A 57671-nucleotide genomic window follows, 5' to 3' on the forward strand; every position below is an offset into this window, starting at 1 on the left:
TCTTAGCTTTCTCGATGACTTCTTCCATATCTTTTTTGCCTGCAACTGTTGCATTTATCTGCAAAAATTCTGCTTTGGTTGTATTGGCAATAACTTTAGCAAGAGTTGTTTTACCAGTTCCGGGCGGGCCATACAAGATAATAGAACGAATCTTATCTGCTTTTATAGCACGATATAAAAGTTTGTCTTTTCCAATAATATGCTCTTGCCCTACGACTTCTTCTAAGGTCTTTGGACGCATACGGGCTGCAAGAGGTGACTCTGTATCTGAGTTTTTAGTTCTTGCATATTCAAAAAGATCCATTAGTGTGCTTCGTATCCTCTCTCTTTAATAACACGTATAACTGAATCTACAAGTTCCTGACATGTTGCTTTATCTTCTGCCTCTACCATTACACGTACAACTGGTTCTGTACCTGACTCACGAACAAGAATACGTCCTGTGTTTCCAAGGCTTTGTGCAACTTCATCAACTTTTGCTCTAACTTCAGGATCATTCTGAGCCTTTGTCTTATCTGTAACTCTGATATTAACAAGAACCTGAGGATAGATAACAAGCGGAGAAATAAGTTCAGACATTTTTTTCTTTCTAGCAAGCATTACTTCCATCATTTTAATAGATGTAAGAATACCATCTCCTGTTGTAGCATATTTTGAGAAAATAATGTGTCCGGACTGCTCACCACCAAGAATACAATTATTTTTTGTCATATACTCATATACATATTTATCGCCAACTGCAGTCTTGGCATAACCTATTCCGGCTTCATCAAATGCCTTGTAAAGACCAAAGTTACTCATAACTGTTGTAACAACTGTATTATTTACTAGTTCTCCTCGATCCTTCATGTATTTTCCATATACATAAAGAATATGGTCTCCTGATACAACATTTCCTCTCTCATCAACGCACAGACATCTGTCTGCATCACCATCAAAAGCAAATCCTACATCAAGTCCTTTTTCAACTACAAACTTCTGAAGACCTTCAATGTGAGTTGAACCCGCATTGTTATTAATATTAGTACCATTTGGAGCATCACCTATTACATAGGTTGTAGCGCCAAGAGCATCAAATACAGATTTAGCAACATTCCATGAAGCGCCATTTGCACAATCAAGACCTACTTTCATTCCTTTGAAAGAATACAGTCCAAGAGAAATAAGATAACCAATGTATCTGTTTCGTCCAGAAACGTAATCAACAGTCTGACCAATTGCATCTTTTGTTGCGAATGGAATTGTATCCCACTTTTTGCCAAATGCCTCAAGATGACCATCAATATAGCTTTCAATAAGAGCTATTGTGTCTTCATCCATCTTTTCGCCATTACCATTAATAATCTTAATACCATTATCATAAAAAGGATTATGGCTTGCTGTAATCATAACGCCGCAGTCAAAATCATCTACTCTTGCAACATATGCAACGGATGGAGTAGTTGTTACATGAAGAAGGTAAGCGTCAGCACCTGATGCCACAAGACCTCCTACAAGACTGTACTCAAACATATAGCTGGAACGTCTTGTATCTTTTCCAATTACAACCTTAGGTGCAGATGTGTCACCCTTCTGGCGCTTTAATTCTCCGTAATACCAGCCCAGAAAACGTCCTACAGTATATGCATGATCGGCTGTAAGTCCTACATTAGCCTCTCCTCTAAATCCATCTGTACCAAAATACTTACCCATATTATTTATCCTTTCCATAGTCAAAATCCCAAAAATTCAGGAAGACTCTTTTAGAATGATTTCTTATTGGCATAGATTGGAATTTACCAATAAGAATCTGGATTTTTCCAGAAATATTTCATCATATAAACGAAAAAAACGTATTCTTCAAGATTATATCACACTTTATGTAAAATTGTTTTCTGATAATTATTATATAAAGTGTGACATATTTTTCTGTTTATCAGATTATTGCTCTATCTTAGAATATTTTCAATCCTGATTACTATTATTACTTTATAGAAAACTCTTCTTAAATATCAAATAAAGCCGATAACTTAATAAACAATGATTATATATAATTCTCACAAGTACTCTAGGAGAGTTTATGAATAAAGAATCTTCAAGGCCGGATTTACGCGTAGATGAGCATTTATTTCCGGCTGTACATAAAATGACTATAAAGCAGTTTGTTATAAATTTTTCATTATATGTAATTGCAACAGTTCTCTCTATAAAATTCGCTAGATCTGGAATTCCTTTTTATTTAGGAAATGTTGCGTTCGAAATTACATTTAAGGATATCCCCCTAATTCTGGTTTCAGGACTTGGAGGATATCTTTGGGGACTTCTTACCGTTTTTACAACATTTATCTACCTATCTTTTAAAGATGCCAATTATCTATATATAATGTTTGTTTTCACAATAACAAGCTTTATAATATCCTTTTATTCAACGCATAGACTCCTTTTGACTAGAAAAGGAGCAATCAGTGGCGCGATTATTACAGCTTTCAACCTCGGTCCTTTATGGTGGTTTCTTGTCAACAGAATTTCTGACGTTAAACTTGCTTCAAGACCAGTGTTTGAAACCTATATGATTTACTTTTGGTCAACTCTTTTTGAGTGTTTAATAGGTTTTTATACTCTACATCAATTTTTTCATTTTATGCCTGATAACCTAAAAAGTATCTTTTTCGCAGGAATTTACTATTATGACAGAGGATATCAAAAGACTCAAAAATCAACTATAGGTAACCGTATCACCTTCCTTATCGCTATTGACTGCGCCATGCTAGCAATACTTGCAGCTTTTACCGCAGCTTTCCTGATTCCATCTCTTCCCTCGGACGTGGTTCAGATAGATAAGAGTCTCGTTGGAAAAAGTGAATATGGCATTCAGGACATTATCAGTTACGCTGATATAGAAAATAAAAAAGAAACTGGGAAAACTTCCCTAGAATACAGAGCCGGTTTTGATATAGGCAAAATGATTCCAATGACATATACAGGTACTTTCATACTCAACCGTCATGGCATAGCGTTCTATATTCGCATGTTCATGCTTATTATGAATGTTGTCATTCCTTTGGGGGCCTTTACAAGCTTTTTCGTATATAGACGAGTTGCTCTTCCTCTTACGAAAATGACAGAAGCTGCAGTCGCTTTTAGAGAAGTCCTAAAAAAAGGCGACCACGAAGACATTCTTCAAAACGTTGAAGAAATTCATGCTCTCGATATCCATACCGGAAATGAAATTGACCTTTTATATCAAAGGCTTGACAACGCAGCACAGTTTATTGTCAGATATCTTGAAACAAGAGAAAAAGAACGTACAATGCGTGAAGAACTTAGCATTGCACAACATGCCAATACTGCCAAAAACGCTTTTCTTTCCAATATGTCACATGAACTTCGTACACCTATTAACGTCATTCTAGGAATGGATGAAATTATTCTCCGTGAATATGCTGATGATAAAGACTTGGTTTTATATGCAGGCAACATCAAAACTTCCGGCAGAACCCTACTATCACTTGTAAATGATATTTTAGATTTTTCCAAAATTGAAGCAGGAAAAATGTCTATTATTCCTGTTGAATACGACATGGGGTCTGTTATTAATGACCTTTACAATATGATTTCCAATCGCGCCGAAGAAAAAGGATTAAAACTCGATTTCCAGATAGAACCAAATCTTCCACATATTTTAGTAGGTGACGACATAAGACTCAAACAGTGCATACTAAATATTTTAACCAATGCTGTTAAATACACTCAGCAAGGTTCAATAACATTTATTATTGGCTTTGAAATAATTGACGATACAAGTATTCTATTGCACATATCTGTTGCTGATACAGGAATGGGTATGAAAAAAGAAGAAATGGACAGACTCTTTACTCCGTTTGAGCGTATGGACGAAAAAAGAAATCGCACAATAGAAGGAACCGGACTTGGCATGAGCATCGTTCAAAAGCTCCTTGGTATGATGGGAAGTGAACTAAAAGTTGAAAGTACTTACCATAAGGGTTCTGTTTTTTCATTTGATTTAAAGCAAAAAGTCATAGATTGGACTGCCATTGGAGATTATACTAAGAGTTTCACAGAATCCATGAAGAGTAAAGGGCAGTATCATATTTCTTTCCATGCTCCATCTGCTTCTATACTTGTTGTAGATGATACTCCTATGAATCTTACGGTTATCAAAGGTCTCTTAAAAGATTCACTTATGGATATCGATACAGTACCTAGTGGAAAAATGTGTCTTGATATGGTAAAAAGCAAGAAATACAATATTATTTTCATAGACCATAGAATGCCGGAAATGGATGGGATTGAAACTCTTCACAAACTTAAAGAAATGGGTGAAAACAATATTTCCATGGATGCTCCTGTTATCGCCCTTACAGCCAATGCCATTAACGGAGCAAGAGAAGAATATCTTTCTGCTGGATTCAATGATTATCTTAGTAAGCCTGTTGATACTGAAAAACTTGAAAACATGCTCATCCAATATCTTCCTGGTGGTATGGTTCATCTGTACGGAACAGCCCAGTACAACGAAGATGAGCAGGCTGATACATTATTATCACAAAGTCAAGATGGAGAACCAAACTCTCATGATGACTCACGGCTTACTGCTAACAACAAAGATAATCCGCTTTATCAAGTGATTAATATGTCCAAGGAAGAGATAGATGAATTCGAGTATAATCATGGCATTAATCTTAGCGAAGCACTTAAGAATTGTGGAAGTGCCGACCTTATGGTAGATATTATAAGAGATTTTATAAGCCAGATTGATTCAAAGGCAGAGCTAATCAAAAAATATTGCGATGATATGGACTTCGAAAACTATACCACACAGGTTCATTCATTAAAAAGTTCAGCAAGACTTGTTGGCGCAACACATCTTTCCGGTTTTGCAGCTCATATGGAACAAAGCAGTATTCTCAAAAAAGAAGATCATATAAAAAATATGACACCAATGCTTCTTGGTTTTTATGTCAACTACAAAGAACTCTCTTCATTTTTTGAAAATGAGGAAAACAATGATAATCTTCCTCCTATATCACAAGAGGAACTACAAGAGTACTTTAGTGGAATACGCGAACTTGTAGAAGCCTTTGATTTTGACAGTGCTGATGAAGCGATTAAAGAAATGCTTACGAATCATTCTATTCCTGCCGATTATAAAGATAAGGTTAAAAAAATACGTACACTTTTAGTTGCTGCTGATAGAGATAATCTTCTAAAAATGTTGTAAATGAAGTATAATCATAATATAGAATATTATTGTGCTAGATTTTGTTTATTGTATTGGAATGTTATTAATACCAAAACCACATATATAACATACTACTGAATGGAAGGTTGATGAGATGGAAAAAAAGGTCATCTTAATTGGTGATGGGAAAAAATTCATGGTCAAAGCTGTTATAAAAGGCCTCGAAACTGATGGTTTTGCAGTTACAACCATTTACCCTCAGCTTGATATCATTCAAAGTCTGCAAGATAGTTATGAACTAATGATACTATATTTGGAAGATATAGTACCTGTTCCGATAATAAAATATCTTGCAGCTTTATCAGATGAGAAAAAAATTAAATTTTTCATTATCGGAAGCACAAACGAATTCACCACGACATTTGAAAACATCTCCAGAGATTCCGTTACTCAGACGTTCGAAAGACCTCTTAACGTAAAAATACTGACAAGCGCATTAAATATCCTTATAGACAAAACTAATAGAGGTGAAGGAAGTTTTCAAAAGCGTATTCTGGTTGTAGATGATGATGGGGTTATTTTGCGCACCATTAAAAGCTGGCTTTCCGAAAAATATGAAGTCTACATTGCAAATTCCGGAGAGAATGCTCTTGCTTTTCTTGGAAGTACAAGTGTTGATTTAGTTCTTTTAGATTTTATGATGCCTGAAATGTCAGGTCCGGAAACGCTTACCGCACTTAGAGAAAATCAAACTACAAAAGATACTCCTGTCATGTTTCTTACTGCAAAAAGTGATAAAACAAGTGTCATGACTGCTGCTATGCTAAAACCAGAAAAGTATCTTTTAAAATCAATGCCCAAAGACGAGCTTCTAGGAGCTATCGACAGCTATTTTGAAACTGGTGTATAGGGGCTTGTTTTCATCAAGAAAATTTAAAATAACGGAGCATAAGGCCTTTTGGAATAACCTCATGCTCCATTATTTTTGAAAAAGTTGACTTCTTGTCAATTTCATTCAGAAACTCGCATTTACTGCGAGTTTCGTGAGAACAAAAATCAAATAGCAAACTTAACTATTATACAAACTGATTCTTATCAACATTATAATGATAATCAATTGCTGCAAGTTTTGTCTCAACCTGATTCCAATCATCTTCTGATAGTCCTAAATCATCCATCATTTTTTCTTTGTCTGAATACATATCTCTAAGCTTCATATTCATAAAAGACAACAACATTACTGGATCCTTTGGCAAATTATCCATTTTTTACTCCGTTCTTATTTTTCATTTATCGCTTCCGCAGTAAGCTCTCCATCTTTGACATCAAATACAATTGAATCATCCGGCTTTACTTTATCCTGCAGTATAAGCCTTGCAGACATAGTCTCGACATACTTTTGAATATATCTTTTAAGAGGTCTTGCACCATAACTTGGATCATAAGCATTTTCTACTACAAAGTGCTTTGCCTCATCTGTAAGTCTGATGCTTATTTCTCTTTCGCTAAGCCTCTTATTCAAATCAGCAACAATCAAATCTATTATGCCTGTTACATGAGTTTTAGTCAAAGGACTAAACATAATAATCTCATCAAGTCTATTTAAAAACTCTGGTCTAAAGTGACCTCTAAGTTCCTGCATTACAGCATTTTGGGCGCTTTCCTCGATAGTACCGTCTTCTTTGATTCCATCAAGAAGATTCTGAGCACCCAGGTTTGACGTCATTATAAGAATAGTATTCTTAAAATCAACAGTTCTTCCCTGTGAATCAGTTACACGTCCATCATCTAGTATCTGCAACATGATATTGAAAACATCCGGATGCGCCTTCTCTATTTCATCAAATAGCACTACTGAAAAAGGTTTTCTTCTAACTGCTTCTGTAAGCTGACCACCTTCTTCATATCCAACATATCCTGGAGGTGCTCCAATAAGTCTGGACACACTATATTTCTCCATATATTCACTCATATCGATTCGAACCATATTAGTCTCATCATCAAACAATGCTGCCGCAAGAGACTTGGCAAGTTCTGTCTTTCCGACACCGGTAGGTCCGAGAAACAGGAATGATCCAATCGGCTTATCCGGATCTTTAATTCCGGCTTTGCTTCTCATAATAGCCTCAGAAACTTTCTCAACGGCCTCATCCTGACCTATCACCCTTTTATGAAGTTCATCTGCAAGATGAAGTGTTTTATTTCTTTCACTCTCTGAAAGCTTTGCAACAGGTATGCCCGTCCACTTTGATACTATTCTTGCAATTTCATCATCTGATACTTTTTCATGCACAAGTGCATTATCACTTGTAGTCTGATTTTCTGCTGCTTCAAGCTCTTTCTGAAGTTGTGGAAGTTTTCCATACTGAAGTTCAGCTGCTTTACCCAAATCACCATTACGCTTGGCAAGTTCTATCTGAGCATTCAAAGAGTTGATTTCTTCTCTCATCTTTGCAAGGTTCTGAGCCGCATTCTTTTCATTTTGCCACTGCGCTTTCTGTGCCTGGAAAGAATCTTTGAGTTCAGCGAGTTCCTTTTGAAGATTTTCCAGCCTTTCTTTTGAAAGAGAATCCTCCTCCTTCTTCAAAGCAGTCTCTTCTATTTGCATCTGCAAAATTTTTCTATTCATTTCATCCATACTAGCAGGCATAGAATCCATTTCAGTCTTTACAAGAGCGCAAGCTTCATCTACTAGATCAATCGCCTTATCAGGCAAAAATCTATCAGAAATATATCTGTTTGACAATACAGCTGCACTTACAAGTGCATTATCCATTATTTTTACTTTATGGAAATCTTCGTATCTTTCTTTTATTCCTCTAAGAATACTAATAGTATCTTCAACTGTAGGCTCGCTTACAAGGACAGGTTGAAAACGTCGCTCTAGTGCTGCATCTTTCTCAATATACTGACGATATTCATTAAGCGTTGTTGCTCCTATACAATGAAGTTCTCCGCGAGCAAGCATCGGCTTTAACATGTTTCCAGCATCAAGAGAACCATCTGTCTTGCCTGCTCCCACAATTGTATGAAGTTCATCTATGAATAGAATGATTTCACCATCAGACTTTGCAACATCTTCCAGAACAGCTTTTAGTCTCTCCTCGAATTCTCCTCTATATTTAGCTCCTGCTACAAGAGCTCCCATATCCAATGAAAAAATTTTCTTATCTTTAAGAGACGCAGGAACATCACCATTTGCAATTCGCTGCGCAAGAGCTTCTACAACAGCTGTCTTACCTACACCAGGTTCCCCTATAAGAACCGGATTGTTCTTACTTTTTCTGGAAAGAATCTGAATAACAGTTCTAATCTCAGAATCTCTTCCTATAACCGGATCCATTTTCTGCTGTCTTGCCTTGGAAACAAGTTCTTCACCATATTTTTCCAAGGTATCATAGGTTGCCTCAGGATTGTCACTATTAACTGTTCTATTTCCTCTAACCTCTGATAAAACCTTAAGAAATGAATTTCTGTCGATTCCAAATTGTTTAAAAATATCCTTAATCTCTTTATTAGGGTTTTTGAGCATGCACAAAAAAAGATGTTCTACGGAAACAAATTCATCTCCCATAGCCTTTGCTTCATCTTCTGCACTTACCAATACTTTATTCAAATATTCGCCAATATATGGACGACCACCTTGAACCTTAGGTCTTTTTCCAATTGCCTGTTCTACCCGGCCTTTGAATGAAGAAAGGTCAATCCCCATTTTTTCTATAAGCCTTGATATCAGACTATCATCTATCTGCAATAATGAATAAAGAAGATGCTCTTGTTCTATTTCCTGATTACCAAACTCATTTGCGATTTTATCGCACCCATTGACTGCCTCAATGGATTTCTGAGTGAATTTTTGTATATTCATGGAGTACCTCCTTTTGTTTTATTTGTTCTACATCAAATATAACACATTTTATAATCCCGTCAATACGCATTTTATAAAATAAATCTAAAAAAACAGGTATTAAATAACTCGTATCTAATACCTGCTTTATAAGTTCAATTAAAAATGTTAATATTTTTTGTCTTCATCTATTATTTCTGCCTCTACATCGATTGTCTCTTTTAATGACTCTTTGTTTTTGACATATTTTCTAACTCTTGTAGAAATCCAAATATTGGATGCTCCATTATAAATCAATATTGCACCTATTACTCTAAACACTAAATTTCCTGCAAAAGTCGGATTTATAGTTACAACAAGTCCAAGGATAATCGTAACTACTGAGAACATGAGTGATAACCACCATCTGGCATAGGTTGCAGTTCTAAGGGAAAAAGTCTGTCCAGAAGCCATAAGACCATTTATCAAAACAAATAGTCCCACCATACGAAGTACTGTCTTACTAAAATCATCCGGAGTAGACATCATCCACACACCCAGCATCAATAATACAACTCCGGAAAACATATCGAACACTCCGCCAATAGTCCATGCTCTAAGTTTGATAAACGCAAGAAGGCATCCTATGCCCAGCATCAAAACAACAACACCTATAACATAAACTATTACTTCCTGAACACTTTCAGGCCATATAACAAGAACCAAGCCCAACATAATACTTATAACTGAGTTTACAACAAAATTAAGCTTGATATCTCTAATAAAATTCATGCAATGCCTCCCAAGAAACATTTTTATTTTAAATATAACTTTGAATTATTTCATATATTTCATCTCTACCCTGTTTAGTAATAGATGAATATGGTATAAGAATACCATCTGAAGGCATTCCAAATCCCTGTCGAAGGACTTTTAGTGCCTTTTGATACTGTGAACGATTAAGCTTATCTGCCTTTGTAGCAATAATAATCGGTTCATAGCCCTGATGTATAATCCATTTGTACATCTGAATATCATTTGCGCCAGGCTCATGTCTCATATCCACCAAAAGGAAAACCTGTTTCAACACATTAGAAGAATGAAGATAATTCTCTATCATTTTCCCCCATTTTTCAACTTCGCCTTTAGCTCTCTTAGCATATCCATATCCTGGCAAATCCACAAGATAAAATTCTTTGTTAACATGATAAAAATTTATTGTTTGTGTTTTTCCAGGCTCTGCGCTGGTTCTAGCAAGGGATTTACGATTCATAAGTCCGTTTATAAGTGATGACTTACCTACGTTACTCTTTCCCGCAAATGCAAACTCTGCCTGAACGTTAACAGGAAGTTTACTTGTAATACCGCATACAATTTCAAGCTCAGCGCTTTTTACCTTAAAATCCATAAAAGCTCTCCGTAATTCTGTAAATAATAATAAAAAGCGTTACACTCTGCCTATTTTCAAAGTGCAAATAATAACGCAAAGGCAGAGGATATTACACCCCTGCCTATTAATTTATAAATCATTTAGCTGTTTTAATCTTTTTTCTCTGGTCCTTGTATACCAAAAGTGGCTGACTTTCGCCCTTTACTGATGCTTTTGTAATAATACATTCCTGAATGCTATCATCGGAAGGTATTCTGTACATAACATCCATCATAGTTTTCTCCATGATAGAACGAAGCCCTCTTGCACCAGTTGCTCTCTCATAGGCCATATTTGCAATCTCTTCAACAGCATCATCTTCGAAAGTAAGCTTAACACTGTCAAGACCAAAAAGCTTCTGATACTGCTTTACAAGCGCATTCTTTGGTTCCTTGAGAATTCGAACAAGAGATTCCTTGCTAAGTCCCTCAAGAGTAACCATAATCGGAATACGACCGATAAATTCAGGAATAAGACCAAATTTTGTCAAGTCCTGAGGTGATACATTCTCAAGTATCTTTCCGATATCATGCTCTGATTTCTCTACGATTTCTGAATTGAAGCCGATAGACTTGTGATCAATTCTTGACTCAATTATCTTTTCAAGTCCGTCAAACGCTCCACCACAGATAAAGAGAATATTGCTGGTATCAATAGGAATAACTTCCTGATGAGGATGCTTTCTTCCGCCCTGAGGTGGTACAGAAGCTACAGTTCCTTCAATAATCTTAAGAAGTGCCTGCTGTACACCTTCACCAGATACATCTCTGGTGATTGATACATTCTCACCCTTTTTACCAATCTTATCTATTTCGTCAATATAGATAATTCCATACTGAGCTCTTTCAACATCATAGTCAGCAGCCTGTATAAGCTTTAAAAGAATATTCTCAACATCTTCACCTACATAACCTGCTTCGGTTAGTGTTGTTGCATCTGCAATTGCGAATGGAACGTTGATAATCTTTGCAAGTGTTTGTGCAAGGTATGTCTTACCAGAACCTGTAGGTCCAATCATACATATATTACTCTTCTGAAGCTCTACATCGTCCTCTGAAGTTTTAGGGCTTGTTACTCTCTTATAATGATTGTAAACAGAAACAGCTAAAACCTTTTTGGCTTCTTCCTGACCTATTACATACTGATCAAGGAAGTTCTTTATCTCAACCGGCTTTAAAAGATTAATATCCTTGCTGTCTTCAACTTCCTGCTCGTCATCAAATTCCTCTTCAATGATATCTGCACAAATTTCAATACACTCATCACAGATATATACTCCGCCTGGGCCAGCTATAAGTTTTTTTACCTGATCCTGTGTCTTATTACAAAAAGAACAGCGAATATCTCCAGAATTTTTACCTGCCATCAACCAACCCTCAATCTTTCTTTTCTACAGAGGAGTCACTTCTTGCTGTAACAACAGAATCGATAAGACCGAATTCCTTTGCAGCCTCTGCTGAGAGCCAGTTGTCACGTTCAGTAGCCGCTGCTACTTCTTCAATTGTTCTTCCTGTATTTGCTGCCATGATTGTATTCATCTTCTCACGAGTCTTCAAAATGTGCTTTGCAGCAATTTCGATTTCTGTAGCCTGACCCTGAGAGCCGCCAAGTGGCTGGTGAATCATAATCTCGGCATTAGGAAGTGCAAGACGTTTGCCCTTTGCACCACCAGCAAGAAGGAATGCTCCCATACTAGCTGCCATACCGATACAGATAGTAGAAACATCACACTTAATGTACTGCATTGTATCATAAATAGCCATTCCAGAAGCAATCTCTCCTCCTGGACTGTTAATATACAAATGAATATCTTTACTCGGGTCTTCTGCCTCGAGGAATAAGAGCTGTGCTACAACAACACTGGCGGAAGTTGCATTTACTTCTTCGCCAAGAAATATAATACGATCCTGCAGCAAACGAGAATAAATATCATAGGATCTCTCGCCACGGCTTGTCTGTTCAATAACATAAGGGATTAAACTCATTGATAGACCTCCAATCCACACCTTTCAGTTTTTCACACATTTATGTCTTTAGTTTACGCTTTTTAACGATTTAAATCAACCATACGATTATAAAATAACTATAAATAAACTCAAGAGGCTACCGGAAAAACACATCCGGTAGCCTCTTTTTTATTCAAAAGAATAAACTGTTGTTTATTAATCTAAATAATAATTATTCTTCTGTGCTTTCAGCTTCTTTTTTTGCAGCTGTCTTTCTTGTTCTCTTAACTGGCTTCTTCTCTTCTTCGCCATCTTCTGTCTTTGCAGAAGCTTTCTTTGTTCTTCTAGCGCTTTCCTTTGCGTTCTCTACGATAAACTCAGCTGCTTTCTGAACTTCAAGATCGCTCTTAAGCTGCTTAATCTGAGATTCGCCAAGAATCTCCTTAATCTTGTCAAGTTCCATCTTGTACTGATCTGCCATCTTCTGAAGCTCAGCATTAACTTCTTCTTCAGATGCTTCAATGTTCTCAGCCTTAGCAACTGCCTCAAGTACTAAGCGGCTCTTAATACGCTCTTCAGCCTGTGGCTTAACCTGCTCAAGCATCTTCTCTTCAGTATTTCCTGTGTACTGAAGATACTGCTGCATGTTAAGACCCTGATACTGAAGTCTCTGAGCAAAGTCATTAAGGATGCTTCTCTGCTGTGTCTCAACCATAGCTTCTGGAAGTTCCATCTCGGAATCCTCGATAAGAGCCTTAACAGCTTCATCTTCCTTAGCAGCCTTTGCAGCATCTGCCTTACGCTTCTCAAGCTTCTTCTTAACATCTTCCTTATACTCAGCAAGTGTCTCGAACTCAGAAACATTGCTAGCGAACTCATCATTAAGCTCTGGAAGCTGCTTCTCCTTGATAGCCTTTACTGTGCACTTGAATACTGCAGCCTTACTAGCAAGATCCTTTGCCTGATAATCTTCAGGGAATGTTACATTAACTTCTACTTCCTTGCCGATTTCAGCACCAACGAGCTGATCTTCGAAGCCAGGAATGAAAGCACCAGAACCAATTGTAAGAGGATAATCTGTTCCCTTACCACCATCGAATTCCTTGCCATCTACAGAACCTACGAAGTCAAGAGTGATCTGATCGTCCATCTTAACTGCACGGTCTGTAACATCAACAACACGAGCATTCTTGTTAAGCTCTGTCTTAATCTCGTTATCAATATCTTCATCAGTTACGTCAAGATCCTGCTTAGAAACCTTGATTCCCTTGTACTTTCCAAGGCTAACTGGTGGCTTTAATGCGACTTCAGCTGTAAAGATGAAAGGCTTTCCAGACTCAATCTGAGTTACTGCAATCTTAGGGCTGGATACTACTTCCTCACCGCACTCTTCAACTGCATTTGGATACTCATTGTTAATAAGTTCGTTTGCAGCATCTTCATAGAATACCTCTACACCATACTGCTTCTCAATCATCTTACGAGGAGCTTTTCCCTTACGGAAACCTGGAAGCTGGATACGATTTTTGTTCTTATTATATGCATTATTAATAGCCTCTTCGAGTTTCTCAGCAGAAACCTCGATAGTAAGCTTTGCCATGCTCTTTTCCAACTTTTCAACCTGTACGCTCATTTCTGAAATAATCCTCCTTAAATATATGTTCATTCCTTTACACCGTGTACTGCTCTGCAGAATTCCGTCCGCAAAGCCAGACGGCAATTATTCTAATAGATAAACACAGCCATTTATGCATTGTAGCATATTTGTCAAGATTTTTCCATAAATTTTTTTCCATTCAAAAGGCGGAAATCAAAGGTTGTACGAATAATCCTTAATTTCCGCCTTTTTATTATAGTGAAAAAAGTTTTTTTATTTCGTCTTTACTACACCTAGACATAAATGCATTGCTATATTTTTTCTGACCTGTTACTTCTTCAAGGAACCAATCAGCTTTTATATAGTTATCCGCATCCTCTACCGTTGGAAATTCAACCTCTGCAAAGCATATTCCTTCTAAATCTTTCTCAAAAATATCCAATTCTATCTTGACTTCTCTTTTTTCAATCTTTTCCTTTAAAGATTTGTTTTTATCAAGATAATCTTTGGAAAAGGCATTTTCATTCAACGGAATAAGCACTCTTTTTTTTGAGATTACTATTCCATCAGCTTTTTCAAGAAGGTGTGTATAAGACTTTTCATCTAGGAAAAGATTATACTCTTCCTTAACCATAACTCCGTTTACTCCTTTGTAGGTCATATAAAAAGAGTCGTCTTCACGCCTTACTCTTATAGCCGGATGTACATTAAGATATGCTTGTTCTATAAGATGATACGGATATTTCTCAACATCCTTTGGTAAGTGCTTTATCGTAAATTTTTTTTCAATCTCAATTCCCATAATGATAATCCTAAATCTTTTATCGTGTTAATTTTTCCCGCATAATAGCTAGAACAGTCTTTTTGCTTTATCTGTGTATAAACTAGATTGCAAAATGATTAAAGAACAACATTTTGTGAATTTCAACAGCTAACAAAAAATGATTCCTACAAAAAATTTTGCGTTGATTCACCTTCTATTAGTTTTCCTTTAAAAACCACATGCTGATGCTGTTTTTTTCCTTCTATTATATCGAAAAGAAGAGTAATCGTTTCGCCTGCTATAAGTTCTCTAGGTTGCTGCATAGTTGTCAGTCTTGGAATAAGATAATTATCCATATCAAGACCATCAAAACCGGCTATGCTTATATCTTCCGGTATCCTCTTTCCAGCATCCTTAAGGGCACGCATAGCTCCAAGTGCGAGTGAGTCCGATACACAAAAAATAGCTGTGAACTCATCATCTTTATCTAGTAGTTTTTGGGTCGCTTTATAACCGTTTTCCATGGAATAAAGGTTCTCTACTTTATCAACAAGGCATATTCTTTCTTCTTTTTCCGGAATACCTGCTGCCTTTAATGCATCCAGATATCCTTCAAGTCTTTTATAACCTATTGATAATTTTTTTTCATCACCTTCGGCAATGATAGCTATTTTTCTATGTCCTTTTGATATAAGGTACTGAACCATATTGTAGCTTTCAATTCTGTCATCTACAGCAAGCGATGAATAACTTGAACGATTTATGCTTCCCTCAACAGGATTACCTGTTGCCGCAAATACTACAGGGACGCTTAATTTTTTTAATTTTGTAGCTTGATGAAAACAGTTTCCACCCAAGAACACTATTCCTCGAAGCCTTTTTTCTTTTTCAAGTGCAACTGCAACATCCGCTTCATTTTCTCCGTCACCAACGTGCCTAAGTACGAGCGCATATCCATTTTTCTTCGTTTCTTCCTCTATGATAGATATCATCGGTGCAAAGAACGGGTTTGTTATACCCTTTATTAAAACAGCTATGCATTTGGCATCGGTTCGTTTCAAATTTCTAGCACTATTATTTGGAACATAACCTGTTTGGCGGATAACTTTCATTATCTTTTTTTTCGTTTCAGGATTAATATCATCATGATCATTTAACGCTCTTGAAACTGTACTTACGCCTACGCCGCATTTTTTTGCAATTTCAACAATTGTCATATGTGGCATTACTTACCTGTTTCCTTTCATTTATGTCATTTTCTTCCATAAAGTGCTGACATATCTTTTATCCTTGCTGCTAGCTCATCAGTCAAAGCATCACTTTTCATTCTCCACTGCCAGTTATTTCCAAGTGTAGATGGGGTATTGATTCTAGCTTCATCACCAAGATTCAAATAATCCTGCATCGGAATAACTGCTGTATCTGCGACAGAACTAAGTGCACTTCTTATAAACTGCCATGCAATATCTTTTGTTGTATGAATATCAAGATATTTCCTGGCAAATTTTCTATCAGCTACAGGGCAACTCTCATACCATCCTCTAGTAGTTTCATTATCATGCGTTCCTGTATAAACTATACAGTTCTTTGGATAATTGTGCGGAAGGTAATCGCTCTCTTCTCTAGAATCAAATGCAAACTGCAAAATCTTCATTCCAGGGAATCCTGTTCTTTTCACTAATTTTATAACAGATGGAGTAAGAAATCCAAGATCTTCTGCTATAACTCTAAGATCACCAAGTTTTTCTTTCATAGCTTTAAACAAATCATATCCAGGTCCTTTTTCCCAATGACCAAACTCTGCAGTAGGGTCACCATAAGGAATCGAATAGTATTCATCAAATCCTCTGAAATGGTCAATTCTAACCACATCATATAGTTTATAGCAGTGCTTTATTCTCTTCATCCACCACTCATAACCTGTCTTTTTATGATACTCCCAGCGATAAAGAGGATTTCCCCAAAGCTGCCCGGTAGCAGAAAAAGCATCTGGAGGGCATCCTGCAACTGCAACAGGAAGATTATTCTCATCAAATTGGAAAAGATCTGGATTTGCCCATGTATCTGCACTGTCAAATGCAACATAAATAGGAATATCACCAATTATCTCTATTCCATTTTTATTAGCATAGGCTTTTAATTTTCTCCACTGTCTATCGAATTCGAACTGCTGCCACTTATAAAAACCTATTTCATCATCATATTTGTCACTAAGATCTTCTAATGTTTTACTATCACGAAGTCTTTCTGCATCTGGCCACTTACTATAGCTTTGTCCGTCATGTGCATTCTTTAATGCCATAAAAAGTGCATAATCATCAAGCCACCAGGCATTTTCTTTGATAAAAGATGCATACTCCCTAATATATGATGCATCACCGCTTACGTTTCCTTTTTGTGAAATTCCGGAGTTAACATAAGCCTTCTCTAATACTTTAAATCTGCTATTATATATCTTCTCATAATCAACATATTCATTATTTTTTCCAAAAGAATATGATTCAATATCTTCTTTTGTCAATAGTCCTTCATCTATTAATATGTCTAAATCTATAAAATATGGATTCCCTGCATATGTAGAAAATGACTGATATGGAGAATCACCATAGCTTGTAGGACCAAGTGGCAAAATCTGCCAATAACTTTGGCCTGCCTTTTTCAAAAAATCAACAAAATCTTCAGCTGCCTTTCCAAATGTTCCAATTCCATAATTTGAAGGAAGGCTTGATATCGGCATTAAAATTCCTGCTCTACGAACCTGTTTTTTCTTTGGCATAAAAAACCTCCTAATCTGATTACCGGAAACGTTACCGGTCTACTAATACTTTATCATACAAGCTTTTTATCTTCAAGAATTATTCGCATTTAATATAAATGGCAATAGATTTCTGTAATCAAAATACCTGCAGGCCTTTGTCTGTCCGTTTAAAGCTATTTGTTTTCTTTCATCCTCATGATTAAGATAATATTCAATAAGCTCACCAATTTCTTCCGGAGTATGCGCAACAACAAGGTCTTGTCCATCCACAAAATAATCATCAAGTTCTTCTTGCCAGGTCGTTACAAGGAATCCTCCAGCGCCTAGAACATCCATTATTCTTAGTGACAATCCTGTCCTTATAGAACGCATAGAAAGATTTAAATTTATTTTACTGGTGCAAAAAACATGTGGCATTTTCACCATATAATCAGCTTGTCCTAAGTCATATACATGTTCAAGGGTGGGGCCTTTTGCTTTGGTATACATATCTACTTTGAATCTTTGACCAAGATCTTCCAATATCATTTTTCGTTCATCTTTAGTACATTTCTTTTTTAAAATATCTCTTATCAAAGTATCTCTATCAAAATTATAATTACCACCAAGCTCAAAGCGCATGTATTTTGCCATCTGATTAATGATGTCTTTTGATAAAACCTGCTCATTTCCTATAAAATCCACATCGTAGGTATGCCTTTGCATGGCAATTGTTCCTTCTATAATTCCTTTTAATTCATCCGGCATATGACTTGCTGCAAAATCATAAAAATTGAATTCATTATCATATAAATTTCCTAGAAAAGTCACATCATGCTCATATACAATCCCGCCGTCAAATAATTTATCTGAAATATCTTTCAGCCTTTTAGCGTTTATTCCTAGTGGAGAATAGTGTATTGTTTTTATATTCTTTGCCATATACTCTTTGCATAGATCTTTGTCAAAAAGCCATATACTATTTTCATTATTTTCAACCTCTTTTGAAGCCAACGGGAAATGAGGTGAATCAAAAACCCATGAAACATATCTGACTTTCTGTCGATGACAGACTCTTGATATTATTGGAAAAAAATTCCAGGTAAAAACAAGATCTATTTTTTTGCCGTTTTTCTTGGTTAATATGGCAGCTTCAAGCGCATTTTCGAAATTCTCATCTTCGTCAAGTTTGTTCCAGGGACAACGAAACTCTATTACATCTTCTCCGAGTTCACGCAAGACCATTCTGCAGTCTTCTCCTGTAAACTCATTCCATACATAGTATAGTATTTGCATATTCACCTTCTATTTCAAAAGTTACATAATACATTTTAGGGTTCTGTATAGTCCATTTTGTTGTTTGCATATCTCATCGCAGATATGCTTTAATTGAGTGTTTTATCACAGTTCATAAAAATGGTTTTCTTTGCTTTTTATTACATTATCTGTAATATTCTTTGCGTTTTCACTCTGCTTTCGCATGATAAACTGATATCATATCACATATCTTGTGTTTTTGCGTTTATATATGTTACAAAAAAGCGTTTTGTTTTCGCTTTTTTTCGTCTTTATGATATCATTTTTTTGTATACGTTTTTTCATAATATTATTATATCAAATGCAGATAAATTGCATACCTTTTTTATTGTATTATCTTAGTTCGATAATATGTTATCTTTTTTTCGTGTGTAAGATATGACGTTTCGTCGAGTTTTCAACATTTTTTATATGGTTGTGATAACATATCATTTGTCGCGCGGAGCTGCGATATCAAAAGAGTTTATGAATTAAGCCTAGCATTCCTAAGCTATTTTGATTATTTTCGACAGGATGTCGAAATAGCAGGATGCTGCAGACAAGGATGTTTACGATATTATGCTTGATTCATAATACCAAACGAAAAATGGATGTTTCGTTAACTGTTAGTCTTATCCAAAAACATACTAACTATTCGTGGCTTGTTACTATGTTTTTGTCTTAGATTTTTTTAAAATCTTTGAAGGATAAACCTCTACACATCTGGAATGGATTCCGGAAATGGCTTTTTTAAAAAGGATTTTAGAAAGTCAAGACATCTTGCCGAGATTTCGGACTATCCTCAGCAAGAGTCTAAACACATGGATGTAATAAAAAGATCACAGGAATTAGTTTTAACTACCCTCCTCGTGCATAAGCACACGCCTTGTATAATCAGCTGTTACAGCAGCTCATTCTATGGCAATAAAGCAAATTCCTGTTAAAAGACATCATAGATTGGATACTTTGATCAGAAATGGTCGGTGGTCATCGACACATGCACGAGTTCTATTTTCGTGAAGGGGTAAAAACCTTTCTATGATGTTGGTTTTTTTATAAAAATTATCGTTTCAGACAATCCTAGCCGTTTGAAGCGATAATTTTTTTTGATTAATTTTCAAAGCATTTGGATAGAGCAGCAAGAACAGCTCCCTGTCCCCATGGATAACTACTATATATTTGTCTATACACGCCTAAGTCCTCACATGGACCTAGCGCATCTGTTACATGTCCGTCTTGATTAATTAGCTTAAAAAGACCTGTTGCTCCAAGAAGTATTCTTTCTTCTAATAATTCTTTTGAAAGCATATCACCTTCAATGAACTTTGAAGCTTTTTTTATACTATAGATTATCATTCCAGAAGCAGAACTATCTATTCTACTTCTATTACCTGGCATTACCCATGAAAAGAGTCCATCATTTCTTTGAGATTCAAGGACTTTGCAGGTCAATTTTCTCATCCATTTCAAAAGTTCTTCATAACCTTCAAAATCTTTTGGAATATCAACTAAGCACTCAGAAATCCCAAGCATCAGCCATCCTATAGCACGTCCCCATCCCAGAATTCCAATAGTCTGAGGATACAACCTGTTATTATCTTCATCATGATTACTTTCTGTTTCCATAAAACTGTAACCATGATAAGGAAGCTTTGTTGCTTCTTCCGTTGAATACTTTTTAAAATTAAGAAGATTTGCCAAAGCAATATTATAAGCTTTTTTGCTGTCAAAACTGTATTTATTTAAGGCGTTATCTTCTTTTTTATCTAATTCTTTTTTATTCTCTATTTTTTCAAGTACTTTTCCAAATGCAGCAAAGAACATCGAAACCATTCCTACTCCGTCAGCAAGAACATAATCATCTACGCCTTTAACATTATAGATTACAGAACCTTTTTTGTCTTTTTTTGCATTTTCCAAAAAAAACGCAAGTTTTTCTGCATGCTTTAGATATGCTATATCACCTGTTTTTTCAAACATTCTAAGAAAAGTAACACCAAAAAGAGCATCATCTACGTGCTCAAACTCTTTATTTTGCTTTTCCCAATAGGATATATATTCTCGTGACAAATCAAGAGACTGTTCTATAGAAGTATCCTCTGTCAGTCCCAGTAAAAGCATTCCTGCCGGCCAAAACAGAAGGTCTTTTGACAAACCTCCTCTTCCTATAGCTTTTTTTACACCTGACTTAACTTTATCTTTTAAATCAGGATGCTTAATCTTTTCCAGCATAGAAAATGATGCTTCACACAATTTACTAACCACATCACTTGGATTCATCTCAAGACTATACATCTGTTTTACGCATCCGTCAGTACATACTATATCTTCTATTTTGCCAGTTATTCTTAAACCGCCTCTAGTAGCGCTTTTAACAGAAGTAATATTGTCATCGAAAATTTTGGCCCTAGAAAAAGGCATATGATACTTCAAAAAGACATAACTGTTTGCAAGAAAGGTTACATTTTGTCCTATTCCCTTTCCTCTTTCAAGGCTTTCTCCGATAAACAGCCCATATTCTCTGCTGTTATCTTCATCAAGAGGGTTAAACACTGCACATCCAACTTCCCTATCTTGCCCACTAGAATCATTTTTTACGCATATGATAAACATATGCATAATTCCTGTTTCTATTTTCTCTTTGAAAAACTTCTGCTCCTGTTCTAAAGTAAGAAGTTCACGATAGATGTAATGTTTTCTTACATCTTCACTGTTTCTCCATTTTATTATTTTGGCACAGTCTTCATATCTTGCTTCTCTAAGACCGACTACATCATTCTCGATTACATATTTTTTCATATTTTCTTTCCGAACTCGTTAACTGTCTTTCTATAAGCCTTTGGATTACCTATATCGTAGGACTCTCCATCTGGCACAAAAGCATACATTCCGCTTTGGCTTCTAACATATTCTAATGCATCTGTTAACTCTACTTCACCCTTAGAATTTGTAATGTTCTCTTTAGCTGCAACTTTCAATCTGTCAAAAATCTGAGAATCAATTACATAAGCTCCAAATGCCGCATAATAGTTTTCTCTATGCTTTCTTGATGCTACTGATAGATACTGACTTGCATATTCTATCGTAGGCTTTTCTGATATTTTTACAAGATTAAGGACTTTTTCTTCCTTATCTTCCCACACACCACTAAATATTCCATAACTTGATACTTCATCAAGATTTACTCTATGAACTGCCACAACCTGTTTTCCATACTGTTCGTAGGTATCAAGAAGCTGCTTGGTACAAGGTCTTTCCTCAAAGGAATCATAGATTGTATCGCCAAGAAGCAGTAATATAGGTTGCTGATTTGCAAATTCTTCAGCTTGTAACACCGCATGTCCGAATCCTTTTGCTTCTTCCTGATAGATAAAATGAAGCTTTTCTCCAATCTTTTGAATATGCTGCTCATAGTTTTTCATATTCTCAGGAAGTTTCAAATAATGTTCATTAGAAAGAGGAGTCATAAAGAAATTTCTATAATACTCTTCCTCTTCATGATTAATTACCAGACCGATTTCTTCTATTCCTATGTTGTCTAATTCTTCTAAAAGCACAAGAATAGCTGGTTTTACAAGTCCATCTTTATCAAGCACTGGAGCAAATTCTTTTTTTACACCTCTTGTAAAAGGATACATTCTAGTACCAAAACCAGCAACTGTAATAACTGCTTTTCTTACTGACTTGGTAGGTTTTAAAGTTAATGAATATGCTGTCATCTTTCTGACATTCTCCAGATACTCAATTAACTTTTTCTGAGTTTCCTCATCTTTTGCAAGAAGCTGAACTGTGCCATCACCCTGAGAACCAACACCTTTTACACCATATGTAAGTTTCTTTATCTCTTCATCATCTATTACGCTATGAAGAACAGGTGCTTTTAATTCACGCGGACTCATTGGTGCAACTTTTTCATCAAAAAGTTTCTGAGCACTTGTCATAAGTTTTCCAAGACCTTCTACGTCACCTTTAGAGATACATTCCATTGCCTTTGTAACAATTATTTCATTGTCAGCACCAAGTGCCTGATGAATATTTTTCTCTTTTTCAGAATCTGCAAAAGGGAAAGCCTTGTTTAAATCAGACAGTATCTGAACAGTATCTTTTCCTGCCATAAGATCTGCAAAAACATAATGAAGAGGTTTTTTGACAGTAATTCTTTCTACATCAAGCTCATTTCCATCAAATACCATTGAAATCGGTGTAACTCCATAGGCACAAGCCTGATCGAGGCGGCCACATCTAGAAGGAGTTCTCTGTTCTCCAAGATACGCGATATTCATAATTCCCTTAGTGTTAAGATGAAGGTCATAAAGTTCATTAAACGCTCTTGCTACCATTACGCAGATAGCTGCAGAAGAAGAAAGACCACTCTTAATAGGCAAATCCATTCCTGTAATCTCAAGATGAATTCCACCTACGTGATACCACTCTGAAATGTATGAAGCAACACCGGCAACATATGAAAAGAAGCCACCTTTTCTTGCTACTTCTCTTAATTTGCTCATTTCCATAGGGCAAGAAAAATCACTTCCCTGAAATTCTTCAATTTTACTAGAAACAGAAAAACTATCGTCACATACTGCCTCGCCATATATTCCCTGTTCGATACCAGTAACAAGCGCATGACCTGGAACAATAGCCGAGTTCATCGTTTTATAAAGTCCGGCCCAATCGCTATGCTCTCCAAATAAGCATAACCTTCCTGGAACAAATAGTTTAACTTTCTTTTTTTCATTCATAAAATTAAAATCCTTTCAAAATGAATGTTTTCATCCCTTATAGTGTCTTTCATAAGGCTGCCAGGTTCTCTCACTAATTATATACCTTGGTCTATGCTTGGATTCCATATATATCTTTCCTACATAAGTTCCGATTACGCCTATCGAGATAAGCTGTATTCCACCAAGAAAGCATATGATACAGATAAGTGATGCCCAGCCCGGTGCACCTAGACTAAGTACAGATACTATAATAGCCCAAATAATGCCAATAAATCCTACTGCTGATACGAACATACCAAATGTGGTAATAATAGAAATAGGTTTAACTGACAATGAGGTAATTCCATCAAATGCCAAATGGAGCATCTTTGACAACGGGTAATGAGATTCTCCTGCCATACGCTCATGACGCTCATAATACACTTTAGAACTCTTAAATCCTACTAGAGGCACCATTCCACGAAGATAGATATTTACTTCATGAAATGAAGCAAACTCATTTAAAACTCTAGAACTGATAAGTCTGTAATCAGCATGGTTGTAAACTACCTCTGCACCCATTGAATTAAGAAGTTTATAAAATGATTCAGCTGTAAAACGCTTAAAAAATGTATCAGTTGTTCTGCTTGATCGAACTCCATATACCACTTCGGCGCCATCTAGGTATTCATCGACCATTTTGTCCATAGCAGTTATGTCATCCTGACCATCACAATCTATTGATATGGTAATATCACAAACATCCCTTGCTTCCATTAAACCTGCCAAAACAGCATTCTGATGGCCTCTATTTCTACTTTGTGACATTCCTATAAAATGTGGGTTTTCTTTGGATAATTTCTGTATTATTTCCCAGGTTTTATCCTTAGAACCATCATTTACAAATAAAATTTTACTTTTATCAGAAATCTTACCATTTGCGGTTAATGTATTAATTCTATCAAGAAAAAGCGGTGCTGTAACAGGCAGAACTTCTTCCTCGTTATAACATGGGATAACTATCCACAGTATTGGCTTTCCAGTATTCTCAGTTTGCATTTCTACCCCCTTTTTTCTTTGCATAAAAGATAATTTTTGTCACTGCGTTCCAAAAACCATGCAAACTGGCCATTTTAAAAGGCTTCCCCTTGGACCAGTTTGCCACTTGACTTTTGTTCTCACGAAACTCGCAGTAAATGCGAGTTTCTGAATATAAGTGACAAGATGTCATAGATTTTTGTCACTGCGTTCCAAAAACCATGCAAACTGGCCATTTTAAAAGGCTTCGCCTTGGACCAGTTTGCCGCTTGACTTTTGTTCTCACGAAACTCGCAGTAAATGCGAGTTTCTGAATATAAGTGACAAGAAGTCATTCTTAATTCTCAAAAAACTCTAAACAATAACTAAGAGCCTGTAGTTAAAAAAATACAGACTCTTATATAATAAGTTTTATAGTTAATGTTGTCTAGTACTGCTATCACTTAGATTCATGATACTCTTTTTCTGTATTGACACTCCAGACATTGGATTTATCTGTTACTCCATTCATAATGTCTTTTACTGCCTCAAAAGATGTACACATGGAGTGATCAATGTTATTGTAACGATGCTGACCATTTCTTCCTACACAGAAAAGGTTATCAATAGAATCAAGGTATTCTACAAGAGTATCGATTTCATCATATGTATCAAAGTAAGCAGGATATGCTTTCTTAACTCTTTCCACATGATAATCAATAACCTCTGAAACATCTTTGATAAGTCCAAGTGTTACCATTTCTTCAAAGCTCTTTTTAGCAAAATCATCATCGCTCATTTTCCACATGTCATCGCCTTCATTACAGAAGTATTCAAGACCAAGCCATGTAGTATTTTCCAAATCTTTAACAAGGTATGGAGACCAGTTATTATAAATCTGGAATCGTCCCATAGAAACTTTTCTATCATGAACATATACCCAGTTATCTGGCACAATATTACCTATAGTCTTCATATTGGTCTTGTTTTCAAGCTGAAGATGAGGGATAAGGACACCTACCGTCATATAATCTCTATAAGGAAGTCCTTTTGCTATACGGCTTGGAGCATCTGGTACATCATTCATTCCTGCAACAAGATCTTTTATAGGCATTGAAGAAATGACATAATCCCCTTCAACTCTAAATTCCTGACCATCTTTCTCATATATCAGACCTGTTAAATGATTGTTTTCATCCTTAAGTATCTTTGTAACTTTGGCATTAGTAATAATCTGTCCGCCTTTTTTCTGAACTTCTTGCGCAGTTACATCCCACAATTCCCCAGGTCCAAGCTTCGGATAGCTAAACTCTTCTATAAGAGAAGTTTCAACTTTTCCGCCTTTTTTACCTGATTTTTTACGAAAAGCATTTTTGAGAACAGCCATAATTGATACACCCTTAACACGCTGTGCGCCCCAGCTTGGATCAATCTGACTTGGATGACGTCCCCAAAGGTTTTCTGTGTAATGTTCAAAAAACATAGAATAAAGCATCTTACCAAATCGATTTATATAAAAATCTTCAAGCGAGTTTTCTTTTCTCTTAAAGAAAACCGCCTTCATATATGAAAAACCAACAAGTATTGTGGTTCCAATGCCCATATTCTTAAATGTTTCAAACTTTAAAGTTATAGGATAATCAAAAAATTTTTGCTTGAAGAAAATTCTTGAAACTCTATTCCTTCTAAGCATTACTCTATCCTGCTTCTCAGGATCAGGACCACCCTCACAAATCGTTGCCTGTCTGTTTAAAGCTACATCATCATAAGCAGGTGCGCCTTGTCTTGGAAGCATTTCATCCCACCATTTATTAACTTCAGGAACTTTGGAGAAGAAACGATGTCCTCCCATATCCATTCTGTTGCCCTTATAGTTTACAGTTTTAGAAATACCGCCAAATTCACTTGACTCTTCAAAAACTACAACTTCAATCTTTTCATTTCTTTCCTCGGATTGTTTCAATAACTCGTATGCAGCTGTAAGACCTGCAGGACCAGCACCTATTACCAAAGCCTTTTTCATAAGTTATAACCTTTAATAGCTCCCTAGAATAAGCATATAGAAACTTATATAAATGGGTAACTTTGTTTCCTTTCCTTTTTCAACATTATGTGATGCGTATTCCCTCCAACACACGTTGCCATCTGCCCCCTCATACAAACAGCAAATACCAAAAGTAAATATTGGAACTTTTTTACTTTTAGAACTCCATCACAACTTCCTACTAAGTAGAAAAACTTTTTTGTTATTCATTAACAACTTTTCTATTATAGCGGATTATTACCTAAAATACTAGTATGCAATTAATGCTGTTAACGTTTTCTAATCTTATAGATTTTTGTCACTGCGTTCCAAAAAACACGCAAACTGGCCATTTAAAAAGGCTTCGCCTTGGACCAGTATGCCACTTGACTTTTGTTCTCACGAAACTCGCAGTAAATGCGAGTTTCTGAATGTAAGTGACAAGAAGTCATACTTTATTGTTTCTATATAGTCCGTTTTACTGTTTGTATATTTCGTCGCAGACACGCTTTCGCTTGATTATAAACGTAGTGGTACGTAATGCGCTAAAAAACAGCGCATAAGTACCAACGTTTATAAACAGTTCTGCTCATGAAATATTACAAGCCAGTAAAACTAATCTACTATGTATTCAAAACAATAAAGTATAGATAATATTCACCTGTTTCTACAAATAATAAAAGATTCATAAACCTTTCAAAAACTGATTTTATAGACAGTATTTACCTATATCTACAATAGTAATCATCAACATCATAAAAAGAATAATATCTGTACATGAGCAAAGTCCTGATTCTATATTAACTTTCCCATTTTCGTCATAAACAATTCTTTCCATTTGCCTTGGATAAGACGCTTTTATGGTTCCATAGATATTTTCTCTTCTTTTTTGAAAAAGGGTGCTTATCCCTACTCCTAATATAGGTAATACCGGAGTAAAATATCTTCCCTGAATTCCTCTTATAAGATAATCACCTACTTCATTCCAGGTAACATATATACTTCCAAGAATAAGAGCAAAACCAGATATAGAAATAAACATCAATATAAAAATATTTCTTTTTCTATAAAGCTGCCTTATAGAATTTCCATTAGCAGTATTTATAGCAAAAATTACCAATAAAACAAATACAACAATTTCATTGGTTCTTATATCCAGCTGCCCCAAATGATCACCTATCATTTCTCCAGTCCACATCCCACCATATGTGGTCATGCTTCTTACTACAGTCATAATAGTATCAAATACATGTGTTAATACATATAATATCTGACCTTTAGCATCTATATTATCGCCATTTGAAATAAACGCTTTTCCAAATAACATATTTGAAATAATGCATATTACAAATGGAATCATAACAAGAGTGAGTTTTTTGGTTTCAAGCCTTAGTCCAAATATATTTTGGGGCTTTTCAAACAGCATAAGTGTCATAAGAACTATTACTACATACACTATTTTGCACGAACCAAGCATACATCCTAGCAATAAAAGAAAACCATATTCTTTTTGGGTTACTTTTCTTTCTTTTTGAATAAGATTCAAAACAAAAGCTATATATAAAAAAGCAAGTGCCATTGTCATGCTATCTGATGTAATCCCCATCATCTCTTGAAGCGTTGTTGGAAACATCATTACTATAAACAGCATTTCCTTACAACACGGCATCAAGTATAATGCAATCGTACATAATATCCAAGCAAGAATAAATCCAAAAACTCTTGCAGTCACGAAAATACTCTGAACATTATCAGTAAATAATTTTGCAGTTTTAATACCTATTATCTGAGGAATATAGCACACAGGTGCATATAATGCAGTATTACTAAATTCCACTATGCCTATATCATTTGTATCTACTACACTTTCTTTCTCTTCGAAATTCATAATAGATGTAGGAAGCATATCTCCAACGACACCTTTTTCTTCGTCATAGACTTTTGCAAACAACTTCCCTTCGGAAAGTTGATATGCTCTGTAAAAGTGATTTGCTTCATCAGGAACTTTTCCCACAGGAAGCGCTACAAGCATTGCAATACCGCTGCACAATAGAACAAAAGACATCATCGGAACTCTCTTTTGACAAAAAAATCCTATAATGCCAATTAATGCAAGTACAACAATAAGGAACACTCCAACATTCTGATAATACCCATTTTCAATTGCATGATCTGTCAGATACTGCAAAAAAACGAACTCTAATACAAAAGAAAGTACAACAGGTATTAGCTTTGATACAATCATTTCATCTGGTATTTTTCTAATAAGCACAATCAAGAAAAGTCCCAACAAAAAGATGCAAATTTTAGATATTTGTACCGAAAAAACAGCACTTTTTAAAGATGTCTGATTTGAGGAATGTAAAACTATAACAGGTGATGATGTAGCTGATTTACAATATATTCCAATATCCTTATTAGTACTTATTACAATTTGATACTTCTCGTTTTTCTCAAGATTGCAATCAACTTTCATTGAATAAATGTCATTCCTTGTCCTTGGAAAAACATCCATTTCCTGTTTTGCAACTACATTTCCACAGGAATCAAACATACATGCAAAAATTTTTGCATCTTTATCTGTTTTGCTGCTTATCCTAAGTCTAAAAGACAATTCTTCGACAGACTCTCCATTTCCTTCAATTATCGAAGTTGCATATTCATCCTGTCCAAAAAAATAATAAGTGTAATCTTTTTCTTCATATAAAAGCCTGTTATCTTTATCAATATCGTATGCTTTTATCAGACCAAACGGCATCACCATTATAAACAAAAACAAAAAGACCAATACACAAAAAAGAATACGTATTTTAAAGTGTGAAATCATATTCTTCCCCCTGCTTTTATTTTTTTACCCAAATATCCAGTAAAGCCCGCAACGCGTGCGGGCTTTTTATAACTATTAAAAATTTGCTTTCTTTTTAAGTTTTCCATAATAAGCATTTTCTTTTGGGAAATACATTTTCCATATGTATCCCTCTGTCTTCCAGATAGTGCTCATTTTCTTCTTAAATGCATTTTTCTTATCTATTTCACGCTGAATCTTAGCCTGTTTTTCAGCTTCTTTTATTTTGGCCTCAACATTTTCATCAAGACTATAGACATATATTTTATATGCTTTACCCTCAAATTCTCCTAAAGGTTGCATGAACAAATCAGCAGCATTTTCGATTTCTACTCTGGAAAAAATGTACTTACATTTAAGATTGGAAAGCTTAGGTGCATCTATATACAACTTATCAGTAGTTATTCCTCCTAAAGACTTACTGTACATAGGAAGTGACTTATATGTTCCAGAATATAGATACAGTCTTATTCCTGAATTATCAAAATACTCTTTTGATGCAGGCTGCAAATCAAGCGCAGGAGAAATAACTTCTCTCCACTTATCTTTATAACTTTGAGGATAATAACCTAAATATCCATCAAGCGTTGAAATATTGTTATATTCAAGAACAGCCGGATACAATCCATAACTTACAGCCAGTTCTTTCTCGTTATATCCTATTTCCTTTTTTATCTTATCGAAAAGGTCTGTATCAAAAAACTCACCATAGCTTAAAGAATCTACAGTTTGTCCATTATGTTTGCTCTTATAGTACTTTGCATGTGCTGTATAAAACAAATCATCGTATCTTGCAGACTCTCCAAACAAAAGCATAGGCTGAATCAAAATCACAATAATTGCCAAAATCATAAAACCAAATGATACTGCCTTTACAATTGTTTCTTTCTTTTCTTCAAGATTCTGAGCCATTATACATATTCTGTAGCATGCCAAAAAGAAAGATACATACCACAAAAACGGATTAAAGAATACTGTTCTGTTAAACTGAAATCCTTGAAGCTGAGGAATAATCGAAGTTACAAAGTTTCTTACTTGTTCAATATTATAAATTCCATAGATTACACTGTTAAAAATAATAATAAGTGCTGCAAGATTGTAGTAATCCCTAAAGCATCCTGAAATATTATCATTTTTAATATATGTGGAATTCAGGTAAAAGAAATATATAACACACACAGGCAAAACAATATAAAGATGTGCATCGTTTGCATGCATCATACCATTTGCCCATACATTTATAATCTCTTTTATAACATCAAAAGCTCCAAGACTTGCTACTTTCATTGTTGACCTTATGGTCACTTCATCTGAAAACAGCATTGTCATAAATAGTCTATACTCGCAAATAACGCTTCCTATTGCATATAGAATCCATGAAAGGAATAAAAATCCCGGAAATTCATGGTCTTTTAGCCACATCCAAATAATACCAATCAGCATATATCCTAGAATAAAAATTCCAAAATAACTAAAATATGACAGCATTGGAAATAGGAATATGAGTAAAAACCATATAAACGCTGGCTCTGTATATATTTTTCTAAGCAAGAAAATAAAAAGAGGTATGGATGCAAATGCTAAACCAAAAGCCGGAAAAAGATTCAATATTCCGTAAGCAAATGCAGCAAGAGCCGAAAGTGCCATTGCCTCATGCGGATCACGATATACAGAATGAATATAATATACGTCATATTTCTCACGTACATCGAATCCTTCATTTTCAAATACGTCATATGCCAAAAGGCATCCGCCTAGCATTGCAATAACTATTTTCAAAAAATACAAAATAATATAAGCAGTGTATGACGGAAATATCATATAAATAATCGTTGATAAAGAAAACTCTGACGGTAAAACATTTCTTGAAATACCATTCAAAAAATCTGTCGGTGCATCAATTTTCCAAAATGACTGATCATTTCGCATCATTTGATACTGAGGCGTAAAAAGATCCAAATTGTCATGTATTGCAAAATAACTTCCATCCTGCCCTGCGGTAATAAATAAAATTGCTGTAGCTATAAAGAAGACACCAAGCAATATAATATACCAAAACTTTTTTAAAAATTCACCAATAGATTCATAAAAATCGCTCATTAAACCTGCTCCTGTGTATTTAGAATCATGATGTCATTACACTACCCATTTCTCTATAACATCATCAACTTTCTTACCCTTAACCTTTAGCAGTTTTACTGTAACTGTTCACTTATTTTAATCATATAACAATTATTTTTCCTGTTTAAAGACTTTCATTCTTTCCTGACCGCCAATTTTGTGAGCAGCTTCTTCACCATCCTGCAAAATAGCCTTTACAAGCTGCATTCTAAATCCTGCATCGATAAAGTCGCAATGCTGGCAGAATTTATAATTCTGTCTTCCATCAGCTATCATTCTTCTGACCTTCATGAGAGCTTCTCCCTCCCATGCCTCTTTTACACTAACGTTATGTAAGTCGGCAAAATCTGTCACTTCAAAGTTATCACAACAGCAAAGTCCCACTTTACCATTTGGCATTATCCACATATCTGTAAACGGAAGAAGGCAAGTCTCCTTAATGACTTTTTCTGTTGCCTGTTTATTTGGCGCTGATCCGGCTCTGTTTGTCAGAACTTCTTTCAGATATCTCATCTGAATCTGAATATCCAGATTCTCGAACTCAGATGGATTAGCTATTATATAATCATATATCTCCTGGATATTCTTATGAAGTTTATACTCAGTATCATAATTATTAATAATCAGCTGATTTATATAAGGCGCAATTGTTTTGACCTGTTCGAGCGTCAGCATAAGTCCATTTGTAGACATGAATATAAAACTATCCGGAAGCTTTTCTCTTGCATACTTGTGAAACTCCACAATACGTGTGTCAAGCCATGGCTCATTGTTTCCATAAAGTGTAAGGTGTCCCTTATATCCCCAGTCTGCAAGCTGATCAATAATAGAATAATAAAGATCATCTTCTATTTTTCGTAGAGGTCTTTTCTCTGCATGAACATTTGCTGTACAGAATGCACATGTAGAATTACATCTATTGATAGTCTCAATATTTACAACATTTGGCATAGGAACTTTTCCAGAATTCAGAAAATAGTCCACGTATTTCTTCTGAGCTTTCCCCCTTGTTACAAACTGAAGCTTAAGATAAGCATTACTTGCAAGGTTTGGAAAATAAATTCTAGCATTCCAACCTATTTTTCCCATAAAACTGTTAATTCTAATTGGCATACTCTTTTAATCTCTTTCTATATTTTTCTTTATCTCACTATTTTTTCGTCTTTGAAGACTGTTAAGCTGCATTTCAAACTGTCTTCTATTATTGATAGACATATTTGACAATGTCATTCCTACAAAAAATGATTGCAAAGAAGCTATCATTGTAAAACCACAGACAATTAGTGTAGGAAATCTCATAACTTCATGTGTTTCCCAGTAAGCTATAAAAACCGGAATCACAAAAACAACTGCAAGTATCGCAAGGATAAACGCAAGAAGTCCAAAGAAATTCATCGGCTTATAATCTCTAAAAAGTCTAATAATTGTTCTTAAAACTTTAAATCCATCTGCATAGGTATTTAACTTAGATAAAGACCCCTCCGGTCTGTCACGATATTCAATAACAACATTTTCTATTTGCATGTTGTTAGATACTGCGTGAATTGTCATTTCAGTTTCTATCTCAAAACCTTTTGACAACACTGGAAATGTCTTAACAAATTCATAACTGAAAGCCCTGTATCCAGTCATGATATCTCTAACATCACATCCAAACATTTTGTTAATTGATCCTCTTACGAGGCTGTTTCCAAAATTGTGAAAAGGCCTTTTATTCTCAGTAAAATAAGTAGAGGATAATCTGTCTCCAACTACCATATCTGCATTATGGTTAAGTACTTTATCTACCATTTCAGGTGATGCATCCATAGGATATGTATCATCACCATCTACCATAACATAACACTGCGCTTCTATTTCTCTGAACATGCGCCTTATAACATTGCCTTTCCCCTGCATATACTCATTTCTAACAATGGCACCTGCATTTTGAGCTATTTCTGCGGTTCTGTCTGTAGAATTATTATTGTAAACATATATTACAGCATCCGGTAATGCAGATTTTGTATCTCTTATTACTTTTTCAATAGTTTTTTCTTCATTATAACAAGGTATAAGTACAGCAACTTTATCCATCTACAATCTCCTGTTTAAACGCCCTTTGTTGACATTATAATCTTTGTAATTGTGTGACAGGGCTCATTACTGCCAGCTCCAAACTTATGTATTCTACCAAAGTCGATTGAAAAACACTTCTTCTACCTATTATCACTAGCATGTTTTTCTCTTTGGGCATAGCACCGGATGTATTATACCACAATTCCAAGAAAATGTTTAAATAGTTCTTTTTTTTCTTATTTATGTTATAATGTTGTTTTGTTAAAACTATTTTCAGTTTGTTTTAACGTAAGTGTAATACTATCTTAACATGTATGCACCGGGGTTACTGATTTTTTCAAAGTAACAAACCTAGTAAATTTCTTTTTGAAACTTACCTTCCGTGGTTTATGAAGTCATATATGTTGTTTTTTAGGAGGTTTTAATGCAAAGAAAACTAAAGATTTTCACATCTATTATACTTAGTGTTTTCACTCTAAGTGCCTGTAAATTTGACTCGACTATTCCTGCTTCAAACAATGCAGCAAGCGCTTCAAGTTCAAGTTCCCTGCAGGCATCAGCTGCTATAATCGCTACTACAAATACGGACTCTGGCAACGAAGCCAGTTCAACTGCATCAAGTGCTTCAAGCAGTTCAGATGCAGCATCAAGTGCTTCAACTACAGAAACACCCAAGAAAACTACTAAAATCGTATTTCTTGGAGATAGTCAGTTTAACAACGGAAGAGACAGCGGAACATCTGTAGCTAAATATGTTCGTGACTTTACCGGTTTCGAAGTTTACAACCTTGGCTGCGGCGGAACAACCGCCAGTCTTAATCCAAAAGACAATTATCAGTCTAAAGAGCCTTGCTTTATCAATGTCTGTAGATATTTAAAAGGTGAAATTGATGCTTCTATTTTCAATCAGCCAGCATACTCTGCAGCAGCTGCTGTGGCAGGAACTTTTGATCCAAAAGATGTTGACTTTTATGTTGTTGAGTATGGTATAAACGATTTCAATGCTAAGCGCCCTCTATCAGATGGTAAAAGTACAAACGGTGCCGTTTACTATGTCTCTGCAATGAAAATGGGATTAACCTGGCTCAAAGAATTAAGTCCTAATGCCACCATCATTTTATGTCCGCCTCTATATGCTCAGTTCTGGGGAAAAGATGGTTCTTTCCTCGGTGATGGAAATGTATACAGCAACGGAATAACCAATCTCCATGAATATGCAGATAACTGTGCTCAGGTCGGAAGAAGTCTTGGATGCATTGTTGTTGATACTTATGATGGAAAATACATGGATTTAAATAGTATTAACGCCAAGAAATGGCTTGAAAAAGATGGTATTCATCTTACAAGAGCAGGAAGAGTAACATTCGCAAGCGTTATATCTCACTTTATAAATAAAAAAATGGGATATGATAACAGCGAAATCAATTCCCCTTACACTATTGATACTTATATGACTGCAGAAGATAAGCACTAAATATAAGTGACAAAAACCTATACTTTATTGTTTCTATATAGTCCGTTTTACTGTTTGTATATTTCGTCGCAGACACGCTTTCGCTTGATTATAAACGTAGTGGTACGTAATGCGCTAAAAAACAGCGCATAAGTAAATGCGGCATAATTTAAACACTTTTAAATTATGTCGTCTGCCGTAGGCAGATTTAAAGGCATTATTTATGCCTTTAAACCCCAGATCAACGTTTATAAACAGTTCTGCTCATGAAATATTACAAGCCAGTAAAACTAATCTACTAAATATTCAAAACAATAACCTATAACTTTTTGTCAACTTCATTCAGAAACTCGCATTTACTGCGAGTTTCGTGAGTACAAAAGTCAAGTGGCAAACTGGTCCAAGGCGAAGCCTTTTCAAATGGCCAGTTTGCGTAGTTTTTGGAACGCAGTGACAAAAATCTATAAATTCTTATACTCAAAATACCAATCGACAAATTTTCTCAAGCCTTCCTCAAGTGATGTTGATGGCTTAAATCCAAAGTTTTTTTCAAGATCTGATGTATCTGCATAGGTTTGATACACATCACCTGGCTGCATTGGAAGAAATTCTTTTTTTGCTTCAATCTTCAAGTATTTTTCAAGAAGCCTCACCATATCCATCAAAGGTTCAGGATGATTATTTCCTATGTTGTATATTTTATATCTAGCACCTTTTCCATTATCTATAGGTGGATGAAAAATAACATTGCAAATTCCCTTAATAATATCATCGATATAAGTAAAATCTCTTCTCATATCTCCATTATTATAAATCTGAATAGTTTGTCCATTAACAATTTTATCTGTAAATTTATAATATGCCATATCAGGACGTCCCATTGGTCCATACACAGTAAAGAATCTAAGCCCTGTTGCAGGTATGTCATATAGTTTACTATAAGCGTGTGCCATAAGCTCATCTGACTTTTTTGTAGCTGCGTACAAACTTACTGGTTCATCAACTTTATCATCTGTCGAGAAAGGGACTTTGGTGTTTCCACCATAAACAGAACTCGAAGATGCAAAAACAAGATGTTCCACCTTATACTGTCTGCAGCATTCCAATATATTATAAAAACCAATTATATTTGACTCTATATAACTGTCCGGATGATCAATGCTATAGCGAACTCCAGCCTGAGCTGCAAGGTTAATTACATAATCAGGATGAAAACTTGCAAAAATGCTTTTTAACGTATTTCTATTAGATAAATCACCCTTAATAAATATAAACTGTCCTTTTCTATTGTCATTCTTAATATCATCTAGATTAAATAATTCTGATAATGCTTTATTGTCATTTTCTAATAAGTCTGCAGTCTTATAAACAGAAGAAGTCTGCTCAAGAATACATAACCTCTGCTCTTTCAGCGATACATCATAATAATCATTAACATTATCTAATCCCACAACAAAGCAGCCATTTTCCAAAAGCTTTTTAGATAAATAAAAGCCAATGAATCCTGCTGCTCCTGTCACAAAATATATCTTTGTGTTATCTATTTTTTCCATTATTCCCACACTTTCCAAGGAGCATTACCACATGCCCACAATTCTTCAAGCCTGTCATGCTCTCTTTTAGTGTCCATACACTGCCAATAACCATCGTAGCGATAACCTTTTAACTGATTTTCTGACGCCAGCTTCTCAAGTACATCTTTTTCAAAGACGGTATTATCACCTTGGATATAGTTAAAAATCTCAGGTTCTAACACCATATATCCTGCATTGATTCTGCTTCCGTCACTATCATTTTTTTCTCTAAAAGCTGTTATTGTATCTCCATCCATTTCCATAGTTCCGAACCTCTGACCAATATTAACAGATGTAATGGTAGCAATCTTGCCATGACTTATATGAAAACGCAAAATGTCATTCATGTCAACATCACTTACTCCATCACCGTATGATAACATAAATCGCTTATTTCCAATATACTTTTGAACTCTTTTGATTCGGCCTCCAGTCATGGTATTTAGACCGGTATCAACTACAGTAACCTTCCAGGGTTCACTTGAATTATTATGTATAGTCATATGATTGTCTCTTGTTAAATCAAAAGTCACATCACAATTATATAAATAATAATTAGCAAACCATTCCTTTATTATATGCTGTTTATATCCGGCACAGATAATAAACTCATTAAATCCCCTTGCTGAATATTCTTTCATTATGTGCCATAAGATTGGCTTTTCCCCTATTTCAATCATCGGCTTAGGCTTCAAATGACTTTCTTCACTTATTCTGCTGCCAAATCCGCCAGCAAGTAACACTACTTTCATACCTTCTCCTATTTTTTATACGTAACCAATTATGCAAAAGTTCCTGCTTCGCAGGACAAAATTTGTCTTAACGACAAATTTTGGTCTAGTACGTTTTTTTCATCAGATATGCTTAAAGCTATTAAGACATTTGATTACTCTTTCTTGTTCCTTAAGAGTCATTCCTGTATACATAGGAAGTGACAAAACTTCATCTGCATACTGCTCTGTTATTTCAAGTGAACCTTTCTTTAATCCCAGATACTCATATGCCTGTGAAAGATGTGGTGGAATAGGGTAATGACAAATCGTTGTTATTCCATTTTCTTTTAAATAATTCTGAAGTTCATCTCTGTACTTAGGAACTCTAATAACATATTGATGCCAGACCGCCTTGCAATTTGCTCTTACCTCTGGAAGAATGAACAAAGGATTGGAGATATTCTCCGAATATCTTTTTGCAAGGCTTTCTCTTTCATCATTTATTTTGGGAAGATGTTTAAGCTTAACTCTTAAAAGTGCAGCCTGCATTTCATCAAGTCTTGAATTTGCTCCAACTACCATGTTGTAGTATCTCTTCTCACTTCCATAGTTTCTATAGATTTTGAAGAGTTTTGCAAGATTCTCATCATTTGTAGTTACTGCACCTGCATCTCCAAATGCTCCAAGGTTCTTTGACGGATAAAAAGAAAAGCATCCTACGTCTCCAAATGTTCCTGTCATCTGTCCGTTATACATTGCGCCATGAGACTGAGCACAATCCTCTACAAGCTTAAGATTGTATTTATCACACAATTCTTTAACCTTATCCATTTTTGCGCTCTGACCATATAAATGAACGACCAGAATAGCTTTAGTTTTATCAGTAATCTTCTCTTCAATTTTGGAAACATCAATCTGATAGTATTCATCAGGCTCTACGAAAACAGGTGTTGCATCATTTATCGTGATTCCCATTACGCTAGCAATATAGGTATTTCCCTGTACAATTACTTCATCGCCCTTGCCGATTCCAAGAACCCGAAAAGCCAGCCATAATGCATCTAACCCACTAGCTAGTCCAACTGCATATTTTGAACCTATAAAATCTGCAAATTCTTTCTCGAAAGCTTCAACTTCTTTTCCTAAAATATACCATCCCGAACGAAGAACTCTTAGACAAGCCTCTTCATACTCTTCCTGATTTTCAAAAAAGGCACGATCCATTCGGCTCTGCATAATTACGTCATTTTCCATATTTTTGTTCAAACTCCTCTCTTGGAACGGCTATAACACTGTTTTTCCCATAGAATCTTTCTGTAGCATAGTTAGTATACGAATCTTGGTCTCTCATAAGTGCAAAATGCATAAATGGTCCCTGCTGATCATTCATCTCAGGTACAACAGCATCTTTGATTTCTTCATTCTCCAATATCGCAAGACGTTCCTTCATCTGTGTTTCAAAATCTTCAAGCTGACCACTTGAAACAAACTGATAGCATGTATAGTCTAGCGAAGTCTTTACCATTTTCTTTGATAGAAGCAAAAACAATAAGCCTGATACTGCAAATACTGTCACCTTAAGAGTTTTCTTATTAAAAAATCCAAAGAAAGATGTCTTGTATTTCAAATAAAAAGCAAAATATACTGTTAAAAGAATAAGCGCTATTGCAAAAGTGTAGTAATATGAATCAAAAACCCCACCTGAATATCCTGATCTAACATCTCCCGCATACATTTGCGGAGCATAAACCGATGAAACAAGACAATAAAACATAATAAGTATAAGAACTGGATGTTCAAATATCCTGCTGTTTTTAGCTCTATTATCAGCAGTTCTTGCAACTATAACAAATGTCGCTAACACCAACACCCACAAAAGCTTATTATCGCAGAAGTATTTTGCATTCGAAACTATACCCTCTTTAAACGAATTAACAACAGCCATAATAGCTCTCATTGGTCCAAATCCAAAATCTTCTCCACCTCGAACTTTATTTCCCGGAGCAGCTGCACTAATTCCAAATCCTATAAGTTCTATAACAATTGGAAGGGCCAGAAGATATACGTTTTTTACCCTCTTTTTCTCGATTATAAGCATCCAAGCTGTAATAAAAAAGATGCTGACTAACGATATTACGACTTCTGGATAGCCTGCTCCTCCAAGGTATGTCATACCTATAAGAAGTCCTATATAAAATTTTCTATGACCAGTCTCTAAAAAATTTAGACAGGCTGTTATGCATAAAAGGACGATTCCAAACGGAAATACATAATGAATCATTCCTGTGTACCAAAAATAAGCTGCTCTTGGATATGGTGCCCACTGCAACAATCCAATACTTAATAAATCAAATATAACCACAAATGCTGAAAAAGAAAGACCAAATCTTTTTACAAAAACATTTTTGATAAAGATAAAAGAGCATCCAAGGAGCATTACAAGTGCAATCCATGTAGTTATTCTGTAAAAATGCTCACTTACAATTACAGGAACTATTCTAAACAAAAATCCAGATGACCATGTTCCCTGAAAGTGATTGTATTCAAATACCATATCCTTAAAAATTGCCTGCATTATTCCTACAAAGCCTGCACCATCACGCATTGCCTGTTTTGCTACTGCACCGTACACAAAATCATCACCCGTTGCATAGTTGTGAAAAGAACAGTATGCAATAGGCAGAATTGAAATAACAGTTACAATCGTAATCAGAATTGCAATTATATCTAGAGGTTTTATTTTCTTATTATCTATTTCACTCATTTAGTCCTTCTCCAACCCATTGTAAGATACTTTCTCATCGATAATAAATACTGGTCTCTTTCTAGATGCATCAAGAGTCCTCCACAGGTATTCACCAAGTATTCCAAGCATTACCAGAATAAGTCCCATGCCAAATAGCAGTACACACATAAGTGATGCATATCCTGCAATAGGTGTTCCAACTGTAACATGCTCTACTATTGTATTTATTCCTAAAATAAGTGCAAATAAATCAAATAATGCCCCTGCTATTGTCATAAATCTAATAGGAATATATGTAAAACTCATCATAGAATCTACAACTAGCTTAAATTTCTTACTGAACGTCCAGCGGCCTTTTCCAGCCTTTCTATCCTGACGATCAAAATAAATCTTTTCAGATTTAAAACCTACCCACATTACCTGAAGTGTCAGAGAAGAATTCTTTTCATCGAGCATCTCGATTACATCTATTACTTTTCTATCAATAAGATAACAATCGCACCCTCCTTTAGGCATTTCCTTATTGACCGTTTTTCTAATAAGGGAATAATACATACCTGCAAAAAGCTTCGTCATAAAGCTGTCCTCTCTTGAGCGCCTTACTGCAAGAACAACTTTATTTCCACGTTTCCAGCTATCATACATTTCCAGAATAAGTGACGAATCCTCCTGTAAATCTGCCTGCTTAGTTACAGCACAGTCGCCTGTACATACAGAAAGCCCTGCCAGAATAGCAGCATGCTCACCAAAATTTCTGGACAACCTGGTGCAGACTACATTGGAGTCTTTTTGACCTATTTTATTCATAATCTCCCATGAATTATCCCCAGAACCATCATCTACAAAGACGATTTCATATTCTTCCAGTTTGGAAAGGACTTTAGCTTTCAAGTCCTCATATAACATTTCAAGTGTATCTGAATTATAGTAAACAGGTATTACGATAGAAAGCTTACTCATGGTTTTTCTTTATTTCCTCCAAAAATGCATCATAGTCTCTTATATACTCTTCTTCAATGTAGTGTTCGCTGGCAAGTACTAAAAGAACTGAATCCGGAGAAAAATTGTACATTTCTTTCCAAACCATTGGTCCTAAATAAAGTCCCATTCTCGGCTTATCTAAATGAATCACCTCTCTACTTGTACCGTCATCTACTAAAACGTCACTGCTTCCTGCAACATTTATAAGCACAAACTCAGTATATCTGTTAGCATGGATTCCTCTTATAACAGTGTCATCTGAACCAGACATATAGAATACCCTTTTAATATCAAATGGTATATCCATCCCATTTCCTTCTGCAACAACGAGATTTCCTCGCTCATCACCATACTCTTTAAAGTTAAGTACTTCGTAAGTCTTTTTAGCCATCTTTTTTATAACAACCCTTCATGTATTTTTTTAGATATATCTTCAAGCATATGCTTGGTCATTCCCGGATAAACGCCTACCCAAAACGTTCTCTGCATAATTATATCAGTATTTGTGAGTTTTCCAACAACTCTATATCCAGTTTTGCTATTTCTAAGTTCATCAAAACATGGATGTTTTAGTAAATTACCAGCAAAAAGCATTCTTGTCTGAATCTTACTGTTTTCAAGACAATCAACTATTTTTTTGCGTTCAACTCCTTCTTTACAGGTAATACAAAAGCCAAACCAGCTTGGACAAGCATATTCTGTTTTTTTAGGTAAAATTAGTTTGTCACTTGTATCTTCTAGAAGTGAGTATAAATATTCAAAGTTTTCACGTCTCCTCTTCGTAAAAAACTTTATCTTTTCAAGCTGAGCAAGGCCTATAGCAGCCTGCATGTCTGTAGCTTTTAAGTTGTATCCAAAGTGTGAATACACATATTTGTGATCATATCCTTTAGGAAGTTCTCCCCACTTACCATCAAAACGATGACCGCAAACATTGTCATATCCTGACGGACATACACAATCTCTTCCCCAGTCGCGTAGAGATTTTATTATCTTGTTAAGCAAAGGATTATCAGTATAAACTGCTCCTCCCTCTCCCATGGTCATATGATGCGGAGGATAAAAACTCGATGTACCTATATCACCGACAGTTCCTGTAAACTTCCTTCCACTCTCCATCTCGTATTCACTTCCGAGAGAATCACAGTTATCTTCAATAAGCCATAAATTATGCTCTTCACAGAATCTCTTAACACTTCTAAGATCAAAAGGATTCCCCAGAGTGTGAGCTATCATTACAGCCTTTGTTTTATCTGATAAAGCTTTTTCAAGCATACTAACATCAATATTGTACTCAGGTATCGTAACATCTACAAATACAGGAACTGCGCCATATTGAATGACAGGCGCAACTGTTGTAGGAAATCCAGCCGCAACGGTAATAACCTCATCTTGTCTATTAACTCTTCTTTCACCAAGTAAAGGCGATGTTAAAGTCATAAATGCAAGAAGATTTGCGGATGAACCAGAGTTTACCAAACTGCAAAACTTAACTCCAAGATAGTTTGCAAACTCATTTTCAAACTTTTTGGTATATCTTCCTGACGTAAGCCAAAATTCCAAACTGCTGTCTACGAGATTTGTCATCTCACGGCTGTCATATACCCTGGATGCATACGGAATTCTATCACCTGTTTCATATTCTTTTTTTGTATGAAATTTTTGATAGTAATCAGCAACTTCTCTTAAAATGTGCTCTTTTGCTTCTGCTTCATTCATATGTTCGAAAATATTGCTCTCCATCACAGCACCTGCTACTATAATCATACACGTATTGCCTTTTCTTATGACTTTTCTAAGATTAATGTAGCTTATCCTTTCTTTTTATAGTCTATATTTTCGTAGACGCATAGTAACTTATTCACTACCCTGAAGCTTGTTTCTATGACTTTCGCATTTACTGCAAGTTTCGTGAGAACAAAAGTCAAGTGGCAAACTGGTCCAAGGCGAAGCCTTTTCAAATAGCCAGTTTGCGTAGTTTTTGGAACACAGTGACCAAAACTTGACTTACCTAGTCTCATCTTTATATAAAACGCTATCTTTATTATAATAGTCTTTTAGACCATATCTCCAGCTTGCAATCTCATTTGATGATAATATTTCCTCTATAACTTCCGGTCTGTCAACGAAAACATCTTTTATATTGTCATCCTGCAAAATCTCAAGATTTTTCTCAATTGTATCTGCCCATTTTTGCGCATTCCCATTTCGAATGGCATAAAAAGCTGATGTCGATGTATAGTGGCTTATATCCTGCGATACAACGTATCCCGAGCCTAAAAGCGTAAATAGAATTGTCAGGGCGCAGCCTAGAAGTCTTGCTTTTGGAGCAAAAAACTTAGTTTTTTTGTCATCAAAAACATGAATATTCTTCGAAGCTATATACCCGCATATATAAATCATATTCCAAAAAATCAGCAAGATGAAAACAAAATATATAAAGTTTTGTGTTCTAAGAATATCTGTTTCATTGCTTGTATACAGATTCGGTGTCCATAAAGAAGAAAAAAAGCAAAAACTTGCAATAAGCATTAATAGAGGATATCCAAATACTATTTTGCCCATTATTCTTTTTGAAATACCTATGCAAAACGGTAATAACCATAGCAAAAAAATAATCAAGGTTATATCTATCCATTTTATACTATAAATAGCACCTGCGGCAAATGCCCTACCTATTGTAGGTAATACTCCATACGTCTTACCTCCCATAACCTCAAGTCTTATATCATTTCCTTTAGCAGTAAAATTAATCACCATACCTATTATCATCAATAAAGTAGGAATCAAAAGCCTCATTATCTTTTTATATTTTAACCTATTTATTAATAAAAATCCTACAATAAGAAGATTCATAAGCACTGCAGCAAGAACTGTAAGCGTATTTCCTCCTGCAACAAGAAATGAAAAAATACTGGTTATAACTGATAAAACTGCCTCTTTTTTCTTTGTTTCTGCTAGCAACAATCTAATGTTTAATCCCAGCACCAAAATCCAAAGTGCATGAATTACAGTGTAATGAACTGCTCCATTATACCATGTAAAGCCTTGAGCCTGCTGTCTGCAGTTCTGAATTGATATAAGGCTTATAAGACTTGTAAGTCCCAACGCATACTCAAAAGGCATCTTAAGCCATCTTATCGTAATAGACGAAATAAAAAAATATGTCCCGGCAAAAAAGCAAATAATAATAAACATTGGAACTATATGATACATCTGTTCTGAAAAAATTCCCGGCTGAAGCGCCATCAAAAATTCAGATGTATAAGTCCCCTGCCAAGTCTCCATATATACTCCAACAGTCTTAAATGCAGCTTTAATCACTTCTAACAGATTATGAGTATTATTCCATGCCAAATGCGTATATAGACCATAGGAATAGTCATCAGACTGTGCGTAGATATACCTGGATATCATTAAAACTGGTATTAAGCTAAATATAAATAATAGCAATAGTATGTATGATTCTCTTTTTATAAAATCATGTTTCTTATGTTTCATTAATTATTCCTCACGTACATAGACATAGAGCCATATCTTTTTTCACTAAATTCAGATAAATCCACGCCCTTATCACCACCGTAATGTCTGTCATCTTCGTTAGCCACTACCACAATATCAATATCTTCAAATGGAATTGGTGACGTATCTTCACCTGACGCGTAACTATACTCATCGTATTTGAAGGACTTTGTTATCTCATTAGTATCTTCATGATAGTAGTAAACACTATCAAATCCATGACATGCCAAATAATACTTTATAGTTAGATTTCCTTCTTCATCAGGAGAAAATAGAGTCATTACTTTAACTTTACTGTTTTTCTTACCAGAATACTCTAATACTCCATTCATAACCGAAGTTAAACTTTTTCCGCTATATGCAAAATACCCAGCTTCTATATCTACACAATGAAGATGAGCTAGCAATAATAGTATTAATGACAGCTTATATAAGTAGCATCTTTTTCCATGAAAAAATGAAGCCTTAGGAATAACTATAACAAAAAACGCAGCAAATCCAATTGATGCAGGCAAAATATACCTTTCTAATAATCCAGAATTGGCATATAACACAAATTGAGGAAGTATAAAACTAAGAGTAAGTAATATTTCCTTCCAAAGCTTTTTCATATCCTCCCAAAAAGTTAAAAGAACAGCTATCATGACCATTCCAAATCTAAGATACCATTTTAAATCTGTAGTAAATTCTGTTTTAATCACTTCCAAATAGTGTCTGATTATATTAATAATTCCGCCTTCTACATTAGCAAGATTAGAATACTGACCTCTAACAAATACCTTTATTAGAATTATCTGCATTATCATTATTATGAATAAAGCTATTACAAACTTTAAACATGGAGAATCAATGCTGAGTTTCTTTTCTTTTTTCATAGAAACATTGTGATTATATTCAAAATATAGCGCATATAAAATAAGAAATGGAATTGTAACAATATATGATTCCTTATAAAATCCCATAATAATCACGAAAAAAGCGCTAAAACATGAATATAAAAGTGTACGTTTTTTCAAAAACTTTAATTCCAAATAAAAAGCAATTACTAGAAGCAATGTTCCAAAATTTTCCTGCGGTCCCATCTTCCACACTGCTGCCATCTGATATCCGATTATAGATAATAAAGCAAACAAATAAGAATAATAAGAATTGGCACCTAGTTCCTTTCCAATTAAATACAATATAGTTAATGTAAGCGATGCTACTATTCCTCTAACTATTGAAATAGCAACAGTATTAATTCCAAAAAAATACACTAAAAGAACTCTGAAAAAATAATATAATGGTCTAAATCTAAGTGCAAAATCATTAGTACACCAACTATATATAACCTTAGAAAGTGGAAAATTCTTATTACTAAGCAAATACTGCATCTCTGCAAATTCATGATCATCAACATAATGAAAGCCAGAATCTATTGTCCCTTTTATTATCATTATCCCAAAAACCACGAGCAATGATATAATAAAACATATTGTAAATTCTGCCATTTTCCTTTTTCTCATTATTCAATCCTCTTTTTTAAGTTTTTAATAAAAATCCCAGAAACAAGCTGGCAAATAGTATTTCTCCAAAATCATAAAGATATTAAATTTAGCCGCATCTTTCATTATCATTGATAGAAAGTCTCTTTTCAAGCTTTTTTACATTATTTGCTAAAAAAACAAAACAACACTATAATGATAACATTGCAAGCAATGCAATAAAGCATTTTTGGCTACTAACTGGCATTGTTTCATGAATAATCAATTCAAAAATTTCAATTTTACATGATGTTCTAATTGCTTTGTAATTAAATAAACCTTGCAATTGTCCATCAACATAATAAAAAATAACTTGATAATAAGGAAGGTTTTATATGGAAAAATTAGCAATTAACGGCGGTGTTCCTGTCAGATCCACAAAGCTCTACTACGGAAGACAGTGGATAACCGAAGAAGATGCCGAAGAAATTAAAAAAACTGCATTATCAGATTTTGTAACATGTGGACCAAAAGTAGATGAGCTTGAAAAAAAACTTTGCGAGTATACCGGTGCAAAATATGCAGTTGCATGCACAAACGACACTTCTGCACTTCATATTGCAGCACTTGCAGCTGGAGTTGGTCCTGGAGATGAGATAATAACTACTCCTCTTACTTTTATGGCAAGTTCTAACTGTGCTCTATACTGCGGCGCTACACCTGTATTCGCAGATGTCGACCCAATAACCTATAATATCGACCCACAATCTATTGAAGAGCATATAACACCTAGAACAAAGGCTGTTGTTGCTGTCGATTATACAGGCCAGGTTGTTGATATAGATGCAATCCGCAAAATATGTGATAAGCACAACCTTATTCTCATAGAAGATGCAGCACATTCGATTGGATCTAAATATAATGGAAAGATGGTCGGAACACTTGCTGATATGACATGTTTTTCATTCCACCCTGTAAAGACGGTTACAGCTGGTGAAGGCGGTGCCATACTTACTGATAATAAAGAATATTATGAAAAACTAAAACTTCTACGTTCTCATGGCATGGAACATGATGCAAGTAAAATGATTGATGGTATTCCGGAAGGACCTTGGTACTATGAACAGCAAATGCTTGGTTTCAACTACAGAATGACAGACCTTCAGGCAGCTTTATTATGCAGCCAGCTTAATAAAATAGATATGTTCGTTAAACGCCGTAAGGAGATAGTTGCCAAATACAATGAAGCATTTAAGGATATGCCCGAAATAATCTGTCCTCAAGATATAAAAGAGTCTGACTCTTCAAGACATTTGTATGTAATAAGACTTAACTTTGATAAACTGTCCTGCAGTAGACGTGAATTCTTCGATGCACTTGGGGCTGAGAATATTATTTGCCAGATTCATTACATACCTGTTTACTATTTCCCATATTACAGAAGCCTTGGTTATAACAAAGGTCTGTGTCCAAATGCAGAAAAAATCTATGAAGGCATAATGAGTATACCTCTGTACCCTAAAATGACAGATAGAGACGTTGAAGACGTTATCTGCGCAGTAAAAAAAGTAGTAGAGAATTATCGTAAGAATTAAGGAACAAGAAGGTATAGATTTTTGTCACTTCGTTCCAAAAATAAGCAAACTGGCTATTTAAAAAGGATTTGCCTTGGACCAGTTTGCCACTTGACTTTTTGTTATGTGAACTAATTAGATTAGTTTTACTGGCTTGTAATATTTCATGAGCAGAACTGTTTATAAACGTTGGTTCTTATGCGCTGTTTTTTAGCGCATTACGAACCACTACGTTTATAATCAAGCGAAAGCGTGTCTGCGACGAAATATACAAACAGTAAAACGGACTATATAAAAACAATAAAGTATAGATTTTTGTCACTACGTTCCAAAAACTACGCAAACTGGCCATTTGAAAAGGCTTCGCCTTGGACCAGTTTGCCACTTGACTTTTGTTCTCACGAAACTCGCAGTAAATGCGAGTTTCTGATTATAAGTGACAAGAAGTCATACTTTTTTGTCACTTCGTAGTCACCTTGAAATATTCATTCAATTCTTTATTTTTCTTTATCTTAACGTTAACCAGCTTATTGATTATTCCGAACTTAAGCATATTCTTGCTGATTGCATTCCCAAGATTATCACCAAAAGCCCATTCTAAACTTGTTCCTGTATAATCAGGTATTTCCATAACTACTTCGTTTTCACCATTTACAAAAGAGTCGTATATTGTATTTACAAAATATGTATCCATTTCATAGCATGTTTCATATGATGTTTCATCCATTGTGCTAATCATGTATCTTCCATCAGGATAAATAGAACACAATGTACAGATTGCAGCGATGACTATCATTCCAACCTTACTATTTTTCAAAGTTACTATCATAGCTATAACTATCAAAATAGACAGCTCTGACCATACACCATAAGATGCCTCTATTCTGGCAAAGTACGGAATTTTAGCACATAATAGTAATAAGAAAACTGTAAGAAAACCAAGTGAGATAATAAGCATTCTATAAACATCAAAAATATCTTTTTCTTCTTTATCAAATTTGCTATATAAAACTATTCTATTAAACAAAATACCTATAAACGAAACTACTGATATTAGCATAAACGGCTTTGCAATAGCACATATCATAATACGCAACTGAAGGAGCGAAGTTCCTATATCAAAGCCTCCACCATCTGACACAATTGCCGCTCTTCCACCATTAACTTCAAATAGCAAAACAATTCCATATGCAAAAATAACACATATTTCTATTAATTCTCTTTTGCAGAATATCCTTAAAAGTTCCTTTTTGCGGCTTTCTTTTAAATAATCAAGTAAATCAACTATTACTCTTGCAACGCAAAAAGTAACTATTATTCCCGAATGAAATAGGTTAGAAAACAAAGCTCCATAGACAAGTAATAAGAATTCTACTTTTCTATAAATTCTCCAATTGCAAAATCTTTCAAGCATAGATCTTTTACTTTGTAAGAAAATCAACACACACGTAATATTAACTATTCCAGATAAAGTATAAAAAAATATGCAACATAAATCTGCAGCATGGAATAAACAATTACTGTTTCCTCGATTTCTAAAAATAGCAAAATGAAAAATCAAAAAAAGAAGTTCACAGCATAACGCCTTTTTCTTTTCACATTTTAACCTATCTCTAAAAAAATAAAATGCTGCCAAAAGCATAATCATAATAAATGAGGACATAATAAAAGCAGCTGAAACTGTAATAGCATAAATATAGTTTCTACTTCCTAATAAAGGGTAAAAAACACGTCCTGCAAGAAAACCACATAGATTTAATAGCATCTGTGGCATTACTCTGGTAGGATTCCACCCCTTCCATATTGGAAATGGGACTCTGATTGTTCCCATTAAATCCCAATCATCAAAATCAAAAATAATAAGTGGAGATATTTTAATGAAAAAAAACATTAAAAAAATCCAAATACAAAACTGTATTATTCCAAAAACAAATTTGGATTTATTCTTAAAAATCATACCAGCCATCCATTTCCGTCAATCCACAAGTACATAAGTACAACTTCAGCTAAAATCATTACTCCTAGAATTATCCATCTAATCTTTTTATTAAATTTCATACACAGATCTGAAAAAATAAGTTCTGTTACTAAAGAGATATGAAGATATCGATGCTGACATCCCATGCCACGCTGAAAAGGAATTAACCAGTTAATTGCCCCCCATACTCGTTCTGAGTTACGTTTGCAAGTACAAATCATAGCCAGAATAAGCAATAGTCCTCCGCAATATCCCCAGAACCATAACTGTCTTCCATATATCACAATTGCTCTGTAAAATACATTGAACATTCCCGGCTTTGTATCCAGCATAAAAGCCTTCTGAATATGTACAAATGCAAGCGGATCACCGGTAAGCCTCCACAAATGATGCATAAACAAAAAAAGTCCAAGCGGCACCATCATTGTTCCTAATACAAGTCTTGTATTACAAAATGTCTTTATAACAAAATCTTTTAAACTCTTTGCTCCAGATTTTTTTATCCAATAAAACAGTATGGCAAAGACAAAGAAAACTCCAGTGTTCCTTGTTGCTGATAATAAAGCTCCGCAAAGTCCCATTTTAAGGTAATGCCCTTCTTCCATGTACACAAAACACATAGTAAGAAACATTAAATACATTGCCTCTGTATACATGATGCTTTCATAGAATCCGCAGACACCCAATACCATAAGTGATAAATAAAATTTAACTTCTTCGATATTATTCCTGGTTCGCATTATATATCGCCAGGCATAAATACATGAAATAAAACAGCAAATATTACTTAAGATAAAACCAGACAAGTCTATGGATAAACCGGTTATAATTGTAACAACCTTAACTGTTAACGGGTATAAAGGAAAAAAAGCCCAGCTAGCAGTTTTAGTCGCACTAGTAGGATATCCATTTACAATGATATCCCTATAGTAGCCACAATCCCATATATTCACAGCTGATAGAAAACGTTCAAAAGAAAATGTTCTATCATGAATCACAAATACACAATAAAACATTGCTCTTGATATAAAAAGTAATATCAGAACATAGAATATAATAAATTTTATACTGTTTTTTTCAGAGAAAATCTTCTTATTATCCATTACTCTTCCTATAATACCTTTTGAACAAAATAAATACAGCTCCTATAACTGTTATAAGAGAAACGCCTTCTGCAAATCTCCAACAAAAAGGTTCAGAGAAATAAACCTTCACTTCTCCTGTGTATTCTGCTGGAATAATGATTCTTAACAAATGGCCATCTCCAGTATCATAATCCATTTTATTACCATCGTAATCAACAGCATGTTTCTTTTTTCCAATCCAACTATATAAACCAAGCAGTATAAGAGGCAAAAAAGCAATTGCAGTATATTCACCAACAGCTGCTCTTGTATATAAATCCACAAATCTGTAAATGGATAACGAATAAATACAGCTGGTAAACATAGCTATTCTATCGTCATTTGATACTTTCCTGGAACAATAAAAACTAACGAGTACTGTTACTAGATTTATCAGAATAACATACACTTTATATGCTGTTCTAAGTGGAAATCCTACCAAATATATAAATGCTGGAATGTAAAGGAATATATCCCCATAACAAACCCCAGTAGCATATCCCGCACTATTCATCCATGACCACTGAATTTTAACCGGAAGATTTCTGGCACTAATCCCATCTGCAATACTTTTTATTCTAAGCAAATGGAATCCCAAATCATGGCCAATAGGAAGAGAATCAACAAACAATGGGATACTGCTTATTATTGTCATAACAGTCACAAAGAAATACAGTTTTTTTGCCTCTTTGGATTTACTTTTCCATTTGGGTGAACAAAAAATAACTACAATCACATCTATTATAAAAAGAATAAATGCGTATTTAAGAAAGTGCATAACAAGTGAGTGAACTTTTAGGTATTGCAACTGCGTTCTAGATACAGTGATAATATTATCAGAAGAAGTATGATTTTCTGATAACATGTTCTCTTCATATTTTCCCTTAATCACTATCTGAAAATCGCAAGAATCTTCATTGACATAAACTCTTGTCAAAACCTTCTGAGATTTATTTCTAAGCTTAAAATTATCAATCACCAGCCCATGAACATAACCAGAATTAGGATTAATAATTCCCTCTCTCTCCTTTTCTTTATATGTCACTTCTAAATCGGGAATATTCTCAGTATTGTAAGTATAATCAAATGCCATTTGATAAATACCTTTTTTCAAACTAATCACATCTGATGATATTACTAATTCACCGTCTTTATCTTCTTCAATCTTGAAAAAGTCGCCTGAATAATCTAGATCATTTCTAGAACTTATATATGGTATTATTAGCAAAAATAATAAAATTAGTTCTATAAAAACTAATACTAATATCTTTTTCCTATTCACAATAATCCCTCTTTATTGTTTTTTAATTTTGCAACCTAGTTTTTGTTCTTACGAACAATGACGTAAATGTGAGTTTCTGAATGAGATTGATCAAAAGTCACTTGCTCTTAATATTAGTCTCTCTTGCTATAAAAATAGGTCTTCTCTTAACTTCAAGATAAATCCTTGCCAGATACTCTCCTATTATTCCTAAAATAAGCAAAATAGTACCGCCAAAAAAAGCTATAAGAATAACTATTGTTCCATATCCTGTTCTTGGACCATTATTAGACAATTCTCTAACTGCAAATATTATCGCAGAAATAAAGGTTACAAAGTCAATCAAAAAACCCAGCCAAATAACTGCTCTTAAAGGAGTTGTTGCAAATGCAAAAAATCCATCTATTGCATAGTGCATAAGGCCTCTTGCAGACCACTTGGTAACGCCTGCTGCTCTTTGGACATTTTTATACTCTATCCACTTAGTCTTGAATCCAACCCAGGACATCATTCCTTTTGTAAATCTGCCTCGCTCCTGCATATCTAGCATTGCTTTAACAACAGAGTTTTTCATCATTCTAAAATCAGATCCGCCTGGTATAAGTTCTATCGCAGTCACCTTATTAAATAATTTGTAGAAAAGATTTGAAAGACCACTTCTTATCAAAGGCTCTCCTTCCCTTGATACTCTTCTTGCTCCGCAAACATCGTAATCTTCATTTACAAGCGCATTTAACATATCTTTTAAAAGTGCTGGCGGATGTTGCAAATCTGCATCCATAAGCACTACATAATCAGATGAAGCATACGACAATCCCGCATAAATAGCAGACTCTTTTCCAAAATTTCTTGAAAAAGAAATGTATTTAACCCTCTCATTACCATGCTCTTTAGCAAGATTTTTAATGTGAAACATAGTAGAATCACGACTCCCGTCATCTACTAGAATTAAAGTCCAATCAAGGTATTCAATTGGATCAAGTACTTTTTCCAGTTCCTTGTACAATAAGTCAACACAATCCGCCTCATTGTAACATGGAACCACAACATCTAATGTTCTTTTCATTATTAACCTCAACAACCTGTTTAACTCAATATTTATTAATCACTCATGCACGTATTTTTTTCGATATATCAAAAAATGAATTATTGTCGGCAAAACCATAGCTAACATCCAATACATAATCCCAAATACAGGACCCGTTTTAGCAAGCGTTGGTGTTGCTGCCATGTAATAATATGGAAGATGTCTAACTCCGACTATAAATGCGGTAACAAACTTAAATGCCAAAAAATGTAGCAGCATTATCTCAAGAGTAGATTCTCCAAACAAAATAAATAAACGAGAAATTTTAAATCGTGCCAAAATGTTAGCCAAACCATACATCATGCACCAACCGCATATACAATTTACTACAGTTCTTATAACTGTAACAACCTCAATAGGCATAAATGGTAGATATTTGTCTATTAAACCGCCATAAGTCATGTTTAAATATACTATAACGCCAGATACCGCAATAATAGCTAACCAGTTAATAACTGATACTCTGCTCAAAAAACTCTTTCTAAATACAAGCTGCCCGAGCGCAAATGCATAGTAATATAAAAGGAGCTGTGCAACAGATCCTATCAAAATAAAATTCCTACTAGCATTAAAAGCCCATACAAACAGCATGACAAATCCAATTATAAGCTGTATATTCTGACTTTTTTTAAACTTGATTAATAGATAGGACACTGCCCCGTATACAATTGATAATATGAACAAACAGCGCAAAAACCATGTTGCACCGCCAAATCTAGGTGAATAACCAATAAATAAAGCACATAATCCAATCTGTTTCAAAGTTTCTACAGGCGATAATATAGCATCAGGTCCAATTCCCGGCTGAAAACTATCCATAAGCTTTGCATCTGTACATAAAAAATGAATCTTTACAAAAAAGTTGTTTAATAATATAAAGAAAGAGTTTGCTAAAACATATGGTAAATACAAGGTCTTAACTTTCTTTATGAAATATAATTTCAACTTTTCTACACTATCTACTCGTTCTATCTTGAAAAGATATCCAGAAATAGCCATAAACAAAGCCATATGAAATTGATCAATGAATAAATCCCCAGGAAAATTCAAAAACCAAGAATGTGCCATAACTACCAAAAAAATGGCAATCCCTCTAAGCACATCTATGAGCGGATCTCTTTTTATCATTTATACTTACACCACACTCTTCCTAAACATGATAAATACATCTTTGCAATTCTTTTCTTGTCATAAACTTCCTGATCTATCTTAGCACTATTATTAACAGGATTCTTCATATGCTTAATCCAGTCATCAGCATCATATGGATCATCTACATATTCTGCCACATTTTGAGTTACTTCCGGAATACAGGCACATTTTGTCGTAACAACCGTTGTTCCCATAATCATCGCTTCGATAGGTGGAATTCCAAAGCCTTCAAAAACACTCGGAAAAAGAAACGCCTTTGCATTAGCATATAATGAATTTCTATCTGCAGTATCTATAAAGCCTGTAAGTTCTATTACATCTTCAAGACCTTCTTCTTTTATCTGCTTTTTTATTGCATCTGCAGCATTACCATTTATTCCTGTAATTAGAAGCTTATGACAATAATCGCGCTCCAAGCTATGCTCTTTAATAATCTTTTTCATTACTTTTATAAGCGTAGGAATATTCTTGTGTTTAATAAGTTGTCCCACAGTATAATAGTAAGATTTACTCTCGATTCCATACTTTTTTGAAAGAATATCAAAAGAAGTTTGCTCATCTTTATCAAGCACCACTGCATTATAAATAGTAGCCATCTTCTTAGGATTGAAATGATATACTTTCACAAGATCCTTTGCTACATAATCAGAAATTGTCACATTAAAATCAGACTTCCATTTATCTGTCAACCACAAAAGTTTAGAGTAAACAACCTCATGCAAAGGATGATATTGTGGATAATGATATGCCTGAATATCATGGATTGTAGTGATATACCTGATTCCAAAATTCATAACTGGTCTATCATATACAGGGCTAAAACATAGTTCCAAGCCATTCTTTTTCAAAAATCCTGCAAGATGAAGATTCTGCCAAATAATTCGCTTCGAAATATTAGCAGATTCTATACCTGCAACGACAAGTTTAAAGCGCTTATCCTGACTGTAATGCTTAAATGTATCTGCATTATCTTCAGATACAATTAATACAGCTTCAAAGTCTTCTTGAAGCAGTATCATTCCATCTAGTAAGTTTCTAGTCATGAACTCAGTTCCACCAACTTTTCCTGGACGAACCCACAACAAATTTATTCCAAATCTTAACATAACAACTCCAATTCAACTGAAAAAATGGTGACTTCTTGATATATACAATAACCTTTTTATAGCTTTCAAATAAAATCTCTTATTATAGGAATCTTTTTCATAATACTAATAGAAATAAATGCTATTCCTGCAACTAGAATTGATACCAGCACAACTCCTGCAAATGGATGAATCATTACTGCATTTATTCCCAATGGATGATCAAGAATTTCAATAACAGCAGCGTGTATCAAATACACTCCGAAACTAACTGAAGATAGCAAGTATATGCAATTTTTCAACTTATCACTTTCTATTTTGAAGTTTTCTTTCATCCAGACAAATAGCGAAGATGAAAACAGTAATGTTATTATAGAAAAATCACTTCCAACAAACGTAATGTTAATGCCTGTTATTTTCGTCAAAAACGGTAATCCCAAAAGCATAAAAAAGCTAATAATTCCGCCTAAATACAATAACATTCTACTTTTTTCCTTCACAAAGCCTTTGGACAAATAATAACCAATAACAAAATATCCAAGATAGCTGGTGGGCATTTTTAAACGAAGAGTCTCGATACTTTTACTAAATTGGACTAATAAAATGCTCTTGTCTAGGATGCCAAAACCTCTCAAAAAATCATCTATAGAAGGAATCAAAAAACCAAAAATCACTATAAAAAAACAAAAATATCTTGTTAATACCATATCTTTTGCAACTGGCTTTATTAAAGGAATCATCATATAAACACCGATTATCATATACAAAAACCACATATGATAATGCCCTTTAATAAACTCCGTAAGAAAAGATTCCATGTTATCTTTTTGTCCATTTGTAAAAACAGTTAATAAAGTATAACCCAATGACCATAATATAAAACATTTCAAAATATGTCCTATATTATGCTTATAAAGTCTTTGTATACTAACATTTTTATTACTGCCTAGAAAAAGTGCTCCGGAAATCATTACAAACATTCCAACAGCCCAGTGCGTAATACAGTTCCATTGACTAAGCCAAAAGTATTCTCTGGTAGCACTATCTAGCTTGTCCATATATGTTGATGATACATGTAGCACTATTACTGTAAATGAAGCTAGTATTCTTAACATATCCAAATAGTATTTTCTGCTATCATTTTCCATCAACAAAACTCCTAACTATTATTTCAATTTGTATATCAAACGTTTTTTAAGTAACTTGTCACTAAACCTTCGCTTAATCCGAGAAGAAAAATTGAATCTATTCCAATTTATCCCCAACTATAGAAATAAAGCACAAGTGGAACTACGCCTATAATTAACGATATTCCTGCTCTAAGTGGAAGAAGCCAAAAAGGAATATCCTCACCTTTTTTGGTAATAGCAAAATCTTTTTTCCAGAATGGCCAGTTAAGTATTGCAAAAATAAGTACAAGCGCTGTATATACTGAAAGTCCAATGCCGACTGCATAATTCTGTAAGCGTGCATCTGCAATATAATTTCTAAGTAGTGTTACTACACTATCACCTGATCCAGAACCTGGCGTCACAACATGTTTCCACAATGACAGGCTAACAATTTCAGCCTTGAAACACCATGTAAAATAAAACATCTGAGCAAAGATAAATGCTGCTGTCATCAAAGTTTCAAGCATAATATTTATATACTGATACTTCTTATTCAGAAGAATAAGTGCAACAACATATGGTACCATAAGAAGCTGCCAATATGGATGAGAATAAGCAAGCGTAAACTGTATGAAATAAGCGATAAAACCACAATACATCACGAGCTTTCCATTCTTCCATACCTCTTTTTCTTCATGCATATAACACCAGAAAAGGAATGCAATCTCACCAAAAATAAATAAGAAAAGTATACCAAATGCTATATTTCCTCTATCAAACAAATCCATATACACAGGCTTAGCAACATTTGTCCCGGAACTACTCGGAGAAAATACACATCCGTCCACAAGTTCAGGTCTTCCGTATGGAAATACTATCCAGAAGAATAAGCATGGAATCATGACAAGTATCATTTTAAGAAGTATTCTGCTTATTCGCTTTTCTTTTAGCAATAAAAGCGGAACAAATACAAGAAGTCCGAAATACTTAAACGGTGCTACAAGTGCAAAAACGATAATAAATTTCTTCTCATCGTTTCGCAAATAATACGTAAGCCCCAGCATTGTCAATGTCAGGGAAATGATATCATACTGACTTAATACAACCAGTCCAGAAACATAAAATCCAGAGGTAAAGAACATTAATATGCCTGTTTTCCTGTCATCTTCGCCAATTCCAAGTTCTTCCAACATAGAACGAAAAGTTTTAATAAAAAGGAAAGAAAAAAACAGCATCAAAGACTTCATCCACATAAGACACAAAGAGGAATGAAAAATATCAATTGATGTTATCTTCTCAACAA

Annotated in this window: 42 protein-coding genes (2 of these 42 cut by a window edge); 4 read left to right on the plus strand and 38 right to left on the minus strand. The window is 34.7% G+C overall.

The annotated features are described in order from the left end of the window. A protein-coding gene (locus G634_RS0100255) for a replication-associated recombination protein A (protein ID WP_026503601.1) crosses the window boundary here: on the minus strand, positions 1 to 304 show its 5' end (the start). Its footprint begins 1043 nt before the window's first position; the window shows 304 of its 1347 coding nt (coding positions 1–304); its start codon is at positions 302 to 304; its stop codon lies off the left edge, out of view. Beyond that, the gene (gene glmM, locus G634_RS0100260) at positions 304 to 1692 is read right to left on the minus strand and encodes a phosphoglucosamine mutase (protein ID WP_026503602.1); all 1389 of its coding nucleotides are present in this window, start codon (positions 1690 to 1692) and stop codon (positions 304 to 306) included. Before glmM ends, G634_RS0100255 begins: the two co-directional genes overlap by 1 nt. A 367-nt stretch (positions 1693 to 2059) precedes the next feature. Here glmM and G634_RS17390 point away from each other — a divergent pair, with 367 nt between their 5' ends. Together G634_RS17390 and G634_RS0100270 are read left to right on the plus strand one after the other, a co-directional pair. Continuing rightward, entirely contained in the window at positions 2060 to 5221 is a 3162-nt protein-coding gene (locus G634_RS17390) for a response regulator (RefSeq protein ID WP_051233582.1), read from the plus strand. A 115-nt stretch (positions 5222 to 5336) separates the two neighbouring features. Beyond that, entirely contained in the window at positions 5337 to 6092 is a 756-nt protein-coding gene (locus tag G634_RS0100270; protein WP_026503603.1) for a response regulator, read from the plus strand. A gap of 166 nt (positions 6093 to 6258) precedes the next feature. On the opposite strand, the gene G634_RS0100275 is transcribed toward G634_RS0100270, so the two are convergent. The 19 genes from G634_RS0100275 to G634_RS0100375 form a co-directional block, all read right to left on the minus strand. Continuing rightward, on the minus strand, positions 6259 to 6447 hold the full coding sequence (locus G634_RS0100275; protein WP_026503604.1) for a DUF4250 domain-containing protein: 189 nt from the start codon (positions 6445 to 6447) through the stop codon (positions 6259 to 6261). Between the two features lie 14 nt (positions 6448 to 6461). Then, on the minus strand, positions 6462 to 9050 hold the full coding sequence (gene clpB, locus G634_RS0100280; protein WP_026503605.1) for an ATP-dependent chaperone ClpB: 2589 nt from the start codon (positions 9048 to 9050) through the stop codon (positions 6462 to 6464). A gap of 147 nt (positions 9051 to 9197) precedes the next feature. Then, positions 9198 to 9800: an HdeD family acid-resistance protein gene (locus G634_RS0100285; protein ID WP_026503606.1), complete on the minus strand. Its 603-nt coding sequence runs from the start codon at positions 9798 to 9800 to the stop codon at positions 9198 to 9200. Between the two features lie 28 nt (positions 9801 to 9828). Next, positions 9829 to 10416: a ribosome biogenesis GTP-binding protein YihA/YsxC gene (yihA, locus tag G634_RS0100290; RefSeq protein ID WP_026503607.1), complete on the minus strand. Its 588-nt coding sequence runs from the start codon at positions 10414 to 10416 to the stop codon at positions 9829 to 9831. A gap of 118 nt (positions 10417 to 10534) precedes the next feature. After that, positions 10535 to 11803, minus strand: a complete 1269-nt coding sequence (gene clpX, locus G634_RS0100295; protein ID WP_026503608.1) for an ATP-dependent Clp protease ATP-binding subunit ClpX — start codon at positions 11801 to 11803, stop codon at positions 10535 to 10537. Positions 11804 to 11813: 10 nt separating this feature from the next. Then, positions 11814 to 12422 (minus strand): ATP-dependent Clp endopeptidase proteolytic subunit ClpP, encoded by a 609-nt coding sequence (gene clpP / locus G634_RS0100300; protein WP_026503609.1) that lies wholly within the window; start codon positions 12420 to 12422, stop codon positions 11814 to 11816. 193 nt (positions 12423 to 12615) lie between these two features. Beyond that, positions 12616 to 14016 (minus strand): trigger factor, encoded by a 1401-nt coding sequence (gene tig / locus G634_RS17395; RefSeq protein ID WP_051233583.1) that lies wholly within the window; start codon positions 14014 to 14016, stop codon positions 12616 to 12618. A 217-nt stretch (positions 14017 to 14233) separates the two neighbouring features. Continuing rightward, a complete protein-coding gene (locus G634_RS0100310; protein WP_035798354.1) occupies positions 14234 to 14782 on the minus strand; it encodes a hypothetical protein in 549 nt (182 codons plus the stop codon). Between the two features lie 146 nt (positions 14783 to 14928). Next, positions 14929 to 15969 (minus strand): LacI family DNA-binding transcriptional regulator, encoded by a 1041-nt coding sequence (locus tag G634_RS0100315; protein ID WP_026503611.1) that lies wholly within the window; start codon positions 15967 to 15969, stop codon positions 14929 to 14931. 26 nt (positions 15970 to 15995) lie between these two features. Further along, positions 15996 to 17519, minus strand: coding sequence for a 4-alpha-glucanotransferase (gene malQ / locus G634_RS0100320; protein WP_035798356.1), 1524 nt, complete (start codon positions 17517 to 17519; stop codon positions 15996 to 15998). A 72-nt stretch (positions 17520 to 17591) separates the two neighbouring features. After that, positions 17592 to 18776, minus strand: coding sequence for a glycosyltransferase family protein (locus G634_RS0100325; RefSeq protein ID WP_026503613.1), 1185 nt, complete (start codon positions 18774 to 18776; stop codon positions 17592 to 17594). Between the two features lie 1110 nt (positions 18777 to 19886). Next, entirely contained in the window at positions 19887 to 21575 is a 1689-nt protein-coding gene (locus G634_RS0100330; protein ID WP_026503614.1) for a GNAT family N-acetyltransferase, read from the minus strand. Further along, positions 21572 to 23518, minus strand: a complete 1947-nt coding sequence (locus G634_RS0100335; protein ID WP_026503615.1) for a sugar phosphate nucleotidyltransferase — start codon at positions 23516 to 23518, stop codon at positions 21572 to 21574. The genes G634_RS0100330 and G634_RS0100335 overlap by 4 nt, the downstream gene beginning before the upstream one ends. A gap of 30 nt (positions 23519 to 23548) precedes the next feature. Further along, on the minus strand, positions 23549 to 24538 hold the full coding sequence (locus G634_RS0100340) for a glycosyltransferase family 2 protein (protein ID WP_026503616.1): 990 nt from the start codon (positions 24536 to 24538) through the stop codon (positions 23549 to 23551). Between the two features lie 418 nt (positions 24539 to 24956). Beyond that, positions 24957 to 26519: an NAD(P)/FAD-dependent oxidoreductase gene (locus tag G634_RS0100350; RefSeq protein WP_026503617.1), complete on the minus strand. Its 1563-nt coding sequence runs from the start codon at positions 26517 to 26519 to the stop codon at positions 24957 to 24959. A gap of 709 nt (positions 26520 to 27228) precedes the next feature. Continuing rightward, a complete protein-coding gene (locus G634_RS0100355) occupies positions 27229 to 29346 on the minus strand; it encodes a DUF2142 domain-containing protein (protein ID WP_026503618.1) in 2118 nt (705 codons plus the stop codon). Positions 29347 to 29421: 75 nt separating this feature from the next. Beyond that, entirely contained in the window at positions 29422 to 31464 is a 2043-nt protein-coding gene (locus tag G634_RS0100365) for a DUF6044 family protein (protein WP_026503619.1), read from the minus strand. A gap of 132 nt (positions 31465 to 31596) precedes the next feature. Then, complete coding sequence (locus G634_RS0100370) at positions 31597 to 32598, minus strand: radical SAM/SPASM domain-containing protein (protein ID WP_026503620.1); 1002 nt, start codon at positions 32596 to 32598, stop codon at positions 31597 to 31599. 6 nt (positions 32599 to 32604) lie between these two features. Beyond that, the gene (locus G634_RS0100375; RefSeq protein WP_026503621.1) at positions 32605 to 33561 is read right to left on the minus strand and encodes a glycosyltransferase family 2 protein; all 957 of its coding nucleotides are present in this window, start codon (positions 33559 to 33561) and stop codon (positions 32605 to 32607) included. Positions 33562 to 33967: 406 nt separating this feature from the next. Here G634_RS0100375 and G634_RS0100380 point away from each other — a divergent pair, with 406 nt between their 5' ends. Beyond that, on the plus strand, positions 33968 to 35017 hold the full coding sequence (locus G634_RS0100380; protein WP_026503622.1) for an SGNH/GDSL hydrolase family protein: 1050 nt from the start codon (positions 33968 to 33970) through the stop codon (positions 35015 to 35017). Positions 35018 to 35457: 440 nt separating this feature from the next. Here the strand turns inward: G634_RS0100380 and G634_RS0100385 are convergent, their stop codons facing one another. The 9 genes from G634_RS0100385 to G634_RS0100425 form a co-directional block, all read right to left on the minus strand. Beyond that, on the minus strand, positions 35458 to 36549 hold the full coding sequence (locus tag G634_RS0100385) for a GDP-mannose 4,6-dehydratase (protein ID WP_026503623.1): 1092 nt from the start codon (positions 36547 to 36549) through the stop codon (positions 35458 to 35460). Beyond that, entirely contained in the window at positions 36549 to 37322 is a 774-nt protein-coding gene (gene rfbF, locus G634_RS0100390) for a glucose-1-phosphate cytidylyltransferase (RefSeq protein WP_026503624.1), read from the minus strand. Before rfbF ends, G634_RS0100385 begins: the two co-directional genes overlap by 1 nt. A gap of 102 nt (positions 37323 to 37424) precedes the next feature. After that, the gene (locus tag G634_RS0100395) at positions 37425 to 38537 is read right to left on the minus strand and encodes a DegT/DnrJ/EryC1/StrS family aminotransferase (protein ID WP_026503625.1); all 1113 of its coding nucleotides are present in this window, start codon (positions 38535 to 38537) and stop codon (positions 37425 to 37427) included. Continuing rightward, the gene (locus G634_RS0100400; protein ID WP_026503626.1) at positions 38527 to 40047 is read right to left on the minus strand and encodes a hypothetical protein; all 1521 of its coding nucleotides are present in this window, start codon (positions 40045 to 40047) and stop codon (positions 38527 to 38529) included. The genes G634_RS0100395 and G634_RS0100400 overlap by 11 nt, the downstream gene beginning before the upstream one ends. Then, positions 40048 to 40989 carry a glycosyltransferase family 2 protein gene (locus G634_RS0100405; RefSeq protein WP_026503627.1) on the minus strand — a complete coding sequence of 314 codons (942 nt, stop codon included), beginning with the start codon at positions 40987 to 40989 and terminating at the stop codon, positions 40048 to 40050. Continuing rightward, the gene (locus G634_RS0100410; protein WP_026503628.1) at positions 40982 to 41401 is read right to left on the minus strand and encodes a sugar 3,4-ketoisomerase; all 420 of its coding nucleotides are present in this window, start codon (positions 41399 to 41401) and stop codon (positions 40982 to 40984) included. Before G634_RS0100410 ends, G634_RS0100405 begins: the two co-directional genes overlap by 8 nt. Positions 41402 to 41406: 5 nt before the next feature. Continuing rightward, positions 41407 to 42777, minus strand: a complete 1371-nt coding sequence (rfbH, locus tag G634_RS0100415; protein ID WP_242826741.1) for a lipopolysaccharide biosynthesis protein RfbH — start codon at positions 42775 to 42777, stop codon at positions 41407 to 41409. Between the two features lie 240 nt (positions 42778 to 43017). Beyond that, complete coding sequence (locus G634_RS0100420) at positions 43018 to 44511, minus strand: hypothetical protein (protein ID WP_026503630.1); 1494 nt, start codon at positions 44509 to 44511, stop codon at positions 43018 to 43020. Then, positions 44511 to 46037, minus strand: a complete 1527-nt coding sequence (locus tag G634_RS0100425; RefSeq protein ID WP_026503631.1) for a glycosyltransferase family 39 protein — start codon at positions 46035 to 46037, stop codon at positions 44511 to 44513. The genes G634_RS0100420 and G634_RS0100425 overlap by 1 nt, the downstream gene beginning before the upstream one ends. Before the next feature lie 353 nt (positions 46038 to 46390). Here G634_RS0100425 and pseC point away from each other — a divergent pair, with 353 nt between their 5' ends. Further along, positions 46391 to 47590: a UDP-4-amino-4,6-dideoxy-N-acetyl-beta-L-altrosamine transaminase gene (gene pseC / locus G634_RS0100430; RefSeq protein ID WP_026503632.1), complete on the plus strand. Its 1200-nt coding sequence runs from the start codon at positions 46391 to 46393 to the stop codon at positions 47588 to 47590. Between the two features lie 439 nt (positions 47591 to 48029). On the opposite strand, the gene G634_RS0100435 is transcribed toward pseC, so the two are convergent. From G634_RS0100435 to G634_RS0100470, 8 genes are all read right to left on the minus strand, one after another. Next, the gene (locus G634_RS0100435; protein ID WP_196805265.1) at positions 48030 to 49526 is read right to left on the minus strand and encodes a hypothetical protein; all 1497 of its coding nucleotides are present in this window, start codon (positions 49524 to 49526) and stop codon (positions 48030 to 48032) included. Then, a complete protein-coding gene (locus tag G634_RS0100440) occupies positions 49523 to 50650 on the minus strand; it encodes a hypothetical protein (RefSeq protein WP_026503634.1) in 1128 nt (375 codons plus the stop codon). Before G634_RS0100440 ends, G634_RS0100435 begins: the two co-directional genes overlap by 4 nt. Then, a complete protein-coding gene (locus G634_RS0100445; RefSeq protein ID WP_026503635.1) occupies positions 50643 to 51953 on the minus strand; it encodes a hypothetical protein in 1311 nt (436 codons plus the stop codon). Before G634_RS0100445 ends, G634_RS0100440 begins: the two co-directional genes overlap by 8 nt. A 97-nt stretch (positions 51954 to 52050) precedes the next feature. Then, positions 52051 to 52998, minus strand: coding sequence for a glycosyltransferase family 2 protein (locus G634_RS0100450; RefSeq protein WP_035798362.1), 948 nt, complete (start codon positions 52996 to 52998; stop codon positions 52051 to 52053). Positions 52999 to 53037: 39 nt separating this feature from the next. Beyond that, the gene (locus G634_RS0100455; protein ID WP_026503637.1) at positions 53038 to 54147 is read right to left on the minus strand and encodes an acyltransferase family protein; all 1110 of its coding nucleotides are present in this window, start codon (positions 54145 to 54147) and stop codon (positions 53038 to 53040) included. Next, complete coding sequence (locus G634_RS0100460) at positions 54144 to 55277, minus strand: glycosyltransferase family 4 protein (protein ID WP_026503638.1); 1134 nt, start codon at positions 55275 to 55277, stop codon at positions 54144 to 54146. Before G634_RS0100460 ends, G634_RS0100455 begins: the two co-directional genes overlap by 4 nt. 65 nt (positions 55278 to 55342) lie before the next feature. Next, on the minus strand, positions 55343 to 56404 hold the full coding sequence (locus tag G634_RS0100465) for an acyltransferase (RefSeq protein WP_026503639.1): 1062 nt from the start codon (positions 56402 to 56404) through the stop codon (positions 55343 to 55345). A gap of 107 nt (positions 56405 to 56511) precedes the next feature. Continuing rightward, positions 56512 to 57671, minus strand: partial view of a hypothetical protein gene (locus tag G634_RS0100470; protein WP_026503640.1) — the 3' portion only. It continues 265 nt past the right edge of the window; 1160 of the gene's 1425 nt are visible here — the last part of the coding sequence; its start codon lies off the right edge, out of view; it ends in the stop codon at positions 56512 to 56514.

It is taken from the genome of Butyrivibrio sp. NC3005 (genome assembly GCF_000424545.1).
GTDB lineage: Bacteria > Bacillota > Clostridia > Lachnospirales > Lachnospiraceae > Butyrivibrio.

Bases quoted from the DNA above. Each gene is read 5' to 3' on its own strand.
- G634_RS0100275 (WP_026503604.1), bottom strand. From the start codon at position 6,447: ATGGATAATTTGCCAAAGGATCCAGTAATGTTGTTGTCTTTTATGAAT.
- G634_RS0100310 (WP_035798354.1), bottom strand. From the start codon at position 14,782: ATGGGAATTGAGATTGAAAAAAAATTTACGATAAAGCACTTACCAAAG.
- G634_RS0100455 (WP_026503637.1), bottom strand. From the start codon at position 54,147: ATGATAAAAAGAGATCCGCTCATAGATGTGCTTAGAGGGATTGCCATT.
- clpB (WP_026503605.1), bottom strand. From the start codon at position 9,050: ATGAATATACAAAAATTCACTCAGAAATCCATTGAGGCAGTCAATGGG.
- G634_RS0100370 (WP_026503620.1), bottom strand. From the start codon at position 32,598: ATGCCAATTAGAATTAACAGTTTTATGGGAAAAATAGGTTGGAATGCT.
- G634_RS17390 (WP_051233582.1), top strand. From the start codon at position 2,060: ATGAATAAAGAATCTTCAAGGCCGGATTTACGCGTAGATGAGCATTTA.
- G634_RS0100450 (WP_035798362.1), bottom strand. From the start codon at position 52,998: ATGAAAAGAACATTAGATGTTGTGGTTCCATGTTACAATGAGGCGGAT.
- rfbH (WP_242826741.1), bottom strand. From the start codon at position 42,777: ATGATTATAGTAGCAGGTGCTGTGATGGAGAGCAATATTTTCGAACAT.
- G634_RS0100355 (WP_026503618.1), bottom strand. From the start codon at position 29,346: ATGATTTCACACTTTAAAATACGTATTCTTTTTTGTGTATTGGTCTTT.
- G634_RS0100405 (WP_026503627.1), bottom strand. From the start codon at position 40,989: ATGAGTAAGCTTTCTATCGTAATACCTGTTTACTATAATTCAGATACA.
- rfbF (WP_026503624.1), bottom strand. From the start codon at position 37,322: ATGAAAGTAGTGTTACTTGCTGGCGGATTTGGCAGCAGAATAAGTGAA.
- G634_RS0100350 (WP_026503617.1), bottom strand. From the start codon at position 26,519: ATGAAAAAGGCTTTGGTAATAGGTGCTGGTCCTGCAGGTCTTACAGCT.
- G634_RS0100365 (WP_026503619.1), bottom strand. From the start codon at position 31,464: ATGAGCGATTTTTATGAATCTATTGGTGAATTTTTAAAAAAGTTTTGG.
- G634_RS0100465 (WP_026503639.1), bottom strand. From the start codon at position 56,404: ATGGAAAATGATAGCAGAAAATACTATTTGGATATGTTAAGAATACTA.
- malQ (WP_035798356.1), bottom strand. From the start codon at position 17,519: ATGCCAAAGAAAAAACAGGTTCGTAGAGCAGGAATTTTAATGCCGATA.
- G634_RS0100270 (WP_026503603.1), top strand. From the start codon at position 5,337: ATGGAAAAAAAGGTCATCTTAATTGGTGATGGGAAAAAATTCATGGTC.
- G634_RS0100395 (WP_026503625.1), bottom strand. From the start codon at position 38,537: ATGGAAAATGACGTAATTATGCAGAGCCGAATGGATCGTGCCTTTTTT.
- G634_RS0100420 (WP_026503630.1), bottom strand. From the start codon at position 44,511: ATGAAACATAAGAAACATGATTTTATAAAAAGAGAATCATACATACTA.
- G634_RS0100380 (WP_026503622.1), top strand. From the start codon at position 33,968: ATGCAAAGAAAACTAAAGATTTTCACATCTATTATACTTAGTGTTTTC.
- G634_RS0100435 (WP_196805265.1), bottom strand. From the start codon at position 49,526: ATGATTTTTAAGAATAAATCCAAATTTGTTTTTGGAATAATACAGTTT.
- G634_RS0100425 (WP_026503631.1), bottom strand. From the start codon at position 46,037: ATGAGAAAAAGGAAAATGGCAGAATTTACAATATGTTTTATTATATCA.
- pseC (WP_026503632.1), top strand. From the start codon at position 46,391: ATGGAAAAATTAGCAATTAACGGCGGTGTTCCTGTCAGATCCACAAAG.
- clpP (WP_026503609.1), bottom strand. From the start codon at position 12,422: ATGAGTTTAATCCCTTATGTTATTGAACAGACAAGCCGTGGCGAGAGA.
- G634_RS0100340 (WP_026503616.1), bottom strand. From the start codon at position 24,538: ATGCAAACTGAGAATACTGGAAAGCCAATACTGTGGATAGTTATCCCA.
- glmM (WP_026503602.1), bottom strand. From the start codon at position 1,692: ATGGGTAAGTATTTTGGTACAGATGGATTTAGAGGAGAGGCTAATGTA.
- G634_RS0100440 (WP_026503634.1), bottom strand. From the start codon at position 50,650: ATGGATAATAAGAAGATTTTCTCTGAAAAAAACAGTATAAAATTTATT.
- G634_RS0100385 (WP_026503623.1), bottom strand. From the start codon at position 36,549: ATGGAAAAAATAGATAACACAAAGATATATTTTGTGACAGGAGCAGCA.
- G634_RS0100335 (WP_026503615.1), bottom strand. From the start codon at position 23,518: ATGAATGAAAAAAAGAAAGTTAAACTATTTGTTCCAGGAAGGTTATGC.
- tig (WP_051233583.1), bottom strand. From the start codon at position 14,016: ATGAGCGTACAGGTTGAAAAGTTGGAAAAGAGCATGGCAAAGCTTACT.
- G634_RS0100400 (WP_026503626.1), bottom strand. From the start codon at position 40,047: ATGAGTGAAATAGATAATAAGAAAATAAAACCTCTAGATATAATTGCA.
- G634_RS0100325 (WP_026503613.1), bottom strand. From the start codon at position 18,776: ATGCAAATACTATACTATGTATGGAATGAGTTTACAGGAGAAGACTGC.
- G634_RS0100315 (WP_026503611.1), bottom strand. From the start codon at position 15,969: ATGCCACATATGACAATTGTTGAAATTGCAAAAAAATGCGGCGTAGGC.
- G634_RS0100285 (WP_026503606.1), bottom strand. From the start codon at position 9,800: ATGAATTTTATTAGAGATATCAAGCTTAATTTTGTTGTAAACTCAGTT.
- G634_RS0100375 (WP_026503621.1), bottom strand. From the start codon at position 33,561: ATGGATAAAGTTGCTGTACTTATACCTTGTTATAATGAAGAAAAAACT.
- G634_RS0100330 (WP_026503614.1), bottom strand. From the start codon at position 21,575: ATGAAAAAATATGTAATCGAGAATGATGTAGTCGGTCTTAGAGAAGCA.
- G634_RS0100460 (WP_026503638.1), bottom strand. From the start codon at position 55,277: ATGTTAAGATTTGGAATAAATTTGTTGTGGGTTCGTCCAGGAAAAGTT.
- G634_RS0100410 (WP_026503628.1), bottom strand. From the start codon at position 41,401: ATGGCTAAAAAGACTTACGAAGTACTTAACTTTAAAGAGTATGGTGAT.
- clpX (WP_026503608.1), bottom strand. From the start codon at position 11,803: ATGGCAGGTAAAAATTCTGGAGATATTCGCTGTTCTTTTTGTAATAAG.
- yihA (WP_026503607.1), bottom strand. From the start codon at position 10,416: ATGGATTTTAAGGTAAAAAGCGCTGAGCTTGAAATTGTATGCGGTATT.